The 57,007-nt window shown below is 71.0% G+C and carries 54 protein-coding genes and 4 tRNA genes (2 of these 58 cut by a window edge); 41 read left to right on the top strand and 17 right to left on the bottom strand.

The genetic code is table 11. From position 1 onward, the window contains the following. The 3 genes in view from HQQ79_RS12465 to ccsB are tightly spaced (at most 5 nt apart) and all read left to right on the top strand, a layout consistent with a single transcriptional unit that may run on beyond the window. Positions 1-309, top strand: the final stretch of a protein-coding gene (locus HQQ79_RS12465) for a cytochrome c biogenesis CcdA family protein (protein ID WP_173035302.1). 390 nt of this gene lie to the left of the window's left edge; the window shows 309 of its 699 coding nt (coding positions 391-699); the start codon falls outside the window, past its left edge; it ends in the stop codon at positions 307-309. Next, positions 293-2,017: a cytochrome c biogenesis protein ResB gene (locus HQQ79_RS12460; RefSeq protein ID WP_216852500.1), complete on the top strand. Its 1,725-nt coding sequence runs from the start codon at positions 293-295 to the stop codon at positions 2,015-2,017. The genes HQQ79_RS12465 and HQQ79_RS12460 overlap by 17 nt, the downstream gene beginning before the upstream one ends. 5 nt (positions 2,018-2,022) lie before the next feature. Continuing rightward, on the top strand, positions 2,023-3,042 hold the full coding sequence (ccsB, locus tag HQQ79_RS12455; protein WP_173035298.1) for a c-type cytochrome biogenesis protein CcsB: 1,020 nt from the start codon (positions 2,023-2,025) through the stop codon (positions 3,040-3,042). A gap of 291 nt (positions 3,043-3,333) precedes the next feature. Here ccsB and HQQ79_RS12450 read toward each other — a convergent pair whose 3' ends face one another. Further along, positions 3,334-4,323, bottom strand: a complete 990-nt coding sequence (locus HQQ79_RS12450) for an o-succinylbenzoate synthase (RefSeq protein WP_173034663.1) — start codon at positions 4,321-4,323, stop codon at positions 3,334-3,336. A 260-nt stretch (positions 4,324-4,583) separates the two neighbouring features. Here HQQ79_RS12450 and HQQ79_RS18420 point away from each other — a divergent pair, with 260 nt between their 5' ends. The 4 genes from HQQ79_RS18420 to HQQ79_RS12430 are packed head-to-tail and all read left to right on the top strand — an operon-like array spanning position 4,584 to position 8,128. After that, positions 4,584-4,985, top strand: coding sequence for a hypothetical protein (locus HQQ79_RS18420; protein ID WP_216852499.1), 402 nt, complete (start codon positions 4,584-4,586; stop codon positions 4,983-4,985). Positions 4,986-5,016: 31 nt separating this feature from the next. Then, positions 5,017-5,946, top strand: a complete 930-nt coding sequence (locus tag HQQ79_RS12440; RefSeq protein WP_027466349.1) for a 1,4-dihydroxy-2-naphthoyl-CoA synthase — start codon at positions 5,017-5,019, stop codon at positions 5,944-5,946. Then, complete coding sequence (locus HQQ79_RS12435) at positions 5,946-7,121, top strand: AMP-binding protein (RefSeq protein WP_173034661.1); 1,176 nt, start codon at positions 5,946-5,948, stop codon at positions 7,119-7,121. Before HQQ79_RS12440 ends, HQQ79_RS12435 begins: the two co-directional genes overlap by 1 nt. 5 nt (positions 7,122-7,126) lie before the next feature. Beyond that, positions 7,127-8,128, top strand: a complete 1,002-nt coding sequence (locus HQQ79_RS12430) for a 1,4-dihydroxy-2-naphthoate polyprenyltransferase (RefSeq protein WP_173034659.1) — start codon at positions 7,127-7,129, stop codon at positions 8,126-8,128. A gap of 39 nt (positions 8,129-8,167) precedes the next feature. On the opposite strand, the gene HQQ79_RS12425 is transcribed toward HQQ79_RS12430, so the two are convergent. Beyond that, positions 8,168-8,503 (bottom strand): DUF4229 domain-containing protein, encoded by a 336-nt coding sequence (locus HQQ79_RS12425; RefSeq protein WP_071247405.1) that lies wholly within the window; start codon positions 8,501-8,503, stop codon positions 8,168-8,170. A 65-nt stretch (positions 8,504-8,568) separates the two neighbouring features. Here HQQ79_RS12425 and HQQ79_RS12420 point away from each other — a divergent pair, with 65 nt between their 5' ends. Beyond that, complete coding sequence (locus HQQ79_RS12420) at positions 8,569-8,928, top strand: PLDc N-terminal domain-containing protein (protein ID WP_071406307.1); 360 nt, start codon at positions 8,569-8,571, stop codon at positions 8,926-8,928. Beyond that, a complete protein-coding gene (gene menD / locus HQQ79_RS12415; protein WP_173035296.1) occupies positions 8,921-10,726 on the top strand; it encodes a 2-succinyl-5-enolpyruvyl-6-hydroxy-3-cyclohexene-1-carboxylic-acid synthase in 1,806 nt (601 codons plus the stop codon). Before HQQ79_RS12420 ends, menD begins: the two co-directional genes overlap by 8 nt. An 82-nt stretch (positions 10,727-10,808) precedes the next feature. Here the strand turns inward: menD and HQQ79_RS12410 are convergent, their stop codons facing one another. After that, positions 10,809-12,068, bottom strand: a complete 1,260-nt coding sequence (locus HQQ79_RS12410; RefSeq protein ID WP_173034657.1) for an isochorismate synthase MenF — start codon at positions 12,066-12,068, stop codon at positions 10,809-10,811. Positions 12,069-12,154: 86 nt separating this feature from the next. Between HQQ79_RS12410 and HQQ79_RS12405 the strand changes: the two genes are divergently transcribed. From HQQ79_RS12405 to HQQ79_RS12390, 4 genes are all read left to right on the top strand, one after another. Continuing rightward, on the top strand, positions 12,155-12,946 hold the full coding sequence (locus HQQ79_RS12405) for a demethylmenaquinone methyltransferase (RefSeq protein ID WP_017888622.1): 792 nt from the start codon (positions 12,155-12,157) through the stop codon (positions 12,944-12,946). A gap of 31 nt (positions 12,947-12,977) precedes the next feature. After that, positions 12,978-14,054 (top strand): polyprenyl synthetase family protein, encoded by a 1,077-nt coding sequence (locus HQQ79_RS12400; protein ID WP_027466355.1) that lies wholly within the window; start codon positions 12,978-12,980, stop codon positions 14,052-14,054. A gap of 83 nt (positions 14,055-14,137) precedes the next feature. Next, positions 14,138-15,511: an FAD-dependent oxidoreductase gene (locus HQQ79_RS12395; RefSeq protein ID WP_173034655.1), complete on the top strand. Its 1,374-nt coding sequence runs from the start codon at positions 14,138-14,140 to the stop codon at positions 15,509-15,511. Positions 15,512-15,516: 5 nt separating this feature from the next. Continuing rightward, the gene (locus tag HQQ79_RS12390) at positions 15,517-16,632 is read left to right on the top strand and encodes a heparan-alpha-glucosaminide N-acetyltransferase domain-containing protein (RefSeq protein WP_173034653.1); all 1,116 of its coding nucleotides are present in this window, start codon (positions 15,517-15,519) and stop codon (positions 16,630-16,632) included. A gap of 36 nt (positions 16,633-16,668) precedes the next feature. Here the strand turns inward: HQQ79_RS12390 and cls are convergent, their stop codons facing one another. Together cls and HQQ79_RS12380 are read right to left on the bottom strand one after the other, a co-directional pair. Beyond that, positions 16,669-18,129 carry a cardiolipin synthase gene (cls, locus tag HQQ79_RS12385; protein WP_071247396.1) on the bottom strand — a complete coding sequence of 487 codons (1,461 nt, stop codon included), beginning with the start codon at positions 18,127-18,129 and terminating at the stop codon, positions 16,669-16,671. 33 nt (positions 18,130-18,162) lie between these two features. Continuing rightward, positions 18,163-18,651: a YajQ family cyclic di-GMP-binding protein gene (locus HQQ79_RS12380; protein ID WP_017888627.1), complete on the bottom strand. Its 489-nt coding sequence runs from the start codon at positions 18,649-18,651 to the stop codon at positions 18,163-18,165. Positions 18,652-18,848: 197 nt separating this feature from the next. On the opposite strand from HQQ79_RS12380, the gene HQQ79_RS12375 reads away from it, so the two are divergent. From HQQ79_RS12375 to HQQ79_RS12355, 5 genes are all read left to right on the top strand, one after another. Continuing rightward, positions 18,849-18,933: transfer RNA gene (locus HQQ79_RS12375), tRNA-Tyr, on the top strand. A 58-nt stretch (positions 18,934-18,991) separates the two neighbouring features. Continuing rightward, positions 18,992-19,822, top strand: coding sequence for an inositol monophosphatase family protein (locus HQQ79_RS12370; RefSeq protein ID WP_173034651.1), 831 nt, complete (start codon positions 18,992-18,994; stop codon positions 19,820-19,822). 148 nt (positions 19,823-19,970) lie between these two features. Continuing rightward, a complete protein-coding gene (locus tag HQQ79_RS12365) occupies positions 19,971-21,137 on the top strand; it encodes a M23 family metallopeptidase (RefSeq protein WP_173034649.1) in 1,167 nt (388 codons plus the stop codon). 93 nt (positions 21,138-21,230) lie between these two features. After that, positions 21,231-21,302 (top strand) — tRNA-Thr (locus HQQ79_RS12360). Between the two features lie 32 nt (positions 21,303-21,334). After that, positions 21,335-21,408, top strand: a tRNA-Met gene (locus HQQ79_RS12355). Between the two features lie 93 nt (positions 21,409-21,501). On the opposite strand, the gene HQQ79_RS12350 is transcribed toward HQQ79_RS12355, so the two are convergent. Together HQQ79_RS12350 and HQQ79_RS12345 are read right to left on the bottom strand one after the other, a co-directional pair. Further along, a complete protein-coding gene (locus HQQ79_RS12350) occupies positions 21,502-23,397 on the bottom strand; it encodes an ABC transporter ATP-binding protein (RefSeq protein ID WP_173034647.1) in 1,896 nt (631 codons plus the stop codon). A gap of 112 nt (positions 23,398-23,509) precedes the next feature. Further along, positions 23,510-23,908 carry a hypothetical protein gene (locus HQQ79_RS12345; protein WP_071406316.1) on the bottom strand — a complete coding sequence of 133 codons (399 nt, stop codon included), beginning with the start codon at positions 23,906-23,908 and terminating at the stop codon, positions 23,510-23,512. A 131-nt stretch (positions 23,909-24,039) separates the two neighbouring features. Between HQQ79_RS12345 and HQQ79_RS12340 the strand changes: the two genes are divergently transcribed. Genes HQQ79_RS12340 through HQQ79_RS12330 form a run of 3 tightly spaced genes read left to right on the top strand, consistent with a single transcriptional unit; the run spans position 24,040 to position 25,942 of the window. Further along, a complete protein-coding gene (locus tag HQQ79_RS12340; RefSeq protein ID WP_111056273.1) occupies positions 24,040-24,489 on the top strand; it encodes a MaoC family dehydratase N-terminal domain-containing protein in 450 nt (149 codons plus the stop codon). Further along, positions 24,486-24,911 carry a MaoC/PaaZ C-terminal domain-containing protein gene (locus HQQ79_RS12335; protein ID WP_027466539.1) on the top strand — a complete coding sequence of 142 codons (426 nt, stop codon included), beginning with the start codon at positions 24,486-24,488 and terminating at the stop codon, positions 24,909-24,911. Before HQQ79_RS12340 ends, HQQ79_RS12335 begins: the two co-directional genes overlap by 4 nt. A gap of 2 nt (positions 24,912-24,913) precedes the next feature. Next, a complete protein-coding gene (locus HQQ79_RS12330) occupies positions 24,914-25,942 on the top strand; it encodes a UDP-N-acetylmuramate dehydrogenase (RefSeq protein WP_083404381.1) in 1,029 nt (342 codons plus the stop codon). A gap of 101 nt (positions 25,943-26,043) precedes the next feature. Here HQQ79_RS12330 and HQQ79_RS12325 read toward each other — a convergent pair whose 3' ends face one another. Continuing rightward, a complete protein-coding gene (locus HQQ79_RS12325; protein WP_173035294.1) occupies positions 26,044-27,270 on the bottom strand; it encodes a pyridoxal phosphate-dependent aminotransferase in 1,227 nt (408 codons plus the stop codon). Positions 27,271-27,422: 152 nt separating this feature from the next. On the opposite strand from HQQ79_RS12325, the gene HQQ79_RS12320 reads away from it, so the two are divergent. From HQQ79_RS12320 to HQQ79_RS12295, 6 genes are all read left to right on the top strand, one after another. Next, positions 27,423-27,495: transfer RNA gene (locus HQQ79_RS12320), tRNA-Trp, on the top strand. A 20-nt stretch (positions 27,496-27,515) separates the two neighbouring features. Next, positions 27,516-27,794 carry a preprotein translocase subunit SecE gene (gene secE, locus HQQ79_RS12315; protein ID WP_027466364.1) on the top strand — a complete coding sequence of 93 codons (279 nt, stop codon included), beginning with the start codon at positions 27,516-27,518 and terminating at the stop codon, positions 27,792-27,794. A gap of 135 nt (positions 27,795-27,929) precedes the next feature. Further along, entirely contained in the window at positions 27,930-28,979 is a 1,050-nt protein-coding gene (gene nusG / locus HQQ79_RS12310) for a transcription termination/antitermination protein NusG (protein WP_071406319.1), read from the top strand. A 158-nt stretch (positions 28,980-29,137) separates the two neighbouring features. Then, positions 29,138-29,569, top strand: coding sequence for a 50S ribosomal protein L11 (gene rplK, locus HQQ79_RS12305; RefSeq protein ID WP_017888638.1), 432 nt, complete (start codon positions 29,138-29,140; stop codon positions 29,567-29,569). A 90-nt stretch (positions 29,570-29,659) separates the two neighbouring features. After that, positions 29,660-30,349, top strand: coding sequence for a 50S ribosomal protein L1 (gene rplA / locus HQQ79_RS12300; RefSeq protein ID WP_017888639.1), 690 nt, complete (start codon positions 29,660-29,662; stop codon positions 30,347-30,349). Between the two features lie 85 nt (positions 30,350-30,434). Further along, complete coding sequence (locus tag HQQ79_RS12295) at positions 30,435-31,043, top strand: Pr6Pr family membrane protein (protein WP_027466366.1); 609 nt, start codon at positions 30,435-30,437, stop codon at positions 31,041-31,043. Positions 31,044-31,066: 23 nt separating this feature from the next. Here HQQ79_RS12295 and HQQ79_RS12290 read toward each other — a convergent pair whose 3' ends face one another. Further along, positions 31,067-31,645 (bottom strand): YqaJ viral recombinase family protein, encoded by a 579-nt coding sequence (locus tag HQQ79_RS12290; RefSeq protein WP_254066283.1) that lies wholly within the window; start codon positions 31,643-31,645, stop codon positions 31,067-31,069. A 160-nt stretch (positions 31,646-31,805) separates the two neighbouring features. Continuing rightward, complete coding sequence (locus tag HQQ79_RS12285; RefSeq protein ID WP_110863395.1) at positions 31,806-33,017, bottom strand: ROK family transcriptional regulator; 1,212 nt, start codon at positions 33,015-33,017, stop codon at positions 31,806-31,808. A 144-nt stretch (positions 33,018-33,161) separates the two neighbouring features. Here HQQ79_RS12285 and HQQ79_RS12280 point away from each other — a divergent pair, with 144 nt between their 5' ends. From HQQ79_RS12280 to HQQ79_RS12255, 6 genes are all read left to right on the top strand, one after another. Continuing rightward, entirely contained in the window at positions 33,162-33,908 is a 747-nt protein-coding gene (locus HQQ79_RS12280; protein ID WP_173034643.1) for a sugar phosphate isomerase/epimerase, read from the top strand. After that, positions 33,905-35,056: a Gfo/Idh/MocA family protein gene (locus HQQ79_RS12275; protein ID WP_173034641.1), complete on the top strand. Its 1,152-nt coding sequence runs from the start codon at positions 33,905-33,907 to the stop codon at positions 35,054-35,056. The genes HQQ79_RS12280 and HQQ79_RS12275 overlap by 4 nt, the downstream gene beginning before the upstream one ends. Positions 35,057-35,170: 114 nt before the next feature. Further along, on the top strand, positions 35,171-36,472 hold the full coding sequence (locus HQQ79_RS12270) for a sugar ABC transporter substrate-binding protein (protein ID WP_071247367.1): 1,302 nt from the start codon (positions 35,171-35,173) through the stop codon (positions 36,470-36,472). Between the two features lie 180 nt (positions 36,473-36,652). After that, positions 36,653-37,648 (top strand): carbohydrate ABC transporter permease, encoded by a 996-nt coding sequence (locus HQQ79_RS12265; protein ID WP_027466372.1) that lies wholly within the window; start codon positions 36,653-36,655, stop codon positions 37,646-37,648. Further along, positions 37,641-38,480 (top strand): carbohydrate ABC transporter permease, encoded by an 840-nt coding sequence (locus HQQ79_RS12260; protein WP_027466373.1) that lies wholly within the window; start codon positions 37,641-37,643, stop codon positions 38,478-38,480. Before HQQ79_RS12265 ends, HQQ79_RS12260 begins: the two co-directional genes overlap by 8 nt. A 139-nt stretch (positions 38,481-38,619) precedes the next feature. Then, positions 38,620-39,573, top strand: coding sequence for a biopolymer transporter Tol (locus HQQ79_RS12255; protein WP_173034639.1), 954 nt, complete (start codon positions 38,620-38,622; stop codon positions 39,571-39,573). A gap of 131 nt (positions 39,574-39,704) precedes the next feature. Here the strand turns inward: HQQ79_RS12255 and HQQ79_RS12250 are convergent, their stop codons facing one another. From HQQ79_RS12250 to HQQ79_RS12230, 5 genes are all read right to left on the bottom strand, one after another. Beyond that, positions 39,705-40,382, bottom strand: coding sequence for an ABC transporter ATP-binding protein (locus HQQ79_RS12250; protein WP_027466375.1), 678 nt, complete (start codon positions 40,380-40,382; stop codon positions 39,705-39,707). A gap of 101 nt (positions 40,383-40,483) precedes the next feature. Next, positions 40,484-42,019 carry an ABC transporter permease gene (locus HQQ79_RS12245; RefSeq protein WP_173034637.1) on the bottom strand — a complete coding sequence of 512 codons (1,536 nt, stop codon included), beginning with the start codon at positions 42,017-42,019 and terminating at the stop codon, positions 40,484-40,486. 129 nt (positions 42,020-42,148) lie between these two features. Next, complete coding sequence (locus HQQ79_RS12240; RefSeq protein WP_173034635.1) at positions 42,149-42,859, bottom strand: glycosyltransferase; 711 nt, start codon at positions 42,857-42,859, stop codon at positions 42,149-42,151. After that, entirely contained in the window at positions 42,856-44,211 is a 1,356-nt protein-coding gene (locus HQQ79_RS12235) for a PIG-L family deacetylase (RefSeq protein ID WP_367948096.1), read from the bottom strand. Before HQQ79_RS12235 ends, HQQ79_RS12240 begins: the two co-directional genes overlap by 4 nt. Then, positions 44,208-45,242: an acyl-CoA dehydrogenase family protein gene (locus tag HQQ79_RS12230; protein WP_173034631.1), complete on the bottom strand. Its 1,035-nt coding sequence runs from the start codon at positions 45,240-45,242 to the stop codon at positions 44,208-44,210. The genes HQQ79_RS12235 and HQQ79_RS12230 overlap by 4 nt, the downstream gene beginning before the upstream one ends. Positions 45,243-45,351: 109 nt before the next feature. On the opposite strand from HQQ79_RS12230, the gene HQQ79_RS12225 reads away from it, so the two are divergent. The 4 genes from HQQ79_RS12225 (at position 45,352) to rplL (ending at position 48,827) form a co-directional block, all read left to right on the top strand. Then, entirely contained in the window at positions 45,352-46,086 is a 735-nt protein-coding gene (locus HQQ79_RS12225; RefSeq protein WP_197068690.1) for a response regulator transcription factor, read from the top strand. Next, entirely contained in the window at positions 46,083-47,597 is a 1,515-nt protein-coding gene (locus tag HQQ79_RS12220; protein ID WP_216852498.1) for a HAMP domain-containing sensor histidine kinase, read from the top strand. The genes HQQ79_RS12225 and HQQ79_RS12220 overlap by 4 nt, the downstream gene beginning before the upstream one ends. A 279-nt stretch (positions 47,598-47,876) precedes the next feature. Continuing rightward, complete coding sequence (gene rplJ / locus HQQ79_RS12215) at positions 47,877-48,392, top strand: 50S ribosomal protein L10 (protein ID WP_017888663.1); 516 nt, start codon at positions 47,877-47,879, stop codon at positions 48,390-48,392. A gap of 51 nt (positions 48,393-48,443) precedes the next feature. Further along, positions 48,444-48,827 (top strand): 50S ribosomal protein L7/L12, encoded by a 384-nt coding sequence (rplL, locus tag HQQ79_RS12210; protein WP_027466380.1) that lies wholly within the window; start codon positions 48,444-48,446, stop codon positions 48,825-48,827. Positions 48,828-48,990: 163 nt separating this feature from the next. Here rplL and HQQ79_RS12205 read toward each other — a convergent pair whose 3' ends face one another. Beyond that, positions 48,991-49,302 carry a hypothetical protein gene (locus HQQ79_RS12205; RefSeq protein ID WP_173034629.1) on the bottom strand — a complete coding sequence of 104 codons (312 nt, stop codon included), beginning with the start codon at positions 49,300-49,302 and terminating at the stop codon, positions 48,991-48,993. Positions 49,303-50,099: 797 nt separating this feature from the next. Continuing rightward, on the bottom strand, positions 50,100-51,524 hold the full coding sequence (locus HQQ79_RS12200) for an amino acid permease (RefSeq protein WP_173034627.1): 1,425 nt from the start codon (positions 51,522-51,524) through the stop codon (positions 50,100-50,102). A gap of 126 nt (positions 51,525-51,650) precedes the next feature. On the opposite strand from HQQ79_RS12200, the gene HQQ79_RS12195 reads away from it, so the two are divergent. The 4 genes from HQQ79_RS12195 to HQQ79_RS12180 all read left to right on the top strand — a co-directional run. Next, positions 51,651-53,525, top strand: coding sequence for an ABC transporter ATP-binding protein (locus HQQ79_RS12195; RefSeq protein ID WP_027466383.1), 1,875 nt, complete (start codon positions 51,651-51,653; stop codon positions 53,523-53,525). Between the two features lie 167 nt (positions 53,526-53,692). Beyond that, the gene (locus HQQ79_RS12190; RefSeq protein WP_027466384.1) at positions 53,693-55,057 is read left to right on the top strand and encodes a cystathionine beta-synthase; all 1,365 of its coding nucleotides are present in this window, start codon (positions 53,693-53,695) and stop codon (positions 55,055-55,057) included. A gap of 13 nt (positions 55,058-55,070) precedes the next feature. Further along, a complete protein-coding gene (locus HQQ79_RS12185; protein ID WP_017888669.1) occupies positions 55,071-56,216 on the top strand; it encodes a cystathionine gamma-synthase in 1,146 nt (381 codons plus the stop codon). A gap of 145 nt (positions 56,217-56,361) precedes the next feature. Then, positions 56,362-57,007 carry the beginning of an MFS transporter gene (locus tag HQQ79_RS12180; RefSeq protein ID WP_173034625.1) on the top strand. 797 nt of this gene lie beyond the right edge of the window, so 646 of the gene's 1,443 nt are visible here — the first part of the coding sequence; the start codon lies at positions 56,362-56,364; its stop codon lies off the right edge, out of view.

Genomic DNA, 57,007 nt, shown 5'->3' with positions numbered 1-57,007 from the left:
TGGACCCCGTGCCTCGGCCCGACCCTGGCGGCCATCAACCTGCTCAGCGTGCAGTCGGGCAGCGCCTGGCAGGGCATGTGGCTCGGGGTGGCGTACTGCCTCGGGCTCGGCATCCCGTTCGTCCTCGTCGCCCTCGGCGCCGGCTGGGCCACGGGGGCCATCGCGGCGGTGAAGCGTCACATGCGCACCGTCAACATCATCGGAGGAGCGATCCTGATCGTCATCGGTCTGCTCATGGTCACCGGTATCTGGTCGGCCGTCATGTCGAGCGTCGGGGCGGTGATCCAGAGCTTTGTCCCCGCGGTCTGACCTCAACGAGCACATCCCGACGGGCGCAGGCGACGGGGCCGACAGCGCCTCCGACCCGCAGCGGCCGTCCGACCACGTCGACGGCTCCGGCCCCACCGACGGCGGCGTCAACCAGCCGAAGCTCGGTTTCGTCGGGTACCTCCGGTTCTTCTGGCGGCAGCTGACGAGCATGCGCACGGCGCTGTTCCTGCTCATGCTGCTCGCCCTCGCGGCGATCCCGGGCTCGCTCGTCCCGCAGCGCACCGCCGACCCGAACGGCGTCGTGCAGTACAAGGCCGACCACCCGCAGCTCTACCCGGTCCTCGACAAGCTCCAGGTCTTCGACACCTACACCTCGGTGTGGTTCTCCGCGATCTACCTGCTGCTCTTCATCTCGCTCATCGGCTGCATCGTGCCCCGCACGAAGCACCACTGGCAGGCCCTGCGGACCCGTCCGCCGAAGACCCCCGCGCGCCTGACGCGACTGGCGGGCTTCCGCACCGTGGCGGTGCAACCCGACGCGATGATCGACGGGACGACCGGGATCGACGCGACCACGGGCCTCCCGTCCGCCGAGCACGCGGTGACGCGTGCGATGGCGATCCTGAAGCGGTCCGGGTACCGCGTCGAGCGGTTCGGCGACTCGGTGAGCGCGGAGCGCGGCTACCTGCGCGAGACCGGCAACCTGGTGTTCCACGCCGCCCTCGTCGGGGTGCTCCTGGCGGTCGGTGTCGGCGGCGGTTTCGGCTTCACCGGACAGCGCCTGCTGGTCGAGGGGCAGACCTTCTCGAACGTGCTCGGCTCGTACGACTCGTTCAACCCCGGTCGCTGGTTCCAGCAGACCGACCTCAAGGGCTACAACCTGCGCCTCGACAAGTTCGTGACGAAGTACGAGGAGCGCAACCTCGACGCCCTCGGGCAGGCGCTCGACTACTCGGCCACGGTCACGAGCACCGAGAAGGGCGGCGAGCCGAAGACGAGCCGCCTCGGCGTGAACGATCCGCTGCACGTCGGCGGCACGAATGTCTACCTGCTCGGCAACGGCTACGCGATGCAGGTCACGGTGCGTGACGGCGACGGGAACGTGGCGTTCAAGGACGTCGTGCCGTTCCTGCCGGAGGACGCGAACTACACCTCCACCGGCGTCATCAAGGTGCCGGACGCGAAGCCGGACCAGCTCGGCATGGTCGGGTTCTTCTACCCCACGGCATCGAAGCTCGCGAGCGGCGCCTACTCGAGTGCCTACCCGGATACCCAGAACCCGCTGCTGACGCTGCAGGTCTACACGGGTGACCTCGGGCTCGACAGCGGTGTGCCGCAGAGCGTGTACACGCTGAGCACCAAGGGCCTCGACCAGATCGCCGGTCGGCAGTCGGACACCGCGAGCATCGCGCTCGAGCCCGGCCAGACGAAGAAGCTGCCGAAGGGCGCCGGATCGATCACCTTCGACGGCGTCAAGCGGTACGTCTCCCTCGACGTCCACCACGACCCCTCGCAGCTCTGGGTGGGCGGGTTCGCCCTGCTCTCCACCCTCGGTCTGCTCACCTCGTTGTTCGTCCCGCGCCGCCGCGTCTGGGTGAAGGTCGTCCCGCGTCGCGATGCTCAGGGCGGCGAGTACGACCTCGAGTACGCCGGACTCGCACGCGGCGAGGACCCGAACCTCGAACGGGCCGTCGCGGACATCGCACAGCGCCACACGTCGGACCTCGGAGTTAGGATGCCCCAGTGAACGACATGACCACGAACCTCGCGACCTACTCGGTCGTGCTCACGTACTCCGCGATGGCGGTGTACGTGGTCGCGTTCATCTCGTTCGCCCTCGACATGGCCAAACGCTCCGGCGAGGTCACGGCCGCCGCGAAGAACGCGGGCGCCGACGACAGCTCGTCCGACGCGGCCAGCGCCACGTCGGCACGCGGCGCGAAGACGGTCGCGACCGTCCGCGGCGGCACCGTCGTGCTCGAGCAGGTCGCCGCACCGCCGTCGGGTGGCTCGGCCGGCCGCGGGACGAAGTTCGAGCGCGTCGGCATGGCGATGACGATCCTCGCGCTCGTGCTGCACGTCGCCTCGGTCGTCCTCCGCGGCATCGCGGCCGACCGTGTGCCGTGGGGCAACATGTTCGAGTTCTCGCTGACCGGCACGGCGCTGATCACCCTGATCTTCCTGCTCGTGCAGTTCTGGCAGAACCTGAAGTTCCTCGGTGTCTTCATCACCGGCCTGACGATCATCCTGCTCGGCATCGCGACGGTGAACTACTGGGTCCCCGTCGTCCCGCTGCAGCCGGCCCTGCAGTCGTACTGGCTGGTCATCCACGTCTTCGTGGCCATCGCCGGCACCGGGTTCTTCGCGCTCGGCGCGGGGCTCGCGGTGGCGCAGCTCGTGCAGACGTACCGCCAGGGCCGCACGGCCTCCGGCAAGCTCCGCTTCATGGCGACGCTGCCCGACGCCGACCGACTCGAGGTCCTGACCTACCGCGTCCTGCTCGTCGGTTTCGTCCTCTGGACCTTCACCCTCATCGCCGGTGCGATCTGGGCGGAACGCGCCTGGGGCCGCTACTGGGGCTGGGACACGAAAGAGGTCTGGACCTTCATCATCTGGGTCGTCTACGCGGGCTACATCCACGCCCGTGCGACCCGCGGCTGGCGCGGTGCGCGGTCGTCCTGGCTGGCGCTCATCGGCTTCGCCGCGGTGATGTTCAACTTCTCGGTCGTGAACGTCTTCTTCAAGGGCCTGCACAGCTACTCGGGGCTGTGAGCCGCGTGGGTCGCTGATGCGGCCCTGGTCGCGACCACGACCGGACGGGAGGCACGGTGCCAGCTGGCACCGTGCCTCCCGTCCGTCGTCGGGTCGCGTGCACGGCCAGGAAGACGCCGTCGTGTCGGTGGGACGCCGCGTCGTCGGCGAGACGCCGCAGGTTTCGGCGGCGTCTCGATGACTCGGCGGCGCCTCGATGACGTGGCGGCGTCTCGATGACGTGGCGGCGCCGAAAGGAGACGCCGGCGTCTTGCGGAGACGACGGCGTCTCGTGAGGACGCGGCGGGTGCGCTACCCGGCGGCCAGCAGTGCGTGCACCCGCGCCACCCGCGCACGCCACCACGCCGTGCGCTCCGGCGACGCGGCGGAGCGCTCCACCAGGTCGGGCGCGACGTCGACCCGGCGTACCGGCACCCGACCGCCGACCGGCAGCAGGGGATCGGCCGTGACGTCCCCGGCGAACATCGCCGCGGTCCCGAGTCCTGCGGCGTACCCGGGGGTCATCGCCGCGGCGGCCAGGAACGCTCCCATCCCGAGCCCGACCGAGGTGTCGAGCGCACTGGAGACGACGCACGGCAACCCGGCGTCGGCGATGACGGCACGGGCCGCGCTGATCCCGCCGAGCGGCTGGGCCTTCACGACCAGGACGTCGGCGGCACCGGCCCGGGCGACGGCGAGGGGGTCGCTCGCCTTCCGGACGCTCTCGTCCGCGGCGACCCGGACCCCGAGGCCGGCGACGCGCGACCGGAGCTCGGCGAGCTCGGGCACCGTTGCACAGGGCTGCTCGGCGTACTGCAGGTCGAACGGTGCGAGCCGCTCCAGCGCCGCGGTGGCCTGCTCCACGCTCCACAGCCCGTTCGCGTCGACCCGGACCGCGGCCTCGGGTCCCATCACCCGGCGGACCGCGGCGACACGGGCGACGTCGTCGTCGACGGTCGTGTCGGGCTCCGCGACCTTGACCTTGGCGGTGGTGCACCCGGGGTACCGCGCGAGCAGGTCGGCGACGGCGTCGGCGGCGATCGCCGGGACGGTGGCGTTGACCGGCACGGAGTCGGCGGCCGGTTCGTGATCCGTCCACCCGAAGTCGACGGTGGCCCGCAGCCAGGCGGCGGCCTCGGCGTCGTCGTACTCGACGAACGGCGAGAACTCGGTCCAACCTGCGGGGCCGCGCAGCACGACCGCCTCGCGAGTGGTGATGCCGCGGAACCGCACGCGCATCGGCAGGGCCACCACGTGGGCGTCGGCGAGGAGTTCGGCGAGGTCGGGGAGCACGTCCGCCATCCTCCCACCGCACCCAGGGGGCCCGCCGGTTCCTCGGAGGGGACCGCCAGGGCAGGGCACTAGCATGCATCGGTCGGCCTCGGTCGGCAGGGGAACGACCCGAAGACGATGGAGGCTCGGTGGCGGTGGATCCGCGGCAGCGCGCAGCACAGCAACGCGCATCGCAGCGCCCGTCCGACCCGTCGAGCGCCGCGGCCCGTCCGGCGTCGGCAGCCAGATCGGCGGCCGCAGCCCGACCAGCGGCGGGAGCCCGACCGGCAGTGGGCGCTCGACCCGCGGCGGCTCCCGGGCGCGACTCCGACGACTTCGACCGCCTCATGCAGCGCAACACCGTCGACGTGCGGCAGACGGGTGCCACGAGGCGCCGCAATCCGGTCGTCGGCAAGATCGCACTCGGCCTCGCCGTCGTCTCCGCCGCGGTCGACGCCAGTGCCTTCGCCGTGTTCATGGGCGGTGACACGAACTTCGCCTTCGGCATCTGCTTCGTCGTCGTGTTCCTGACGCTCGTCGCCGCCGTGCTCGGGTTCGTTGCCGCCGTCGGCTCGTTCGGGCGCTGGTACGGCGCTGTCGGGGTCGTCCTGGCGTTCTTCGCGAACCCCGTGATCCTCATCGTGATCATGGTGTTCGTCGCGCCGGAGATCCTGACCGACATGGGCGCCTGACCCGCCAGACGCCCGGCGGTACGTTGGGAGCATGGCTGCTCCCGTCTCCGACCTGTTCGACCCCGACGTCTGGACCCCCGCTCCGATCGCGGAGCAGTTCACCGACATCACGTACCACAAGCACGTCTCCAAGGGCATCGTCCGGGTCGCCTTCGACCGTCCCGAGGTCCGCAACGCCTTCCGCCCGCGCACGGTCGACGAGCTCTACCGCGCCCTCGACGACGCCCGGCAGGACCCCCGTGTCGGCGTCGTGCTGCTCACCGGCAACGGCCCCAGCCCGAAGGACGGCGGGTGGGCGTTCTGCTCCGGCGGCGACCAGCGCATCCGGGGGCGGAGCGGCTACCAGTACGTCGGCGACGAGGGTGCACCGCCGGAGGGCGTCGACCCCGCGGCCGCCCAGGCGTCGATGGGGCGGCTGCACATCCTCGAGGTCCAGCGCCTGATCCGGATGATGCCCAAGGTCGTCATCGCGGTCGTCCCCGGCTGGGCTGCGGGCGGCGGGCACTCCCTGCACGCGATCTGCGACCTCACCATCGCCAGCGCCGAGCACGGGAAGTTCAAGCAGACCGATGCCGACGTCGGCTCGTTCGACGGCGGCTACGGCAGCGCCTACTACGCCAAGCAGATCGGGCAGAAGTTCGCCCGCGAGGTCTTCTTCCTCGCGCAGGAGTACTCCGCCCAGCGCGCGTACGAGATGGGGGCGGTGAACGCCGTGGTGCCGCACGCCGACCTGGAGCGGGAGGCGATCCGCTGGGGCGAGATCGTGCTCGGCAAGTCCCCGACGGCGATCCGGATGCTCAAGTACGCGTTCAACGCCGTGGACGACGGGATGGTCGGCCAGCAGGTGTTCGCGGGCGAGGCCACGCGGCTGGCCTACGGCACCGACGAGGCCGTCGAGGGTCGCGACTCGTTCCTCGAGAAGCGCGCTCCCGAGTGGACCGCGTTCCCCTGGCACTACTGATGCCCCGTCCGCTGGTCGCGACCGGCACGTCGGACCCGACGGCCGTGCTGCGCGGCCTGGAGGCAGCACTCGCCGGCGGCCCCGCACTGCTCCCCGTCGCCGAGGGGGCTCCTGCACTGCCGACGCCACCACCAGCCGAGGTCCGTCAGGCGGTCGCCCTGGTGGTCGAGACGAGCGGGTCCACCGGCACCGGCAAGCGGGTGGCGCTCTCGTCCGAGGCGCTCCTCGCCGGTGCCGCCGCGGCCGACGCGGCACTCGGTGGGCCCGGGCGCTGGGTGCTCGCACTGCCGACGCACTACATCGCCGGCATCAACGTCCTGACCCGCTCGATCATCGCGGGCACCGACCCCGTCGTCGTGCCACCCGGGCACTTCGCGGCCGCCGCGTTCACCGAGGCGGCCGAACGGCTCGTCGTCGGTCCGGCCGCGCCCCGTCGCTACACCTCCCTGGTGCCGGTGCAGCTCGCACGCGTCCTCGACGACCCCGACGCCACGCGTGCGCTCGCCTGGTTCGACGCGGTGCTGGTCGGCGGGCAGGCCACCCCGGCGCCGCTCCGGCAGCGGGCGCTCGACGCCGGGGTCCGGATCGTGACCACGTACGGTGCGAGCGAGACGAGCGGTGGATGCGTGTACGACGGCATCCCGTTCGGCACGGTGCGCACCGCGCTGGTCGACGGCGAGCTGCACCTGGCCGGGCCGATGCTCGCCGAGGGGTACCTCGACGACGACGCCCGCACGGCGTCGGCCTTCGTCGAGCGGGACGGGCTGCGCTGGTACCGGACCGGGGACACCGCGACCCTGTCGGACGGGGTGGTCCGCGTGCTCGGACGCCTCGACGACGTGGTGATCTCCGGCGGCGAGAAGGTCCAGCTCGGTGCGGTCGAACGGCTCGTCCGCGGGCTCCCCGGACAGGAGAGCGCCGTCGTCGCCCGGCGCTCGGCGGGGGAGTGGGGCGAGGTCCCGGTCGTCGTCACCGAGCAGCCGCTCGACCTCGAGGCCGTGCGGGCCCACGTCGGAGCCGCCCTGGGGCGTGCCGCCCGACCCGCCGACGTGGTCCTGGTGGAGCGGATCCCGATGCTGCCGTCGGGCAAACCCGACCGTCGGGCCGTGCAGGCGCTCGTCGACCCGGTCCGTTCGTCGGGACCGCGAGCCGCCGGGCGTCTGCATCGGCAATAAGATCGGTGCTCGTGGCACGAACGAAGAACTCGACGCAGAAGCAGGGCCGGTCCGGCAACCCGGCGAAGGCCGCTGCCCCCGCCCGCCCCAAGCGGAAGGCGACCGCGCGCGACTGGATCGGCGGCGCACGCCTGCGCACCCTGACCCTCGGTGTCGTCCCGGTCGTGCTCGGCACCGCCGTCGCGTTCGTCGACAGCGGTGAGCCCGGCGACTTCGGCGACTACCTGGCGAAGGACGGCCACCTCGCGGTCGCGCTGCTCGCCCTGGCCGTGGCGCTGTTCCTGCAGATCGGCGTGAACTACAGCAACGACTACTCCGACGGGGTCCGCGGCACCGACGAGTACCGCGTCGGTCCGGCACGACTCACCGGAGCCGGCCTGGCCAAGCCCCGGACCGTGCTCACCGTCGCCCTGACGTTCTTCGGCCTGGCCGCGGTCGCCGGCCTGGTCATCGTGCTGCTCACCCAGCTGTGGTGGCTGCTGCTCGTGGGGGCCGCCGCCATCGTCGCCGCCTGGTTCTACACCGGTGGCAAGAAGCCGTACGGGTACAACGCCCTCGGCGAAGTGTTCGTCTTCGTCTTCTTCGGACTGGTCGCCGTGCTCGGCACCCAGTTCGTGCAGATCCGCGAGGTCACCGTCAACGGCTGGGCAGCCGCCGTCGCCGCCGGGTTCTTCGCCTGCGCTGTCCTGATGGTGAACAACATCCGTGACATCGACGAGGACCAGCTGGCGGGCAAGCGCACGCTCGCCGTGGTCGTCGGCCGTCCGGTGGCCCGCGTCCTCTTCGGCCTGTTCCTGATGCTGCCGTACGTCGTGCTGCTCTGGTTCGTGCTGCTGTACTTCCGCACGGGCTTCACGTACTTCTCGCTGCTGCTGGCCCTGCCGGCACTGGCGATCGGGGTGTCGTCACGGAAGCCCCGCGAGCTCATCACGGCCCTGCAGCTGTCGTCGTTCGCCTCGCTCGCCTTCGGCGTGGTGCTCGGGATCACCCTGGCCGTCCAGCCGTAGCCGTTCCGGCTGCTCGACTGGACGGTCCCGCGTCCGGGGTCAGTCGGCGTCGGCGTCCCGTCGCGCTCCGTGCCGCTCGGCGTCGGACACCGGACGGTCGGTCGGGGTGGCCGCCGCGTCGGAGTCGGCGGCGTCGACGAAGTCGTCCTCGAAGTCCGAGTCGGCGTCGCGCTCCGGGGTTCCGCGGCGGTTCGCCAGGCTCAGGGCCACCTGCGTGCGCAGTCCGGACAGGGCGATGTACGAGACGAGCAGGCCCACCAGGGCGGCCACGATCGTCGCCCAGTACCACGGCATCGGCGTCAGGAGCAGGAGGAGCACGAGCGCCACCACGAAGATGCCGAGCCGAGCCAGGGTGTACAGGAGCCACGCTTTCACACGGTGAGTCTACGGAAGCGTCGACCGGCAGGGGCATCACAGGGTCGCGACCTAGACTTCACCGCATGGTCCGCTTGTGGTTGATCGTCGCCGTGGCCGCCGTCGCCTTCACGGTGTACGCGGCCATCGACTGCGGCACGATGCCGCGTCAGCGCGTCCGTTCCCTGCGTCGCGGCGTGTGGCTCCTGCTCGTCATCATCCTGCCCGTCCTCGGTGGCGTGCTCTGGTTCCTGCTCGGTCGCACCCCGGCGGCCGACCCCGGTGCGTCGGCCCGCTACCGTGGACCCGAAGACGACCCGGACTTCCTCGGCACCACGCCGGAGCCGGGCACCACCCTCACGGACAAGGACCAGGACGACGCGACCCTCCGAGACCTCGAAGACCAGTTCCACGAGCGCGACGACGACGGCCGCACCGATCGCTGACGGCCCCGTCGGTTCGGGCAGCCCGGCGACGGACACCGCGCTCGCCCTCCTGCAGGAACTCGTGCGTGCCGGCGTCACCGACGTCGTCGTGAGTCCCGGTTCGCGTTCCCAGGCACTCGCCCTCGCGGCGGTCGCCCTGGAACGCGCCGGTGGGCTGACCGTGCACGTGCGGTTGGACGAACGGACCGCCGGGTTCTTCGCACTCGGGCTCGCGGTCGAGACGCACCGGCCCGCAGCGGTGGTGACGACGTCGGGCACCGCGGTGGCGAACCTGCACCCCGCCGTGCTCGAGGCGCACCACTCCGGCGTGCCGATGATCGTGCTGAGCGCCGACCGCCCCGACGAACTGCGCGGCATCGGCAGCAACCAGACCACCGTCCAGCCGGGGATCTTCGGCCAGGCCGTCGCCTTCGTCCGCGACGTCGAGGCCCCGTCGGCGCACGGTGTCGACGCCTCGGTCCGCGACACCCTGCGCACCCTCGCCCGACAGGCCGTCGCCGCCGCAGCGGGGCACACCGGGCAGCCCGGTCCCGCGCAGCTCAACGTCGCGTTCCGTGAGCCGCTGTCCGCCGGGCTCGCCCCGGAGCACGTCGGCCCCGTGCCGGACGACGAGGTCGACCTGGCGTTCGCCACCCGCCGGGCGCACACCGGTCTGCCGGTCGCCGAACTCACCCCGGACGACGAACCGGGCACCGTCGTCATCGCCGGACACGACGCCGGCGAGGACGCCGAGCGGATCGCCTGGGAACTCGGGGCGCCGCTCCTCGCCGAGGTCTCGAGCGGCGCGCGCTTCGGCCGCAACCTGGTCGTGGCCTACCGCGAGCTGCTGCGCGACCCGGACCACGGCGGTGCCGTCCGCCGGGCCGTCGTGCTCGGCCACCCGACCCTCAGCAGGGAGGTCCCCGCGCTCCTGCAGCGCGACGGGGTCGAGACGATCGTGGTCCGCGGACCGGCGGCCGACCCCTTCGACCCGGCCCGCGCCTCTCCCCACCGGCACGGCCCGGACGCCGCTGGCGCGTCGCCCGGGAACCGGCGGCGTGGGCCCAGCGAATCATTGACCACCTTCGTGTCCGACGTCCGCGTGACGGGCCGGACCCGGCCGGAGCACCGCGCGTGGGTCGGCCGCTGGGTCGGCTCCAGCCGCCGGATCCTGGGGGACGGCGACGCCGGCCCGGACCTCGACGCCAAGCGCTCCGCCGACCGCGCCGAGTGGAACAAGTTCCTGCGTGACGAGGTCGCGCTCCGTCGCCGACCCGTCGACCGCGCCATGCTCGCCGAGGCCGTCTGGGGCGTGACCTGGCCGCACGACCGGCTGGTCCTCGGGGCGTCGCAGCTCATCCGTGAAGCCGATGCCCGGGTGCTCGGCAAGAAGATCCGGGTGCACGCGAACCGCGGGCTCGCCGGCATCGACGGCACCGTCTCGACCGCGCTCGGCATCGCCGCGGCGCTCGAACACTCCTCGGCCTCGGTGGGCACCACACGCGTGCTCCTCGGGGACCTGACGCTGCTGCACGACCTCGGCGGGTTCGTCACCGGCACCGAGGAACGCACCCACCGGGTGCAGGTCGTCGTCGGCAACGACCACGGCGGCGCGATCTTCCGCGGGCTCGAGGTGGCGAAGACCACGCCGGAGGCCGACATGCGGCGGATGATGTCGACCCCGCAGCACGTCGACGTCGAGCGGGTCGTCACGGGCCTCGGGTGGGAGTACCGCCGGGCGGCGACGTGGGGTGACCTCGAGCGGGTGCTCACCGACCCCGCCGAGCGGGTCGTGATCGAGGTCCCGCTGGCGGACTGACCGGTCGCGCGGCTGCGCCCCGCGCGGCTATGCGGTCGCGCGGGGCGCGCGACTACCCGCCCGCGCGGGTCGCGCGGCTGCCTCAGGCCAGCGCGTCGGTGATCGGCCGGAACTTCAGGGCCGTCTCGGCCACCTCGCGCGCGGGCTCCGAACCGGCGACGATCCCGGCTCCCGCCCAGGCCCGGACGGTGCCGTCGTCGTCGATCCGGGCGCTGCGGAGCGCGAGCATCCACTCGCCGTCACCCGTCGCGCTCATCCAGCCGACCGGCCCGGCGTAGCGGCCGCGGTCGACGCCCTCGAGCTCGGCGACCAACTGCACGGCCACGTCCGTCGGGGTGCCCGCGACCGCGGCCGTCGGGTGCAGGGCGTCGGCGACGTCCAGTGACGTGGTGTCGGGCGGCAGCGTGGCCTGCACGTCCGTCGCCAGGTGCCACAGGTTCGGCAGCTGCAGCCGGAACGGTTCGGCGTCGGCGCGCAGGTCCGTGGCGAGCGGGGCGAGGGCCGCGAGCAGACTGTCGATCGCGAAGGTGTGCTCCTCGACGTCCTTGGCGCTGCTGGCCAGGGCCTCGGCGGCGGCCCGGTCGGACACCTCGTCGGTGCCCCGGGCGGCGCTGCCGGCGAGCACCCGTGCGGTCAGCCGCGTGCCGTCGGTGCGGGCGAGCGTCTCGGGGGTGGCGCCGATCAGCCCGTCCACCGCGAAGGTCACGCACTGCGGGTAGGCGGCCGCGAGGTCGAGCAGGACCGCCCGTCGATCGGCTCCCGGCGGCAGCGTGCCGACGAGGTCGCGGGCGAGCACCACCTTGCGGGCGCTCCCGGCCACGATGCGGCGGACGGCCTCGGAGACGTTGGCTGCGTAGGTGTCCTCGTCGATGTGCCCGGGACGCAGCGCGACGGAGACGTGCGGCCCGACGTGGGGGACCGGGACCGAGGTCCGGGTGAAGGCCAGGGGTTCCGCGCCGAGCGTGGTGTCGATCGCGGTCAGCCAGGCCTTACCGCGCCGCCGGCCGAGGACCACCCGGGGCACGATGAGCACGCTCTCGTCGGCGGAGTCGTCGGCGAAGGCGAACGACCCGAACGCGACGAGCCCCGAACCGCGCAGCTGCACCGGGTCGTCGACGACGGCGGTCTCGACGACGCTGCGCCAGAGGGCCGCGGCGTCACGCATCCGGTCGGGGCCGGTGAAGGTGAACCGGAGCGCCTCGCCGATGCCGACGATGCCGTCGCCGTTCCGGACGAAGGCGAGGGGACGGTCGCGGAGCGTGTGGCGGAGGACGGCGCCCGGGTCGTCGAGGATCCGGGTCGAGACCGTCAGCGGGGGCGCCGCCGTGGTGGTTCGGGTCACGGCTCCGATGCTACGCGCCGATCCCGCACCGCCCGGGTGGCTGCGAGTCCGGTGAACGCTCGGTCGGGACCTCTAGGATTGATCGTGTGAGCAGAGCGGACCTGAACAAGCGCCCGGACGAGGTGGCGGCGATGTTCGACGACGTCGCGGCCAAGTACGACCTCACGAACGACATCCTGTCGGCGGGCAACGCCCCGCTGTGGCGTGTCGCCACGGTCCGCGCGGTCGACCCGCAGCCCGGCGAGAAGGTCCTCGACATCGCCGCGGGCACCGGGACCAGCGCGGCGGCCTTCGCCAAGAAGGGCGCCGAGGTCACCGCGCTCGACCTGTCCGCCGGCATGATCGCCGTCGGCCGCGAACGCCACCCCGAGATCACCTTCGTCGAGGGCGACGCCGAGCAGCTGCCCTTCGACGACGACACGTTCGACGCCGTCACGATCTCGTTCGGGCTGCGCAACGTGAACGACCCGAAGCAGGCGCTCGCCGAGATGCTGCGCGTCCTGAAGCCCGGTGGCCGCGTCGTCATCTGTGAGTTCTCGACGCCGCCCCGCGCCCTGCTGCGCTTCGGCTACGGCACCTACCTGAAGCGCGTCCTCCCGGGCATCGCGCGGCTCTCGAGCAGCAACCCGGCCGCCTACCGCTACCTCGCCGAGTCGATCGACGCGTGGCCCGACCAGCAGGTGCTCACCCAGTGGCTCCGCGGTGTCGGCTTCTCGGTGGTCGCCTACCGCAACCTGACGGCCGGTATCGTCGCACTGCACCGTGGCCGCAAGCCCGTCGCCGACACGGTGCGCGAGTCCGCGGCACGGCGTGCGAAGGCCCGCCGTGACCACCAGAACACCGGCGAGCAGCCGCGCGTCGACCCGGCCGCCGACTGACCGGTCACCACCCCCGAAGACGGAGCAGCACTTGAATCCGAGCGTCCCGGTCGCACGTCGCGCGCCGAGCCTGCGCGCATCGCTGGGCATCGGCGAGCGGTTGTTCGCCACGCCCGCCGACCGACGCTTCATCTCCGCGGTCGACGACGGGCTCGAACTCGTCGAGCAGGGGCTCGAGGACGCCATGCGTTCCACCGACACCCTCGCCGACACCACCAGCCGGTACCTGCTGTCCGCCGGTGGCAAGCGCATCCGCCCGACCCTGACGCTCCTCATCGCCCAGCTCGGTGACGGCGTGACCGACGCCGTGGTCAAGGCCGCGGTGAGCATCGAGACCACGCACCTGGCGTCGCTGTACCACGACGACGTCATGGACGAGGCACCCGTCCGCCGCGGGGTCCCCGCCGCGCAGATCACCTACGGCAACAACGTGGCGATCCTGACCGGTGACCTGCTCTTCGCCCGCGCCAGCTTGATCACGGCCGACCTCGGCACCGAGGGCATCCGGATGCAGGCCGAGACCTTCCAGCGTCTCTGCATGGGGCAGCTGCACGAGACGACGGGGCCGCAGCCGGACGACGACCCGCTCGAGCACTACATCCAGGTGCTCAGCGACAAGACCGGTTCGCTCATCGCCACCGCGGCACGCGCCGGCGTGATGTTCTCCGGTGCCGACCGCGCCTACCTCGACGCCGTCGGTACCTTCGGCGAGAAGGTCGGCGTGGCCTTCCAGCTCGTCGACGACGTCATCGACCTCGCCCCCGCGACGGACAAGACGGGCAAGATCGCCGGCAACGACCTGCGCGCAGGCGTGGACACCCTGCCGGTCCTGCAGCTGCGCCGGATGGCCGCGACCGATCCGTCCGCGCAGCACCTGGTCGAGCGCATCGAGCGCGACGTCAACGGTGCGCCCGACGACGTGGTCGACTCCGCGCCGTACCAGTCGGCCGTCGCCGCGCTCCGCGAACACGAGGCGACCGCGGCGACCCGCGCCGTCGCCGTCGCCTGGGCCCGCGAAGCCGTCGCCGCCCTCGCCCCGCTCCCCGACGGCACCGTGAAACGGGCACTCACCCGCTTCGCGGACTCCGTCGTCGACCGAAGCCGCTGAACACCCCTCCCGACGCGCACGCCCACGGCGGCCCGGTCGGAAGGCCCCCGGGAACCCCCACCCGAACGAACTGGAGACGATCAGTGCCCACCCTCCGACTCGCCATCGTCGGCGCCGGCCCGGCCGGCATCTACGCCGCGGACATCCTGCTGCGCGAGGCGCACGGCTACGACGTGTCGATCGACCTGTTCGAGCAGCTCCCCGCGCCCTACGGTCTGGTCCGGTACGGCGTCGCCCCCGACCACCCGCGCATCAAGGGCATCATCAACGCCCTGCGTGACGTCCTCGACCGCGGTGTCGTCCGCCTGTTCGGCAACGTCCGCTACGGCGAGGACATCACCCTCGAGGACCTCAAGAAGCACTACAACGCGGTCGTGTTCTCGACCGGTGCGATCAAGGACGCCGACCTCGACATCCCCGGCGTCGACCTCGACGGCTCGTACGGCGCAGCCGAGTTCGTGAGCTGGTTCGACGGCCACCCCGACGTCCCGCGCACCTGGCCGCTGCGCGCCGAGAGCGTCGCGGTCATCGGCGTCGGCAACGTCGCCCTCGACGTCTCGCGCATCCTGGCGAAGCACGCCGACGACCTGCTGCCGACCGAGATCCCCGCGAACGTGTACGAGGGCCTGAAGGCATCGCCGGTCACGGACGTGCACGTCTTCGGCCGCCGTGGTCCGGCGCAGGTGAAGTTCACGCCGCTCGAGCTCCGCGAGCTCGGCGAGGTCCGTGACGTCGACATGGTGGTCTACGACGAGGACTTCGACCACGACGAGGCGTCGAAGACCGCGATCGCGACGAACAAGCAGGTCATGGTGATCAACCGTGTCCTCGAGCAGTGGCGCACGCGCGAGGTCGGCCAGGCCAGCCGCCGGCTCCACCTGCACTTCTACGCGAAGCCGATCGAGTTCGTCGGCGACGAGCAGGGCAAGCTGACCGCCATCCGCTACGAGCGCACCCGTCCGAACGGCGAGGGCGGCGTCGAGGGCACCGGCGAGATCCGCGAGATCCCGATCCAGGCCGCCTACCGCGCGGTCGGGTACTTCGGTTCCCCGCTGCCCGGGGTGCCGTTCGACGAGCGGCACGGTGTCATCCCGAACCACGAGGGCCAGGTCCTCGACGACGACAACCAGCAGATCCCCGGGGTGTACGCCACCGGCTGGATCAAGCGCGGTCCGGTCGGGCTCATCGGACACACGAAGTCCGACGCGATGGAGACCGTGCAGCACATCGTCAACGACCAGGCGAGCTGGTGGACCCCGGAAGACCCGTCCGACGAGGCCATCCCGGCCCTGCTCCGCGAGCGCGGTGTCGAGTACACCGACCTCGAGGGCTGGCACCACCTCGACACCCACGAGCAGGCGCTCGGTGCGGTCGACGGGCGCGAGCGCATCAAGGTCGTGCCGCGCGACGAGATGATCGACGTCTCGCTCGGCCGCGTCGACACCCCGACCAGCTGACGACCATGACCGACACGCGCCCCGTCCCGCCCACCGCGGTGCGGGGCGCGTCCGCGTCGGGGACACGGCTGCAGGGCGTCGACGTGGCCCGTGCCCTCGCGCTGCTCGGCATGATGGCCGCACACGTCGGCGGCATCGCGGAGCAGCTCGACTGGACCGACCCCGCCACCTGGACCGCCGTCGCCCACGGCCGCCCGTCCACACTGTTCGCGGTCCTCGCCGGGGTCTCGATCGGCCTGACGAGCGGCCGTGCCGACCCGCCCGGCCCGCCCACCATCGGCCGCATCCGTGCCCGGCTCGCCATCCGCGCCGTGGTGGTCGTCGTCATCGGGTTCGCCCTGATGGCGCTCGACACCCCCGTGTACGTGATCCTGCCGACCTACGGGGTGCTGTTCCTGCTGGTGGTCCCGGTGCTCCGCGTCCGACCGGCGGCGCTGCTCGGCATCGCCGCGCTCTGCGCGGTGCTGTCGCCGCTCGCCGCGCTGACGATCGCGCCGGCCTACGCGGACGCCGGCATGATCGGCGTCCAGCTCGGCCTGGTCTACCCCGTGGTCACCTTCCTGGCGTACGTCCTGGTCGGTCTCGCGGTCGCCCGGGCCGGCCTGGAGGAACGTGGCCGGCAGGTTGCGCTCCTCGTGTCCGGCGCACTGGTCGCCGCCACCGCGTACGTCGCCGGGTCGGTCCTCGCCCCGCTGCCGGACGACGCGGCCCTGGCGTTCCCCGGGGTCCCGTACGCGGGCGAGGGCTCGACCCCCGGCCAGGCCCTCGCGCAGCTGTTCCTGTCCCCGCGTGACCACTCGTCGTCAGTCGTCGACGTGGTGGGGACTGCCGGGGTGGCGGTCGCCGTGATCGCCCTGTGCCTGCTCGTGTTCGACGGCCGCGGGCGTGTCGCCGAGCGGATCGCGTTCCCCCTGGCCGCGGTCGGCTCGATGCCGCTGACGGTGTACTCGGGGCACCTCGTGGTCATCGCGATGCTGCCGACCTCCCCCGAGTCGGTCGAGGCCTGGGGCTGGTTCGCCCTCGGCTCGGTGGTCTTCGCGATGCTGTGGCGGCGGTTCCTGGGTCGCGGCCCGCTCGAGCGGGTGGTGGGGGCCCTGGTGTCCCTCGTCCCGATGCGCTGAGCGCACCTGGCGGGCGCGAGTCGTGCCTCCAGGCGGCTACTGCAGCGCCGCGGTGAGCCGCGCGACGTTGTCGAGCACCTTGGACCGGCGCGGACGGTCGAACCACTCGTCGAGCGTGAGCTCGAAGCTGTGCTCCTTGTACGCTTCCTGCACCTCGCGCAAGGCGTCGACGAAACGGTGACCGCGCACCATCACGGAGACCTCGAGGTTCAGGCTGAACGAGCGCATGTCCATGTTGCTCGACCCGATCACCGACACCTCGTCGTCGATCGTGAAGTGCTTCGCGTGCAGGATCGTCGGCGCGCGGTACAGCCAGATCCGCACACCGGCGCGGAGCAGTCCTTCGTAGTAGGAGCGCTGCGCGTGCCAGGTCATCGCGTGGTCGCCCATCTCGCCGACGAACAGCTCGACGTCGACCCCGCGCTGCGCCGTCGTGGTGATGGCGTAGAGCATCGAGTCGTCCGGCACGAAGTACGGCGACGTGATCGAGACCTTCTGCTGCGCCGAGTAGAGCAGCGCGTTGAACAGGCGCAGGTTGTTCTCGCCGTCGAAGCCCGGGCCGGACGGCACCACCTGGCAGTCGAGCGCGTCACCGCGGTCGGCCCGCTGGACGGGGTCGCTCTCGCGCAGCAGCAGCTCGTCGGTCTCGCTGTACCAGTCGGTGACGAACAGGGCGTTGAGCCCCGCGACGACCGGTCCCTCGAACCGAGCGAACAGGTCCTTGTAGACCATGCCCTTCTCGACGTGCGACTTGATGTCGTACGACGCGTCGATCAGGTTCTGCGAGCCGGTGAACGCGACCGAGCCGTCGATCACCATGATCTTCCGGTGGTTGCGGAGGTCGGGGCGCTGGAACTTCCCCTGCAGCGGGAGGAGGGGCAGCATCAGGTGCCACTCGATGCCCGCCTGGTCCATGAACGACAGGGTGTCCTTGTAGCCCGGGTACCCGCGGCTGGCCCAGTGGTCGAGCAGGAACCGCACGGTCACCCCACGGGCCTGCGCCCGCGCGAGCGCCTCGAAGAACGGGCGCGTGGTGTCGTCGAGCGTCGCGATGTAGAACTCGACGTGCACGAACCGGCGGGACTGGTCGATCGCCCGCGTCATCTCGGCGATGGACTCCTCGGAGTCGGGGTAGAGCTCCGCGGAGTTGCCGCCGACCAACGGCATCGCACCGAGTTCGCGGTTCAGCCGCGTGACGCTCTCGAGCCACGCGGGCCACGGGTGGTCGCGCCGGACCCGCTCGATGCCCTCGGTCTGCTCGAGGATGTACGCGTTGATCTCGGTCTGCTTCTCGCGACGGGCGCGGGGGAGCTTCGTCGACCCGATGACCAGGAAGACGATGAAGCCGATGTAGGGGATGAGGAAGATCGCGAGCAGCCACGCCGTCGCGGTCTGCGGCTTCCGGTTGATCGGGACGTAGATGATCGAGAAGACGCGGATCGCCAGGTCCAGCAGGACGAGCAGGACGGTGATGACGACGCTGAGCCAGTGCTCCACGGGGTGTCGGGTGTCGTTCGCAGGGGCCGCGGGTCAGCGGAAGTTGATGAACTGCAACGGGACGTCGAACTCTTCACCCTTGAGGAGCTGGATCGTGTTCTGCAGGTCGTCACGGCTCTTCGACGAGACGCGGAGCTCGTCACCCTGGATCTGGCTCTTCACCGTCTTCGGGGCGTTGGCCCGCAGGAACGCGCCGATCTTCTTCGCCACGTCCTGCTCGATGCCGTTCTTGAACTTCACCTCGATGCGGTACTCCTTGCCCGAGGGGTACGGGTCGCCGGCGTCGAGGCTCTTCAGGCTGATGTTCCGCTTGATCGCCTTGCTCTGCAGCACGTCGAGGACCGCCTTGGCGCGCTCTTCCGAGTTCGCCTTGATCAGGACGTCCTCGCCGCTGAACGCGACCGAGGCGTCGGCACCCTTGAAGTCGTACCGCTGCTCGATCTCCTTGGCCGCCTGGTTGAGGGCGTTCTCCGCCTCCATCTTGTCGACCTTGCTGACCACGTCGAAGGAACTGTCTGCCATGCGGAACAGCCTAACGGCGGTGGGCCCACGTCGCCGGTTCCCGGACGACGCGCCAGCGGCGTCCGGGCCGTGCCGATGGGGAGGGAGGCCCGGTTCCGGTCGCGCGGATCGGCTCGCGGTGGTCACGACCACCGTCAGCCATCCGCTATGCTTTTGTGCGCGCCTTCGGTTGGTGATCACACCGGCTGGGTGCGCATGGCAAGTTACCCAAGCGGCCAAAGGGATCTGACTGTAAATCAGCCGGCGTAGCCTTCGGGGGTTCGAATCCCTCACTTGCCACCATCTGATCGGCCCCGTCCACTGCGGACGGGGCCGATGGTGTTTCCGGGAGGATGGGTGCATGGCATCCGACCCCACACCGTCCCAGTTCGCCGAACTCGCCGAGTCGATCGCCCGTGACGCAGCGGCGCTGGCCGCACGCCGCCGCGCCGAAGGGGTCGAGGTCGCGGACCGGAAGTCGAGCATCGTCGACGTGGTCACGGCCGCCGACCGCGAGGTCGAGGCACTCATCCGCGCCCGCATCGCCGAGGCCCGCCCCGACGACGCCTTCCACGGCGAGGAGTCCGGGTCGGCCTCCGGTGCCTCGGGCATCACCTGGGTGGTGGACCCGATCGACGGCACGGTCAACTACCTGTACGGCAGCGCCGAGTACGGCGTGAGCATCGGCGTCGTGCGCGGCGCACCCGACCCGATGACCTGGGAGCCGATTGCGGGCGTCGTCGTGGCGCCCGCGACGGGCACCGTCTTCCGCGCGGCCGTCGGCCAGGGAGCGACCCGTGACGGGGAACCGTTGTCCGTCGCCGCGCCCGGCTCGCTCGCCGAGACGCTCGTCGCCACCGGGTTCGGGTACACGGCCGACCGTCGCCGCGAGCAGGTCGCGGTGCTCGCCGGACTCATCGGCGAGGTGCGGGACATCCGCCGCGGGGGAGCGGCGTCGCTCGACTGCTGCGCCGTCGGAGCGGGCGTGGTGGACGCGTACTACGAGCGCGGGATCAACCCGTGGGACATGGCCGGTGGCGCCCTCGTCGCGCAGGAGGCCGGCGCGGCCATCCGCATCTGGGAGGCCGGAGGGACGCGCTCCTTCCTGTTCGCGAGCCCCGCCGTCGCCGACGAACTCGAGGCCCTGGTGCGTGGTCTCGAGGCCGGTGCGCTCGGAGCCGTGCGGGCCTGACGACGTGCCGATCCCCGGGTCCGGGGGTGCCAGGCGGACCTGACCACGACTGGCGACCTACGACCTCGCCTGCTAGCGTGCTCAGGTCCCGTTATCTGCTCGTTACCAACGAGTGAGCCCTTATCTGATCAGGATCGCCACCGCACGCATGCCCCGTACTCCTCTGTCGTCCGCTCCCACCGACGGTTCCGTCGACGCCGCCACCCCGGTCGTCCACCAGACCCGACGCGCTCGGATCGAGGCAGAGCGAGCCGCGGCGAAGGGCACGGTCGTGGCGCAGGACTCGACGGGTCCGAGCTTCGACGACGTGATCGGTGCGGTCACGCCGGGAACCCCCGCGGCCCCCGTGTCGCCGATCGACCTCGCACCGGCATCGCCCGTGCGCCCGGCCTCCAGCATAGTGACGCCGCCGGCACCCACCTCGCCCGTCGTGCACGCCCGGCGGGTCGCCCCCGCTGCCTCCGTCGCCCCGGCGTCGCAGCCGCGTCGTGTCGCGGGGCAGGTCCCCGCATCGCGCCGCCGCAGCAGCCGTCCGGCCACGAAGACCCCGGTCGACCGCGCGACCCGTCACATCCGGTCCACGGCCCCCACGACCGCCGCAGCAGCGCGGTCCCCGAAGCAGGGCGCGTCGTTCCGCCGGTCGGCCTCCCGTGTGACCGCGATCGGCGCCCTGCTCTTCGCAGCAGGCCTGGTCGTCTCGACGTCGCTGCCGGCCCAGGCGCTCTGGGTCCCGGAGTCCGGCTCGACCGCGGCCCGTGCCAGCTCGGGTGCCACCCAGTCGATGCAGGTCGGTGCCGCTGCTGACGGGTCGACCGCCCGTGACCAGTTCACGGTGTCCGACGCCACGCAGTACGCGAACGTCGACTCCTCGACCTTCACGAACGACCCGACCGGCACCATCCAGTGGCCCTTCCTGACCGGCGTCCCGATCACCTCGGGCTTCGGTGGACGCCAGGTCGCCGGGTGCTCGTTCTGCTCGACGAACCACATGGGCATCGACTTCGCCCCGGGCGAGGGCACCCCGATCGGCGTCATCGCCGCCGGCACCGTGATCAAGGTGCAGGCGAACGACGGCGGCTTCGGCAACGACGTCTGGGTCGAGCACGACGTGGACGGCAAGCAGTTCGTCAGCGTCTACGGCCACATGGAGGACAACTCCTTCAAGGTCGTCACCGGCCAGCACGTCGAGGTCGGCGACATCCTCGGTCTCGTCGGCAGCACGGGCAACTCCACGGGCCCGCACCTGCACCTCGAGGTGCACGTCGACGGGGTCCCGGTGGACCCGCTGGCGTGGCTCCGGACCAACGCGAACTAGCGGCCCACGACGCGGCACGCCCGGGCGTCTCGTCCGGTTCCGGAGCAGCGTCGGAGGTCTGCTATCCTCGTGTGGTGCCGTTCGCGGCACATCGCCCCGATAGCTCAGTGGTAGAGCACCTCCATGGTAAGGAGGGGGTCGTCAGTTCAATCCTGACTCGGGGCTCCGACCCGGTGCGCGTGCCGCTCCGGATCTCTGGCGGGGTAGCTCAGTTGGTTAGAGCACACGACTCATAATCGTGGGGTCGCGGGTTCAAGTCCCGCCCTCGCTACACGCAAGGCCCTCTCGTCCAGGATCCCCTGGGTCAGGGGGCCTTCTCTGTTGCCGGCCCCACTTCGATTGCTGGGGTCCACCCACCGCGCGTTCAGTCCGCCGCCGGCACATCGGCCGCGACGTTCTCCTGCGCGGCGAACTGGGTGCGGTGCAGCTCCTCGTACCGGCCACCCGCGGCCAGCAGTTCGTCGTGCGTGCCACGCTCCACGATCGATCCGTCCTCGACCACCAGGATCACGTCCGCGCTGCGGATCGTGGAGAGCCGGTGCGCGATCACCATCGCCGTCCGCCCCTCGAGCGCCTCGCCGAGCGCAGCCTGCACCGCTGCCTCGGACGTCGAGTCGAGTGCCGCCGTCGCCTCGTCGAGGATGACGACGCGTGGCTGGGCGAGCAGGAGCCGGGCGATCGTCATCCGCTGGCGCTCGCCCCCGGACAGCCGGTAGCCGCGTTCGCCCACCATGGTGTCCAGCTGGTCGGGGAGTGACCGGATGAGCGGCTCGAGCCGCGCACGGCGGACGGCGTCCCACACCTCGTCGTCGGACGCCTCGGGCCGTGCGAACCGCAGGTTGGAGCGGATGGTCTCGTGGAACAGGTGGCCGTCCTGCGTCACCATGCCGAGGGTGTGCCGCATCGAGGCGAACGTGACGTCGCGGACGTCCGCCCCGGCCAGCCGCACCGCGCCGCTGTCGACGTCGTACAGGCGCGCGAGCAGCTGTGCGACCGTGGACTTGCCGGCCCCGGACGAGCCGACCAGGGCGACGGTCTGCCCCGGCTCGATCCGGAAGGACAGTCCGTGCAGCACCTCCTCGCCGCCGCGGGTGTCGAGCGTGGCGACCTCCTCGAGCGAGGCGAGGGACACCTTGTCGGCAGACGGGTAGGCGAACCGGACGTCGTCGAACTCGACGGAGACGGGGCCGTCGGCGATGGTCACCGCGTCGGGCTGCTCCCGGATGAGCGGTTCGAGGTCGAGCACCTCGAAGACGCGCTCGAAGCTGACCACGGCGCTCATGATCTCCACCCGCGCGTTCGCCAGGCTCGTCAGCGGGGCGTACAGCCGGGTGAGCAGGAGCGCCAGGGTGACGACCTCGCCGGTGTCCAGCCGGCCGGCGAGCGCGAGGAAGCCGCCGAGCCCGTAGACGAGCGCCAGGGCGAGCGCGGAGACGAGCATCAGCGCGGTGAAGAAGACGAACTGCAGCATCGCGGTCCGGACACCGATGTCGCGGACCCGGGCGGCACGGACGCGGAACTCCTCGGCCTCTTCGTCGGGTCGGCCGAACAGCTTGACGAGGGTGGCGCCGGGAGCCGAGAAGCGCTCGGTCATCTGGGTGCTCATCGCGGAGTTGTGGTCGGCGGCCTCGCGGCGCAGGGCGGCGAGGCGGCTGCCCATCCGGCGTGCGGGCACCAGGAAGACCGGGAGCATGACGACGGCGAGGACCGTCACGAGCCACGAGGTGCTGAGCATGACGATCAGGGTGAGGACCAGCGCCACGAGGTTCGTGACCACGCCGGACAGCGTGCCGCTGAAGGCCTGCTGGGCGCCGATCACGTCGTTGTTGAGGCGGCTCACGAGCGCACCGGTCCGGGTGCGGGTGAAGAACGCGATGGGCATCTTCTGCACGTGGTCGAAGACGGCGGTGCGGAGGTCCAGGATCACACCCTCGCCGATGCGCGCCGAGTACCACCGCGTCGTCAGCGACACGGCGGCGTCGGCCACGGCCACCAGGGCGATGACCACGGCGAGCCGGACGATCGTCGAGACCTCTCCGCGGGCGACGATGACGTCGACCACCTGCCCGGCGAGGACCGGCGTCGCGACCGCGAGGAAGGCACCGACGACGGAGAGACCGATGAACACCAGCAGCTTCGCCCGGTACGGCACCGCGAACGTCAGGATCCGCCGGACGGACGCGCGGGAGAACCCGTGCTTGCCGCCCTGCGCGGACGAGATCTTGTACAGCGAGCTCCAGGCTGCGCTCTCCATGCTCATGGCGGTTCCTTTCCGGGGCCCCTGGCCCAACCTAGATGGCTGGCCGGGTCCCCGGTGACCGCTCCTGTGGCGGTGCGCCGCGCGGCCACCCGCCGGAGGCCGTCGGGCCGGCCTACTGCGTGCGGTGGGAGCCGGTGTCCGTGCGCGTCGCGAGCACCCCGGCCGCACGGAACGCGTCCTCGACCGCGGCGGTGACCTGCTGCCAGGCGGCCCGTCGCCGGTTCGCCCCGATGCTGCCGCCCGACACGGCCGTGCCGTGCCCGGCCCGGCGCAGGGTGATCGTGGTGGTGGCGCCGTCCACGACCGTCGACAGCTCGTACCGGCGGTACTCCCGGGCCGGCTGCACGAGCGCACCGAGCAGGATGGTGAGCGTGCGGCTGCCCGCCGTCGCGGTCATCGTGCCACCCGTCGACTCGACGTGGTGGCCCGTGCGGCGCAGCGCGGCGGCCGCGACCTCCATGGCGGTGCACCGGTCTCCCGTGTGCACGGCGAACTCCGTCGTGGTGTCCATCGGCCCTCCCCGTCCCGAACGAACCCGTGCCGCACGGCACGCTCCGATTCCCCCGAATCGGTCTCAGACAGTCTAGCTGAAGCGTTCTCATCGATCACCGGCCTCCGGACGGGCCTCGGTAGACTGCCGTGGTGTCAGTGAACCCCGAGCTCGTCGGCAGGACGTTCCCGCCGGCCCAGCCCTACCTGGTCGGCCGCGAGAAGGTGCGCGAGTTCTCGCGTGCGGTCTTCGCGACCAACCCCGTCCACCACGATCCGGGCGCCGCACGTGCCGCCGGGTACGACGACGTGGTCGCGCCCCCGACGTTCGCCGTCGTCGTGCAGGAGGCCACGCTCGCGCAGCTCCTGAACGAGCCCGACGCCGGCATCGACTTCTCCCGCGTCGTCCACGGCGAGCAGTCCTTCACGTACGACCGGCCGATCGTCGCCGGTGACGAGCTCACCGCGACCCTGACGGTCACCAGCGTGAAGACCCTCGGCGGCAACGCGATGGTCACCGCCCAGAGCACCATGAACGACGCCGAGGGGGAGCACGTCGTCACGGCGACCTCCACCCTCGTGGTCCGAGGAGACGACGCATGACCGCCGCACCCGCCACCGCGCTCGAGGTCGGCACCGTCGTCGCCGAGCGTGACGTGCACATCACGCGCGACTCGCTGGTCCGGTACGCCGGCGCCTCCGGCGACTTCAACCCGATCCACTACCGCGACGACGTCGCCGCCTCGGTCGGCCTGCCCGGTGTCCTCGCCCACGGCATGCTCACGATGGGCATCGCCGTCCAGCCGGTCGCCGAGTGGCTCGGCGACAGCGGCTGGGTCGCGGGCTACGGTGTCCGCTTCACGCGCCCCGTCGTCGTCGACCCGGAGCAGGGTGCCACCGTCGGCATCGTGGCGAAGGTCGGCACCGTCGACGAGGACGGCCGGCCGAAGCGCATCGACCTCACCGTGACCGCCGCCGGGCAGACCGTGCTCGGCAAGGCGCAGGTCACGGTGGTGTTCCGCTGACCGTGTCCGAGCCGGTGCTGGCCGACCTGACGACGCTCCGCGTCGGCGGGGCCGCCACCCGGCTGCTCACGGCCACGACGACCGACGAGCTCGTCACCCACGCGCTCGACGCCTTCGACGACCACGAGTGGCTCGTCCTCGGCGGCGGCAGCAACCTGCTGGTCGCCGACCAGGGCTTCGACGGCACCGTCGTGCTGGTCCGGACGACGGGCGTCGACGCCGACCGCGACGCCGACGGCGTCACGGTGCGCGTCGCTGCGGGGGAACCGTGGGACCCGTTCGTCGCCACGACCGTCGCGAACGGCTGGACCGGCCTGGAGGCCCTCAGCGGCATCCCGGGCACGGTCGGTGCGTCCCCGGTGCAGAACATCGGCGCCTACGGGGTCGAACTCGCCGACGTGCTCACCCGGGTCGAGTTCCTCGATGCGGCCACGGGGGAGCGCGCGTGGGTCCCCGCAGCCGAGCTGGCGCTCGGCTACCGCACGTCGACCCTCAAGCACGGTCGGCGCGGTGTCGTGCTGACGGTCGAGTTCCGGCTCGGGCTCGCGGGGGAGCACGGTGTGCCCGTGCGCTACGCGCAGCTCGCCGGTTCGCTCGGGGTCGAGCTCGGTGCGCTCGTGCCGCCCACGACCGTCCGCGACGAGGTCCTGCGGCTGCGCGGCTCGAAGGGCATGGTGCTCGACGGGGACGACCACGACACCTGGAGCGCCGGGTCGTTCTTCACCAACCCGATCGTCTCGCCGGCGTTCGCCGAGACCCTGCCGACGGACGCGCCCCGCTGGCCCGCGGGTGACGACGTCAAGCTCAGTGCCGCGTGGCTCATCGAGCACGCCGGCGTGCACCGTGGCTACGCGGTGCCGGGCTCCCGTGCGGCGATCTCGTCGAAGCACACCCTCGCGCTGACGAACCGCGGCGGGGCGACGGCCGCGCAGGTGGCCGAGCTCGCACGGTTCGTGCAGGTGACCGTCCTGAACCGGTTCGGCGTCTCGCTCGTCCCGGAACCCGTCGTGGTGGGCGACCTGCTCGGCTGATCGTCCGCCCGACGGGACGGACGAGCACGACGCACCACGGGCCTCCCGGCACACAGAACGGGCCACCTCGACGAGGCGGCCCGTTCTGTGTTCGGCGAGGTCTACGCGAAGAACGCCGCCAGCCGGGCGACGCCCTCGGCGATGTCGTCGTCGCCCAGCGCGTACGACAGGCGCAGGTAGCCGGAGGGGCCGAAGGCCTCACCCGGCACGACCGCGACCTCGGCGTGCTCGAGGATCAGGTCGGCCAGCTCGAGCGTGGTCGTCGGGGTGGTGCCGGCCCACTCGCGGCCGAGCAGCGCGGTGACGTCCGGGTAGACGTAGAAGGCTCCCTGCGGGGTCGGCGTGCGGAAGCCCGGGATCGCGTTGAGGCCGTCGACGATGGCCTTCCGTCGGCGGTCGAAGGCCTCGCGCATGGCGGCGACGGGCTCCTGGGGACCGGTCAGGGCGGCGATCGCGGCGCGCTGCGACACGTTCGAGACGTTCGACGACAGGTGCGACTGCAGGTTCGACGCGGCCTTGACGGCGTCGGTCGGGCCGATGAACCACCCGACGCGCCAGCCGGTCATCGCGTAGGTCTTCGCGACGCCGTTCACCAGGATCGTGGTGTCGGCGAGGGCGGGGACCTCGGCCAGGATGCCGGCGAAGCGGACCCCGTCGTACACCAGGTCCTGGTAGATCTCGTCGCTGATCACCCAGATGCCGTGCTCGAGTGCCCACTCGCCGATGGCCCGGGTCTGCTCGGCGGAGTACACGGCGCCCGTGGGGTTCGACGGCGAGCAGAACAGCAGTGCCTTGGTCGCCGGGGTGCGGGCGGCCTCGAGCTGCTCGACCGTCACCAGGTAGTCCTGGTCGCTGCCGGCGAAGACCTCGACCGGCTCGCCGCCGGCCAGCCGGATGGCCTCGGGGTAGGTGGTCCAGTACGGCGCGGGCAGCAGGACCTCGTCACCGGCGTCGACGATGGTCTGGAACGCCTGGTAGACCGCCTGCTTGCCACCGTTCGTGACGATGACCTGCGACGGCTCGACGGTGATGCCGGACACCCGGGCGGTCTTGTCGGCGATGGCCTGCTTGAGTTCGGGCAGGCCGGTCGCGGGCGTGTACCGGTGGTTCTTCGGGTCCTGCGCGGCAGCGACGGCCGCGTCGACCACGTGCTGCGGGGTCGCGAAGTCGGGCTCACCGGCGGCGAACGAGATCACCGGACGCCCGGCGGCCTTAAGCGCCTTGGCCTTCGCGTCGACCTTGAGCGTCGCGGACTCGGCGATGGCCGCGATGCGGGACGCGATGCGCGGACGATCGGCCGGCGCGGTGGCGAGGGTGTCGGCGGACACGTGGGCGGTGGACTCGGGGCCTGGGGCTGCGGTGCTCACGGGGTCAAGCCTACCGGCGCGGCACGCCGTGGAAGGGGCCAAGTGGACACCGTGTGACGGACTCCCGTAGACTCGTCCACCGGAACGCGGATCGGTGACGAACCGTGTTGCGAAGGGCGGTGGCTCAATTGGTAGAGCAGCGGTCTCCAAAACCGCAGGTTGCAGGTTCGAGTCCTGTCCGCCCTGCAACTCTGGAAGGGTAGAAGTTGGCGAGCAAAGACATGGAGACGACGGCGGACGACGTCGTCGCCAAGGCGAAGCAGGACCGGGCCGAGCGCCGCGGGCCCATCGCTGCCATCGTGCTCTTCATCCGGCAGGTGATCGGCGAACTGCGCAAGGTCGTGACGCCGACCCGCAAGGAACTCTTCAGCTACACGGGCGTCGTGCTCGTGTTCGTCGTCGTCATGATGATCCTGGTCTCGATCCTCGACTTCGTGTTCGGTCTCGGCGTCGGGTACGTCTTCGGCAACGGGCCCACGGCCTGACCCTGACGTCGACTGCCGTGTGCGGTCGTCCTCGAGGAGTACGGTCGCCCGAGACGGCGTCGATCGTGACGGCGTCGCTCGTGACCGTGAACGAACGCCAACCCGACCCGAACCACCGAACGGAAAGAATCGACTGTGTCTGACAACTCCCGCGATGACATCGACCTCGCGACGGCTGCCGAGCAGTCCTCCGAGGTCGAGGAGAACCAGGAAGGCGACGTCGAGACCGGCGAAGGACGCTCCGTCGAGTCCGCTGAAGAGCGTGCGATCTCGATCGAGGGCGACGACGACGAGTCCCTCGGCCTCAGCTCCGAGCCCGACGACGGCACCGTCGACGCCGGCCTCGACGAAGCACTGACGGCCCTGCAGGAAGCCCGCGACCCCGAGGCCGACGCCGTCGTGGACGACGCCCTCGAGATCGACTCCACCGACGAGGCCGAGGCCGCCGTCGAGGCCGTCGAGGACGAGGAAGAAGTCGAGCTCGAGTCCGAGACCGCCGCCGAGGCGAACGAGACGCTCGCCGCCGACGAGGCACTCGACGCCGAGGACGAGGACGACGAGCCCGCCGAGGTCGACCCGTACGAGGCCTTCAAGGCCGAGCTGCGGATGAAGCCGGGCAAGTGGTACGTCATCCACTCCTACGCGGGCTTCGAGCGCCGCGTGAAGTCGAACATCGAGAACCGCATGGTCTCGATGTCGATGGAGGACTACATCTACCAGGTCGAGGTCCCGATGGAGGACGTCGTCGAGATCAAGAACGGGCAGCGCAAGCTGGTCACCCGCGTCCGGATCCCCTCGTACGTGCTCGTCCGCATGGACCTCAACGAGGACTCGTGGTCCGTCGTCCGGCACACCCCGGGCGTCACCGGCTTCGTCGGCAACGCGCACAACCCGACGCCGCTCCGTTTCGACGAGGCGTTCGGCATGCTCAAGTCCCTCGTGCAGGTCGCCGAGGCCGCCCCGACCAAGGGTGGCGCGAAGGGCAGCGGCCTGCAGGCACAGCCGGCAGCCGAGGTCGACTTCGAGATCGGCGAGACGATCACCATCAAGGAAGGCTCGTTCGCGGGCCTGCCGGGTTCGATCTCCGAGATCAAGCCGGAGAGCGGCAAGCTCACCGTCCTCGTCTCGCTGTTCGAGCGCGAGACCCCGGTCGAGCTCAGCTTCGACCAGGTCACCAAGCTCTAGCGACCACCCAGCTGTAGCGATCACCGAGATCGACTACACTGAACGGGTTTGGGCCCGCGCGCCTCGTGCGAGCGGGCCTTCACCGCTGTCCGGAACGGCCGGACCAGCGGGAGAGTGCACGGGTCCCCGTGTGTTCGATTCCAGGAGGAAGACAAGTCATGGCACCGAAGAAGAAGGTCACGGGCCTGATCAAGCTGCAGATCAACGCGGGAGCCGCCAACCCGGCCCCCCCGATCGGTCCGGCGCTCGGTCAGCACGGCGTCAACATCATGGAGTTCTGCAAGGCGTACAACGCGGCGACCGAGTCGCAGCGTGGCAACGTCGTGCCGGTCGAGATCACCGTCTACGAGGACCGTTCGTTCACGTTCGTCCTGAAGACCCCGCCGGCCGCCGAGCTCATCAAGAAGGCTGCTGGTGTGCAGAAGGGGTCCTCGACCCCGCACACGGTCAAGGTCGCGAAGATCTCGATGGACCAGGTCCGTCAGATCGCCGAGACCAAGCAGGCCGACCTGAACGCCAACGACATCGAGCAGGCCGCGAAGATCATCGCCGGCACCGCACGCTCGATGGGCATCACGGTCGAGGCCTAAGCACCGATCGGGCTCCGGCCCACCACCAGACACCTTTCCGTGGGAGAGCCTCGCCGGCTCGCCAACCACGTATCTCGCAAGGAGACCACCATGGCGAAGAAGTCCAAGGCCTACCAGGCCGCGGCCGCGAAGATCGAGGCCGACAAGTTCTACACCCCGACCGAGGCCGTCGCCCTGGCCAAGGAGACCGGTTCCTCGAAGACCGACTCCACGGTCGAGGTCGCGCTGAAGCTCGGCGTGGACCCCCGCAAGGCCGACCAGATGGTCCGCGGCACGGTCATCCTGCCGCACGGCACGGGCAAGACCGCCCGGGTCATCGTCTTCGCGACGGGTGCGGCTGCTGAGGCCGCCATCGCCGCCGGTGCCGACGAGGTCGGTGGCGACGAGCTCATCGCGAAGGTCGCCGAGGGCTACACCTCGTTCGACTCCGCCGTCTCGACCCCGGAGCTCATGGGCAAGGTCGGTCGTCTCGGTAAGGTGCTCGGCCCGCGTGGCCTCATGCCGAACCCGAAGACCGGCACCGTGACCCCGAACGTGGCGCAGGCCGTCAACGACATCAAGGGCGGCAAGATCGAGTTCCGCGTCGACAAGCACGCCAACGTGCACTTCGTCGTCGGCAAGGCCTCGTTCACGCCGGAGCAGCTCGACGAGAACATCTCGACCGCGCTCGAGGAGATCAACCGCCTCAAGCCGTCGTCCTCGAAGGGCCGTTACGTCATGAAGGGCGCCGTCTCGACGACCTTCGGCCCCGGCATCCCGCTGGACGTCAACAGCATCTGAGTCGAGAGACTCGTGGAAGGGCCCGCACCGGTAACGGTGCGGGCCCTTCCTGCACGTCGTCGCCGTGTGCCGGTACCGTGGAGCCGTGCGCACCCTCGTGAACTCGCTCCGACTGATCGCCGTCATCGCCATCGTCGTCGCGGTCGTGGCGCAGTGGCTCGAGAGCTCGCAGACCCCGACCTACTCGTTCTGGAACTTCTTCGGCTACTTCACGATCCAGTCGAACCTGATCGTCGCCGTGGCCCTCGCGGTGACGCTCGTCGCCGCAGCCCGACGCAAGCGGGCGGACCTCGCCGTCTCGGTGCTCCGTGGCGCCGCGACGGTGTACATCGCGACGACCGGCATCGTCTACAACACGCTGCTCACGGGCGCGAACGTGTCGGCCTCGGTGCCGTGGTCGAACGACATCGTGCACAAGATCATCCCGGTGTACGCGGTGCTCGACTGGCTGCTGTTCTCGGACCGTGCGCGGCTGCTGCTCCGCCACGTGTGGTGGTTCCTGCTCTACCCGGCGGTCTGGACCACCGTGGTGCTCGTCCGTGGCGCGACCGACGGGTGGGTGCCGTACCCGTTCCTCGATCCGGCGCAGGGCTACGGCGTCGTCGCGATCTACGTGGTCGGGATCGCGGTCTCGATCACCCTGCTCGGCATCCTCGTCGTGGGGATGAGCCGGCTGCGGCTGGTGAAGGTCTAGCTGGTGGCGGTCCAGCAGACGGGCTAGGAGCGGAAGCCGCGGAGCTTGTCGAGCACCAGGTCGGCGAGCTGGACGAGCCCGCGGATCTGGTCGTCGTCGCGGTCGACCCAGCGGCACTCGGGCTCGTCGGCGACCGGCACGAACCCGTCGTGGCGTTCCCAGACGAACAGGGTGCGGTCGGCACCGAGCACGTACTGCTGCCACCAGATCTGCCGGAGGTAGTGCCGGGGGATGCTCCGCCAGGCCTTGCCGGTGGTCTTGATCTCGGCGAGCACCACGCGGGACGACTCGTCGACCCCGACGCCGTCCGGGGTGGCGAGGTGGGCGCGGTTCGCAGCGGCGTGGAACAGGTGCGCCGAGGGCTGGATGCCGTGGGTGGCGGCCACCCAGGCGGCGATGACCGGTTCGCGGTCCTTGCCGTGCTCGGTGAACGCGTTGCCGGAGAAGCGGGAGCCGTAGCGCTTCTCGGTGACGACGGCGTCGACGGCGCGCAGCGAGGCGAGCCGGGCGACGTCGGTGGCGGTGATGCCCATGGCGCGGGCGCGGAGCCAGGCGACGCGGTCCGAGGAGTGCGCGACGATGCGCTCGGTGTGGCCGCGCAGGGCGGTGAACGCATCACGCGCAGCCGGGACCGGCGCGGACGACTCCAGACCGGGGTCCAGGTCGCCCCACAGGGTGGGCTGCACGATCGTCACCCGACGATTGTCCCCCCGACCACCGGCAAGACCGAAACCGACGCGCTCACGCGACCGCGGGTGTGCGTCAGGAGACCAGTTCGCGGCCCTCGGCGAACGCGACCAGCTCGTCGACGCCGGCGGGGGAGAGGGCGTACCCGATGGCGAGGGCCGCAGCCCCCTGCAGCGCGGCGAGGGACCCGGCGCGGGACTGCACGATGACGAGGTGCTCACTGGCCAGGGGCATCGAGCGGGAGTAGACGACCTCGCGGACGCCGGCGAGCAGGTGCTCACCGGCCTGCGTGATCGAGCCGCCGAGTGCGATGACGGACGGGTTGATGAGCGAGATGCAGGTCGCCAGGACCTCGCCGATGTCGCGACCGGCCTGTCGCACGGCGTAGATCGCGTCGAGGTCCGACCGGTTCACCAGGTCGATCACGTCTGCACCCGTGTGTACGTCGTGCCCCTTCGCGCGGAGTGCGCGGGCGATGGCCGGACCGGAGGCCACGGCCTCCAGGCAGCCGGTGTTGCCGCAGTGGCAGGGGACGTCGCCGGCGCGGGAGACCCGCACGTGGCCGATGTCACCCGCGGTGCCCTGGGCGCCGCGCTGCAGCCGGCCCTCGGAGACGATGCCGGACCCGATGCCGGTGGCGACCTTCACGAACAGCAGGTGGTCGACGTCCGGCCAGCCGTGCTCCCGCTCACCGAGGGCCGCGATGTTGACGTCGTTGTCGAGCAGCACGTGGGCGGCGATGTGCTGACGGAGCCACGAGGGCACGTCGAAGCCGTCCCAACCGGGCATGATCGGCGGGTTGGCCGGGCGGCCGGTGGAGAACTCGACGGGCCCGGGGACCCCGATCCCGATCGCGATGACGTCCTGCCGGCTGCGCCCGACCTCGGCGAGCAGGTCGTCGATCGTCTCGACGAGCCAGGACAGCGTCGGCACCGGACCGGCGGCGATGTCGATCCGGGCCTCGCGGGTGGCGAGCGGCGCCGCGACCAGGTCGGTGACGGCGACGCGACCGTGTGAGGCGCCGAGGTCGGCGGCGATCACGAGCCGGGCGCGGGGCTTCAGCGCCACCTGGGCGGGCGGGCGACCGCCGGTGGAGACGGCGGTGTCCACGGCGCCGACCAGCCCGATGTCGATCAGGGAGTCGAGGCGCACGCCGATGGTGGAGCGTGCGAGTCCTGTCAGTGCGGCGAGCTCGGCCCTGGTGCGCGGCACGCCGTCGCGGAGGATCTGGAAGAGCTCGCTCGTCCCGACCGGAGGCGACGCTGCCGTCCGGTTCAAGTCGACCATGTGGGGAGTGAAGCACACATCGTTCGCGCCACGCAATGAAGTCCGTCGACATTCCTCGGACTTCTGCTTGACCGCCGACAAAAGTGCTCGTAGTGTGACGATCGGTCAGTGACGACCGCACCATCTCGACGAGGAGAACCCCTGGTGACCCAACCGCTCTCGGTCCAGCTCTACACGGTCCGCGATGCCCTCAGTGCTGATCTGCCCGGCACCCTGCAGCGCATCGCCGACATCGGCTACACGAACGTCGAGGCCTTCGGCTTCGTCGACAACGCCGACGAACTCGCCGCCGCCCTCCGCGACGCCGGCCTCGCCGCCCCGAGCGGCCACGCCCGTCTGCTGGACGCCGGCGAGCAGGACCTCGAGCGCATCTTCCACGCCTCCACCACCCTCGGCTTCGGGACCCTCATCGACCCGCACATCGACGAGTCCCGCTGGACCACCCGCGAGGACGTCGAGGCGATCGCCCGCGAACTCAGCGCCCTCGCCCCGCGCGCCGCCGACCACGGCCTGGTGCTCGGCTACCACAACCACGCGTTCGAGTTCTCGAACCGCATCGACGGTGTCAGCGCCTACGAGGTCTTCGCCGACGCCCTGTCCGACGACGTCGTGCTCGAGCTCGACACCTACTGGGTGCAGGTCGGCGGGGACGACCCGGTCGCGGTCATCGGCAAGTACGGCGACAAGGTCCAGTTCCTGCACGTCAAGGACGGCGACGGCTCGCACGACGACAAGCAGCAGGTCGCCGTCGGCAACGGCATCATGCCGATCCGCGAGATCATCGCCGCGGCGCCCGATGCACTGCACGTCGTCGAGCTCGACGACCACGAGGGTGACGTCTTCCAGGCCGTCGCCGACTCCTACACGTTCCTCGAGGGGGCCCGCGCATGACCGACACCACGACCGCTGCCGCAACGGCGACCGACAGCAGCACCCGCACCGGCCCCGTCGGCGTCGGCGTCATCGGCGCCGGGGTCATCTCGGACCAGTACCTGTCGAACCTCACCGTCTTCCCTGACGTGACGGTCCGCTTCATCGCCGACATCGACCTGCCGCGCGCCGCCGCCCAGGCCGAGAAGTGGGGCGTCCCCGGATCGGGCACCGTCGAGGAGCTCCTGGCCGACGACGACATCGAGATCGTCGTGAACCTGACGATCCCGGCCGCCCACGTCGAGGTCGCGCTGCAGGCCCTGGCCGCCGGCAAGCACGTCTGGGGCGAGAAGCCCTACGCCCTCGACCGTGCCAGCGCCGCCGAGCTCCGCGACGCCGCGGCCGCCGCGGGCAAGACCGTCAGTGTCGCCCCGGACACGTTCCTCGGCGCCGGCCTGCAGACCGCGCTCCGCACCATCCGCGACGGCCGCATCGGCACGCCCCTGAACGGCCTGACGCTCTTCCAGAGCCCCGGACCCGAGTCGTGGCACCCGAGCCCCGAGTTCCTCTTCGCCTACGGCGCCGGTCCGCTGTTCGACATCGGCCCGTACTACATCACCACCCTCGTCCAGACGTTCGGACCGGTGAAGAAGGTCACGGCGACGGCGTCGAAGTCCCGCGCCACCCGCACCATCGGCTCCGGGCCGAAGGCCGGCACCGAGTTCCCGGTGGACGTCCCGACGAACCACTCCGCGCTGATCGAGTTCGAGAACGGCGGGAGCGCGCAGAGTGTGTTCTCGTTCGAGTCCGACCGCGGCCGCACCGGCTTCGTCGAGATCGCGGGGGAGACCGGCACCGTCGTGTTCCCCGACCCGAACAACTTCGACGGCGACACCGAGCTGTACGCCCTCGGTTCCGAGGAGCCCGAGACGATCCCCGCGGTCGGCTCCACCTACTCGCGCGGCACCGGCGTGGTCGACCTGGCCCGCTCGCTGCGGGCCGGCGACGAGAACCGCGTCCCCGGTGCGCTCGCCTTCCACGTCCTCGACGTGATGGTCTCCATCGCCGAGGCGGCAGAACGTGGCGAGGCGGTGCTCGTCGAGAGCACCGTGTCGCCCTCCCCGACCCTCCCCGAGGGCTGGGACCCCGCGGAACGCACCCTGGCCTGACCGCCAGGGCGCTGCCCGCAACCCACAGCAGCACCCGACCAGCACCATCCGCAGCACCAGCTCCACTCCTGCACCATCCCCTGCACCATCTCAACGACGAGAAAGTAGAGAGTCATGCGCACTGCCATCCGCGCACTGGCCATCACCGCGGCCGCCGCACTCACCGTGTCCGGCCTCGCAGCCTGCTCCTCCGGATCGTCCGGCGACTCCGGCGACTCCAAGACGCTCACCTACTGGGCGTCCAACCAGGGCACGTCCCTGCAGAACGACAAGGAGGTGCTGACCCCCGTCCTCAAGAAGTTCACCAAGGAGACCGGGATCAAGGTCGACCTCCAGGTCATCGGCTGGAACGACCTGCAGAACAAGATCCAGACCGCCGTCACCTCGGGCCAGGGCCCGGACGTCGTCAACATCGGCAACACCTGGGCGACCTCGCTCCAGGCCACCGGCGCCTTCCAGGAGTTCGGTGACGCCGAGATGAAGGCGATCGGCGGCGAGGACAAGTTCGGCAAGGTCGCCCTGTCCACCGGTGGCGCGCCCGACAAGACGGTCACGAGCGTCCCGCTCTACGGCCTCGCCTACGGCCTGTACTACAACAAGAAGATGCTGTCGGACGCCGGCATCACCCCGCCCACCACGTGGGAGGAGATGGTCTCCGACGCCGAGAAGCTGACCAAGGGTGACACCTACGGCTTCAGCCTCGCGGGCGGTTCGTACACCGAGAACTCGCACTTCGCGTTCATCAACTCGGCGCAGAACGGTGGCGAGTGGTTCGACAAGGACGGCAAGCCGACCTTCACCTCGAAGGCCAACGTCGACGGCATCAAGCGCTACCTCGACCTGATGCAGGACTCGAAGGTCGCCAACCTGTCGAACGCGCAGTACGACAACGCGACGCAGTCCACCACGGACTTCGCGAAGAAGAAGGCCGCGTTCATCCTCAACCAGAACAACGCGAACGCGACCATCGAGTCCCTCGGCATGAAGTCGGACGAGTACGGCGTCGTGGCGCTGCCCGCTCCGAGCGGTGGCGAGCAGATCGCCTCGTTCCCGGCTGGCATCAACCTGTCGGTCTTCAAGAACACGAAGAACAAGGACGGCGCGCTCAAGTTCGTCAAGTACATGACGAGCATGGACACGCAGACGACGCTGGACAAGCCGTACTCGGCCCTGCCGGTGCTCGCCGAGGCTGCTGACTCCGTCACGGACGAGCAGACGAAGACGTTCCTCGACATCTACAACAACAAGGCGAAGCCGCTCCCGCTGGTGCCCGCGGAGGACCAGTTCGAGTCCACGGTCGGCAAGGCGATGAACGACATGTTCGCCAAGATCGCGACCGGTTCCAAGGTCTCCGAGGCCGACATCAAGTCGGCACTGCAGACCGCCCAGGACCAGGTGTCCCAGGCCGCCGGTTGATCCACCCTGGAGGCCCGGGTCGCGTCCGACGGACGCGCCCGGGCCTCCGCCCCTGACGTTCCAGGGCCGACCACCCGTCGGCCGTGAGGCACACGCCCCACGCACCCCGCGCCTCCCGGCCGCTGCCACGGCCCGCGCGGACCGCACCTGCACGCCCCTCCTGCCGAAAGGCCCCACCAGATGTCCACGACGGTCCTGCCCGACTCGGAGCGCATCGACCTGACGCACACGAAGGCCCCGACGATGTCGGGCCGTCCGCCAGGTCGCAAGCGCAAGACCCACTGGCTGCCCTACGCGCTCGTCGCGCCGGCCATCCTGTTCGAGCTGCTCATCCACATCGTCCCGATGCTCACCGGCATCTGGATCTCGTTCATCCAGCTCACCAAGTACTTCATCGCGAACTGGGGTGCCGCGCCCTTCGCCGGGTTCCGGAACTACCAGGTCGTCGTCGACTTCGACCAGGCGATCGGCCGTGGGGTCCTCAACTCGTTCCTCATCACGTGCGCCTTCACGGTCCTCGTGGTCGGGCTCTCCTGGACCTTCGGCATGGCCGCAGCGGTCGCGCTGCAGAAGCCGTTCGCCGGACGCGGGCTCTTCCGCACCCTGTTCCTCGTGCCCTACGCGCTGCCGATGTACGCCGGTGTGATCACCTGGAAGTTCATGTTCCAGCGTGACTCGGGGGCCCTGAACCACCTGCTGGTCGACCAGCTGCACCTGTTCGGCGGGGACGCCCCGTTCTGGCTCATCGGCAACAACGCCTTCGTCGCCGTCGTCGTCGTGGCGATCTGGAAGACCTGGCCGTTCGCGTTCCTGATGCTCATGGCCGGTCTGCAGTCCGTCCCGAACGACGTCTACGAGGCCGCCTCGGTCGACGGTGCCAAGCCGTTCCGCCAGTGGCGCTCGATCACGCTGCCGATGGTCCGCCCGGTCAACGTGACGCTCGTGCTCGTGATGTTCCTGTGGACGTTCAACGACTTCAACACGCCGTTCGTGCTGTTCGGCTCGACCGCCCAGCCGCCCGCCGCGGACCTGCTGAGCTTCCACATCTACAACGCGTCGTTCATCACCTGGAACTTCGGTTCCGGTGCCGCGATGAGCGTCCTGCTCCTGCTCTTCCTGCTCGTCGTCACCGGCATCTACCTCGCCGTGACCAACCGGAGGTCCGTCCGTGCGTGAGACAACTGGCGCCAAGTCCTTCAAGATCATCACCCTGGTCGTCCTGACGCTGTTCACGGTCGTGCCGCTCTACGTGATGATCACCACAGCCATCAAGCCCCTCGGCGACGTGCAGGACAACTTCACGTGGATCCCGTCGAGGATCACCTTCCAGCCGTTCATCGACATGTGGTCGACGGTGCCGCTCGGCCGGTACTTCGTCAACTCGCTCGTGGTCTGCACGGTGGCGACGGTGTTCTCGCTGATCATCGCGACGTTCGCCGCCTACGGTGTCTCGCGCTGGAACTTCAAGGGCAAGAGCACCTTCACCACCGCGGTGCTCTCCACGCAGATGTTCCCCGGCGTGCTGTTCCTGCTGCCGCTGTTCCTGATCTTCACGAACCTCGGCAACACCCTGGGCATCCAGCTCGTCGGCTCGTGGCTCGGCCTGATCATCACGTACCTGACCTTCACGCTGCCGTTCTCGATCTGGATGCTGGCCGGGTACTTCGAGACCATCCCGCGCGAGCTCGACGAGGCCGCGATGGTCGACGGTTCGGGCCCGATGGGTGCGCTGTTCCGGGTCATCCTGCCGTCGGCCCGCCCGGGTCTGGTGGCGGTCGGGATCTACTCGTTCATGACGGCCTGGGGTGAGGTCCTCTTCGCCTCGGTCATGACGAACGGCCTCGGTTCGACCCTGGCGGTCGGTCTGCAGCAGTACTCGACGCAGACGAACGTGTACTGGAACCAGGTCATGGCGGCGTCGCTCGTCGTGTCGATCCCGGTCGTGGCCGCGTTCCTCGTGGTCCAGCGCCAGTTCGTCGCCGGCCTGACCGCCGGTGCCGTGAAGTAGGCGGTCGCCCCTTCCGCAAAACACCGGTGTTCGCGCTCGACGCCCCCGCATGACGCGGTGCGCAGCGTGAACACCGGTGTTTTGCCGTTCCCCACCGACCCCACGACCCCGACCACCCGGCGACCGACAGGATGGAACCATGAGCGACGAGACCCGAGGGCGGCAGCTGCTGCCCGGACAGACCAGCCGCGTGCACGTGTACGACGTCGAATCCCGCACCTCGCGGCTCGTGTTCGAGTCGGCCACGGTGCTCGTCGAGGCACCGAACGTCCTGGACGCCGAGACGCTGGTGCTCAACGGCGACGGCGACCTGTGGCTGCTGCGGCTGCCGTCGGCCGACAGCGGCACCGGCACCGTCCTCGACGAGACCGCGCTCGTGCCGGTGCCGATGGACGGCGTCGACGAGATCAACAACGACCACGTGCTCGAGCCGTCCGGCAGCTGCATCGTGGTGAGCGCCCGCGACGGCGAGCTCTACCGCGTCCCGCTGCCCGAGGGCGGTCCCGCGACCCGGATCACCGACGTCGCAGCGGCCCTGCCCACCAAGCGGAAGTTCTACCTGCACGGCATCGCCCCCGACGGCAGCGCCCTCGCCGCGATCGTGGGGGAGCTGTCCGAGGACGGCGTCTGGACGACCGACGTCGCGATGGTCGACCCGGAGACCGGCGAGCCGACCTTCGTCACGCGGGACGAGCACCCCGACGACGGCTGCACCATCAGTCCGGCCGGCGGGATCCTGCTCTGGAACACGGAGCGGTTCACCCCCGGCACCGCGCAGCTGGCCGTGCGCTGGCCCGGGCACGACAGCCCGGTCCGCCTGACGAACGACGACCGGGTGAACTGGTTCCCGCACCTGTCGCCGGACGGCGCGCACCTGCTCTACCTGTCGTACGAGCCCGGCGTGCAGGGCCACCCGGCGGACCACCGCGTTGAACTCCGGCTGCTGCCGGGTTCGCTCGTCCGCGGCGCACGGATCGCGGTCCGGCCCGAGACCCTGGTGGCCCTCGACGGCGGGCAGGGGACGGTCAACGTGCCGCCGTGGGCCCCCGACTCGGCGTGGTTCGCGTACTGCGACTACCCGGTGGCCGGGTAGCGGCGGCGCCGGGGCGGCGGCGTCCTCACGCGCTGTGCGACAGTCCACGCGCCGTCGGACGCGTGGACTGTCGCTCAGCGCGAAACCGGACGGACACCCCGCCGCTCCGCCGCCCGCCGCCCCGCCGCCCGCTAGACCTCGCGGACCTGCCCCTGCTTGATGTGCAGGCGACGCTCGGCACGCTTCGCGACCCACGAGTCGTGCGTGACGATGACGACGGTCAGGCCGCGCTCCCGCCACTGCTTCTCGATGAGCGCCATGATCTCGTCGCGGGTCGACTCGTCGAGTGCACCCGTCGGCTCGTCGGCGAGCAGCACGCTCGGGTTCTTCACCAGCGCCCGGGCGATCGCCACGCGCTGCTGCTGTCCGCCGGACAGCTCGGCCGGCAGGTGCTCCATCCGCTCACCCAGTCCGACCTCGCGGAGGGCAGCGACCGCACGCTCGCGGACCTCGCTCCGGGACCGGTTCGCGAGGGACCCCGCGAACGCCGTCTCGACGTTCTCGAGCGCCGTCAGCGTCGGGATCAGGTTGAAGCTCTGGAACACGAAGCCGATCTCGGTCGCCCGCAGGTCGGTCAGCGCGCCGTCGCCGAGCTTCGCCACGTCGCGGTCGCCACCGAGGTGGATCGACCCGGCACTCGGCCGGTCGAGTGCTCCGAGCATCTGCAGCAGCGTCGACTTCCCGCCGCCGGTCGGCCCCTGGACGGCCACGAGTTGCCCCTGCGGGATCGTCAGGTGGACGTTCGTCAGGGCGGTGACGGTCCGGTTCTTCTGCTTGTAGGTCTTGCTGACGTTGGTCAGCCGGTACATCGGACTGGAGGCACGGCTCGCCTCCGCCTCGCCGGTCGCGGTGTCGGTGCTGGTCACGGTTGCTCCTGTCGTCGGTTCGGTCGTGTCGGTGCGGCCGGGCATCAGGCCACACTCCGGAGCGCCTCGGCCGGACGCAGCCGGCTCGCACGCCAGCCGCCGAGCGCGCCGGCGATGAGGCCGCCGAGGATCGCGAGGCCGATCGCCAGCAGGATGATCTCGACGGTCACCGGGGCGTGCAGGACCACGTCGGTCGTCGACGCGGTGCTCGCGCCGCCGCCGAAGCCCCCGGCCGGTGCACCGCCCGTCGTGCCGCTGCCCGCGGCCGCGGTCGCCGCGCCGCCGGGCATGCCACCACCGCCACCGGCACCCCCGCCGGTCGTGCTCGAGGCGCTCGCCGAGATCGTCGGGCTGATGACGTTCACGACGAGGATGCCGATCAGGCCGGCCGCGGCACCGAGCACGCCGCCGATCAGGCCCTGCACCAGGGACTCGCCGGCCACCTGTCGGGTGATGCGGCCGTTCGACCAGCCGATCGCCTTGAGCGTCCCGAACTCGCGGGTGCGGCGGGTCACGCCGGAGATCGTGAAGAGGATCGCGATGAGGAACGCCGCGGCGAGCACGACGATCGACAGCCACCTGCCGAGGTTCGAGACCAGGCTCGACGCGGTGCTGAGCGACCCGGACACGCTCGATGCGAGGTCGGCCTCGGTGGAGACGGTGGCGCTCGTCAGCTTCGCCTGCAGTGCGGACTTGATGGTGCTGACGTCCGACGACGACTCGGCGGAGACGTAGATCGAGGTGACCTTGCCGTCGAGGTCGGCCAGCGCCTGCGCGGTGTCGAGCGGGATGTAGGTGTTCGAGCCCGTGGTCGAGGCCGAGCCGGTGGAGCTGACGATGCCGATGACGGTGAAGTCCGTGCCGCCGATGTCGACGGTGTCGCCGACCGCCTTCGACTCGCTCTTCGCGTACGACGCATCGAGCACGACGACGTCCTTGCCCGCGTCCTTCGCGGCGAAGGTGCGCCCCTTCGTGAGCTCGGTGCTCGTGAGCGGACCGACCGTCGCGCCGGACACCGGGATGCCGGTCACCGTGAACGAGTCGACGCTGAACGACCCACCGCCGAACCCGCCGCCACCGCCGGTGTCCCCGCTCGGCGGGCCCTGCTGGGTCGTGCTGTCGCTGCTGGAGTCGCTGCTGCTGTCGTCGGTCGACTGCTGCTGGACCTGGCCGGAGAACGTGCTGTTCTCGAGGGTCAGGACACCCGTTGCGGCCTTGACGCCGTCGGTGCTCGTGATCGTGGACAGGTTCGCGGCGTCCAGGGTGCTCGTGCCGCGCGCGACCGCGAGCCGCGACTGCGACAGGTCGGTCGAACCGCTGTCGTCGTCGCTGTCGCCCTGGCTGCCGAAGTCGAAGCTCGGACGCCCGCCGTTCGTCGACGCCGTCGCGGTCTTGGTGACGGTGATGTCGGTGCCGACGCCGTACACGGACCGCAGGACGCTCGACTGCGCTGCCTGCACGCCACCCGAGATCGACGACACGATCACCACGAGGGCGATGGCCAGGGCCATCCCGATCGCGATGATGACCGTCTGCTTCTTGCGGTTCGTGAGTTCGCGCCTGAGGTAGGTCAGGAACATGGTTCTCCTCGGTGGTGGCCGGCTGGGGTCACCGGCCGCGCAGAGCACGCGGCGGGGCCGACGGAGGAGAACCTAGGCACGCTGTCGATGACCGGCCCATCGCGGACCTATGAGGCGACTAAGGGCGCATCAGCCGACGTCGCCGTACCGCTGGCGCAGGTGCTCCGCGTACCCGCCGGGGGTCCGGCCGGCGAAACGCCCGCTCGTCACCACCGGCAGGTCGACGGTGGCGTCCACCCGGAAGCCGAGCGCCCGCGCCCGGGCCACCAGCCGCGCGTCCTCGTGCTCGGGCACGGGGTCGAACCCGCCGAGGCTGACGTACGCCGCGGCGAGCACGCCGAGGTTCGCGCCGTGCACGTGGCCGAGGGCTGCACCGGGCGGGTGCGCCAGCGTCCAGCGGTCGAGCACCGCGGGCGCCAGGTCGTCCGGGTCGGGGACGACGGCGCCGACGAGTACCTGCGCGCCGGACGCCAGGGCGTCGCACTGCTGGACGAGCCACCGTTCGTGCACCCGGGAATCGGCGTCGGTGTGGGCGAGCCACCGGGCCGCCGGGTCGCCGTCGTGCGCACGGAGGGCGTGCGTCGCCCCGATGGTCCGTGCCCGACCGACCCCGACACGGTCCGTGGTCAGGACGTCGACCGGGTACCGCGCGACCACCGAAGCGGTGCCGTCCGTGCAGCCGTCGAGCACCACCGTGACGGCGGCGTCGACTCCGGGGCGCTCCGCGGCGAGCCGGTCGAGGGCCACCAGGAGCGCATCGAGGCACGCGGCGATCCGGTCCGCCTCGTCGTGCGCGGGGACGACGACGTCGATGCGTGCACGCGGTTCCGGTCGCGTCACCGGATGATCCCCTCGGCCCGGGCCACCGAGGTGACCGCCGGGCCGGGAAGGACACTCAGGACGAAGTCCTCCTCCACGTGCCGGAGCAGAGCCGGACGCGGCCATCGTTCGGTCAGCCGCGCGTCCACCGCGTCACCGCTCGACACGGCCTCGTCGTCGGGATGCCGCCAGTGGCAGGCCACGAGCACGCCGTCGTCATCGAGCGACCCGAGCACACGGTCGATCGTCGCGTCGAGGTCGGCGGGCGACAGGTAGTACCCGACCTCGGACATCACCACCAGGTCCCAGCGCCCGTCCGGCCACTCCGCCGGCAGGGCCGCCTGCACGAACCGCGCGGTCGGGGCACGGCGGGCAGCACGCTCCAGCGGTGCCGCCGAGATGTCGGTGCCGAGCACGTCGTCCGCGCGTTCGGCGAGGGCGGCCGTCAGGACCCCGGTGGCACAGCCGAGCTCGAGCGCCGACCGGTAGCGCGGGCGGGGGAGCGCCGTCAGCGTCACGGCACGCTTGCGCTGCTCGTACCAGGACCCGTCGAAGTCCCACCCCTCGGGCTTCCGGTCGTAGTGGGCGTCGAACGACTCGCGAGACCGCGACGGGGCGGGTCCCGGCGCGAAGAACCACTCCGTCGTCCGCAGGTGGTGGGCGGCGTGCCGGTCGTCGACGATCGCCTCGTCCCCCGGCGCGGGCGACAGGGGCCGGGTCTGCGACGGGTAGGCGTCGAGGGCGGCACGCTTCCGGGCGACGAGGTCGTCGGGCAGCGACAGGGCCCGGACGTCGTCCCACGGGGCGACGGAGCGGTCCGGGTCGTCCCAGTGCCAGGCCCAGACCGGGTACGCGAGCAGGTCGACGTCGGCGGCGCTCGCCGCGGCGGCCTCGGCGACCTCGCCGGCGATGCGGTGGTCGCGGTGCCCGTCCCCGCGCCACGGCGCGACGAGCAGCACGGGGCGGGCGGCGTCGGCGAGCACCGTGTCGAGTGTGTCGACGACATGGTCTCGGTGTTCGCGGGTCGCGCCGTCCGGGATCCCCGCCGAGGTCGACGTCACGTCGGGGTGCAGGGTGCGCAGGGCCGCCACGAACTCGTCGTCACGGGCGGCGGCGAGCGCCTCCGGGGTCGTCGTGGGGGAGTCCGGGTGGGAGCGCTCGCCGCGGGTGAGCAGCAGCACGTGCACGGGGACGCCGGCCGCTGCAGCTGCCGCGATCAGCCCACCGGCGCCGAGGGTCTCGTCGTCGGGGTGGGGCGCGACGACCACCACCGATCCGGTGCCGGCCAGGTCGATCGCCGGTGCGTCCAGGCCGTCGAGGAACCCCGTCCACGCCGCCGGGTCGGTGCCCGGCTCACGGTGGTCGAAGCTCACCACGCGACACCGCCCCGCTCGAGCACCATGCGGCCGATGCGGGCGAGGTCGCGGGCGCCGTGGTCCTGCAGGACGTAGAGCTCGAGGTCGGCGACGCGCGCGGCGACGGCGGGGTCGGCGGTCAGCGGAGCCGGGCCGATGGTGGCGACCACCCGCTCGCGCACGGCGTCGACCGATCGGCGCACCCGAGACCGGACGGTCTGGGCGAGCAACCGCCAGTCGGTGTCGTCGGAACCCGGGTCGGACCCGTCGATCCGGGCGGCGGCGTCGGCGAGGGCGTCCTCGGCGTCGGCGAGGTCGGCCACGGTGGCGCCGAGGGCGGCCTGCAGCAGCTCGGACTCCGGGTGCGCGGCCGCGGTCTCGCGGAGCACCCGGGCGAGCCCGAGCGCACCGCCCCACCAGCAGGCCGCGACGCCGATGCCGCCCCAGGCGAAGCCGGGACGGCCGAGGTACCAACCGGGAGCGCCGACGGCTCGTGCCCGGACGCCGTCGAAGTCGACCGGTCCGCTCGGCACGTCCGGCAGGCCGCGTGCGACCCAGGCGTCGTCGTGCACGATGACGCCGGGCTGTCGCAGGTCCACGGCGGCGAGGACCCGCTCGTCGCCCAGGTGCGCGGTGACCAGGGCGTGCGAGAGCGTCGAGGCGAGCGAGCACCACGGCTTCGTGCCGTGCAGCAGGACCGTGCCGTCGTGCTGGGGCGCGGCATCGAGCCGGAGGCCCGGGCCCTCGGCGGCGAAGACACCCCAGGTCGAGCCGTCCGCGGCGTCGACGCCGGCCTGTGCCAGGATCCCGAGCGCGTCCAGGTGCGGTTCGACGGTGCGGGCGGTGGCGACGTCCGCCGCGGCGACCGCGGCGAGCGTGCCGAAGAACCCGCCGGCCGTCCCGGCGGACAGGGGTGGGGTGGTGGCGGCGACCGCTCGCGCGACCGCGAGGCGGTCCGTCGGTGTCGAGCCGGGCCTCCCGGTCGTCCGTTCGATCCGCGCGGTGTCCAGGTGCCGGGCCGACGGGGGCCAGGCTGCAGATCGCAACATGCTCCCAACGTACGGAGCGGCACACGTGGACGTGTCCTCGATCCACAGAACGCACTGGGCCGTGCCACAGACGACTCATAGGAACTTCTCGATACTCGAAGACGTGACCATCTCCCAGCCCGCAGCAGCCCCGCGCCTCACGCGTGCCGACGGAACCCCGTTGCGCATCCTCGTCGTCGACGACGAAGCCAGCCTCACCGACCTGTTGTCCATGGCGCTCCGCTACGAGGGCTGGGACGTCAAGAGCGCGAACGGCGGCCAGGACGCCCTGACGACCGCGCGGGAGTTCAAGCCAGACGCGATGGTGCTCGACGTGATGATGCCGGACCTCGACGGGCTGCAGGTGCTCAGCCGGCTGCGGCAGAACAACGACGACACCCCGGTGCTGTTCCTCACCGCGAAGGACTCCGTCGAGGACCGTGTGACCGGGCTCACCGCGGGCGGCGACGACTACGTCACCAAGCCGTTCTCCCTCGAGGAGGTCGTGGCGCGTCTGCGCGGGCTCATCCGCCGCTCGCAGATCTCGATCTCCGAGGCCGGTGACTCCCGCATCGTCGTCGGCGACCTGGTGCTCGACGAGGAGTCGTACGAGGTGCACCGTGCAGGCCGGCCCATCGAGCTGACCGCCACCGAGTTCGAGCTGCTCCGGTTCCTGATGCGCAACCCCCGCCGGGTGCTCTCGAAGGCGCAGATCCTGGACCGCGTGTGGTCGTACGACTTCGGCGGCAAGTCGTCGGTCGTCGAGATCTACATCTCCTACCTGCGCAAGAAGATCGACGCCGGCGAGACCCCGATGATCCACACGGTGCGCGGCGTCGGGTACGTCATCAAGCCGACCTCGTGACCCTGCGGCGCCGGCTCGTCCTGAGCATCGTCGCCCTCGTCGTCGCCGTCAGCGCGGTGATCGGGGCGGCCAGCATCATCGCGCTCGCCTCGATCCAGACCAGCGCGATCGACAAGCAGATCACGAGCGCCACCCACCGGGCGCAGCGGTACCTGCAGCAGAACCAGTCGGGGCAGCCGAGCATCGACCTGTCCCGACCGTCCGGGCAGGCCGCCGGAACCCTGACCGCGTACTTCGTCGACGGGCAGGTCGTCATCGCGAACGTGCTCGACGACTACGGCCGCCCGAGCGGGGTCCCGCAGACGAGCGCCGAGGCACTGGGGTCCGTCCGCGTGGACGCCGACCCGGAGACGATCGACCTCGGCTCGGACGTCGGGCGGTACCGCCTCGCCGCCGTCAACGTCGGCCCGGCCGTCCTGGTCGTGGGGCTCCCGATGGCCCCCGTCTACGACAGCGTCTGGAAGCTCTTCGGGGTCGTCCTCGCCGTCGTGGCGACCGCACTGGTCGCCGGTTCGGTCGTCGCCGCGTTCGTGGTCCGGCAGTCGCTCCGACCGCTCGAGCGCGTCGCGGAGACCGCGTCCACCGTCGCGCGCATGCCGCTCGACCGCAGCGACGCCCTCGACGGTGTCCGCGTGCCCGACACCGACCCCCGAACCGAGGTCGGCCGGGTCGGCAGCGCGTTCAACCGCATGCTCGGGCACATCGGCAGTGCGATGCAGGCCCGGGAACGCTCGGAGCAGAAGGTGCGGCAGTTCGTCGCCGACGCCTCGCACGAGCTCCGGACCCCGCTCGCCTCGGTGCGCGGGTACGCCGAGCTCACCCGGCGCATGGGCGGCGACCTGCCGAAGGACGTCGTCTACGCGATGAGCCGTATCGAGTCCGAGTCCATCCGGATGACCTCGATGGTGGAGGACCTGCTGCTCCTCGCCCGGCTCGACGAAGGCCGCGAGATCCAGTTCGCCGAGGTCGACCTGACCGGCCTGGTGCTCGACGCGGTGAACGACGCACACGCCGCCTCGCCGGAACACCCCATCGAGGTCGACGTCCCGCCGGAGCCGGTGACCATCACGGGCGACGCCGCACGCCTGCACCAGGTCATCGTGAACCTCGTCACCAACGCCCGGACCCACACGCCCGAGGGCACCCGCATCACGGTGGGCCTCGCCCCGGTCGACGGCGGAGTCGACCTGACCGTGCGCGACACCGGCCAGGGGATCGACCCGGAGTTCCTGCCGAAGCTGTTCGAGCGCTTCGCCCGGGCCGACAGCTCGCGGTCCCGCACGGTCGGTTCGACCGGCCTCGGGCTCGCCATCGTGGACGCGGTGGTGCAGGCGCACGGTGGCCGGGTCGAGGTCACGAGCGAGCCGGGAGACACCGTGTTCACGGTGCACCTTCCGAGCGACCCTGCTGCGGCTGCCGCCGCGGCAGGGGCTGTCGCGTCGTCGTCGGCTGACCCTGCCGGGTCCGCGGACTGGTCGGCGACACCCGCTGCGGTGGACCGTACCCACTGACGGTCGGGAGGCGCGGGGCGGGGCCGCCCCGTGCCTCCAGTGTGGTGTTTGGTGACGCCCACGGCGTCTGGTACAGTTCTCGAAGCCAAAGACCGCCGGATGTCGTGCTGCTCGCAACGTGTTTGTGAACATCGTGACCGAAGGTCCTCACTCGTGAGGCATCCCGCGCAGGTGTTCCGAACCACTCCCACCATCTGGTGAGAGCAGCTCCGAGCCTCTGCGCCGGAGCTTTTTTCGTTCGTGGACCTGGGGCTGCCGGCAAGACCCCCAAGGAGAACCATGGCGAACAAGGAAGCTGCGGTCGCCGAGCTCACGGAGTCCTTCCGTAGCTCGAACGCCGTTCTGCTCACCGAGTACCGCGGTCTCACGGTCGCGCAGCTCAAGGAGCTCCGCAACTCGATCCGTGAGCACGCCACGTACGCCGTGGTGAAGAACACGCTGACCAAGATCGCGGCGAACAACGCCGGCATCTCGTCGTTCGACGACGAGCTCGCCGGTCCGTCCGCTCTCGCCTTCGTCCACGGTGACACCGTCGCCGTCGCGAAGTCGCTGCGTGCATTCGCCAAGGCGAACCCCGAGCTCGTGGTGAAGGGCGGTTACTTCGACGGTAACCCGCTCACCGCGACCGAGGTGGACAAGCTCGCCGACCTCGAGTCCCGTGAAGTGCTGCTCGGCAAGCTCGCCGGCGCACTCAAGGCCTCGCTGTTCGGTGCTGCGTACCTGTTCCAGGCACCCCTCTCGCAGGCCGTCCGCACCGTGGACGCCCTTCGCGAGAAGCAGGAGTCCGCGGCCTGATCAGGCTCGCGTTCATCAACCACACGTACTAGCTAGTAGTAGGAGAAAATCATGGCGAAGCTTTCGCAGGACGAGCTCATCGAGGCCTTCAAGGAGCTCACGCTCATCGAGCTCTCGGACTTCGTGAAGAAGTTCGAAGAGGTCTTCGAGGTCACCGCGGCCGCCCCGGTCGCCGCTGCCGCCCCCGCCGGCGCAGCTGCTCCGGCCGAGGCCGCTGAGGAGAAGACCGAGTTCGACGTCATCCTCAAGTCCGCTGGTGACAAGAAGATCCAGGTCATCAAGGAGGTCCGTGGCCTGACGTCGCTCGGCCTCGGTGAGGCCAAGGCGCTCGTCGAGACCGCCGACGCCAAGATCCTCGAGGGTGCGAACAAGGAGACCGCCGACAAGGCGAAGGCGACCCTCGAGGCCGCTGGCGCCACGATCGAGCTCGCGTAGTCTCGACCGTTCCGGTCACGAAGGCCGCTGCCCCTCGGGGCGGCGGCCTTCGTCGTGTGCGGGGGGGGGGCTTTCGCCGAGACTCGGCTGAGCGGGCATCTTGCCGGCCTCTGAAGCGGCAAGTTGTCCGTTGGGCCGAGACTCGACCCGCCGCAGGAGCTGCTCACGGAGTGATGACCACCTCGTGCGATCGAAGCAGCGCACGAAACCGGTCGAGGCTCTCGAGGTGCCACCAGGTCACTCGGATGACGGACCGAACTTCTCGGCGGGTACGAATGCGGTCCTCGCGGCGCTTCTCCTGCCAGAGGACGTCGCCGGGATCGCGACCGGCGAGCATCTCGCGGTCGACGTACTTCTGCTTGCCATCGAACTCGACCACGACTCCGGCGTCGGGCAACCAGAAGTCGACGCGGTCGCGGAACCCGTTCGTGACGAACTCATGCTGCGGGTGGATGTTGGTCACTCCCAGTTGCACGAGTCGGATCGAAGAGTAGGACTCACCGGGTGACTCGTGTGCCGGATGGAGTGCAGCGGCGACGAGCCGAGCCCTCCGGCCACCACGCGATGCGGGCGGCGGCAGGTGCTCCTCGAACACCTTCCTGTCGATCGCCTTCGTGCGTACCGCGTGGTCGATGGCGACGGAGGCTACCGCCGGGTCGCACGTTCGCGCGACGGCCATCGCCGTTCCGAGCGCATCGACCACGGGGACTCCGTCGAATCGGCTGGGGCCGAGGCACAGGCCAGCGGGGTCGATGCCGTGTCGAATGAGCCCGACCCGGTGTTCGACACCGTCCAGCTCCCAGTCGACGACGTGGATCCGCTCCGGAGCCGGCCCGATCAACGGCCAGCCATGGATGAGTGCAGCCGTGACGTGGGAGAACGCGCTGGTCGGACTCAGGGCGGGAGTGACAGCCCAAGCCATGGCGAGGTGCTTGTCCGACGTGTCGAGTGAATCCCACACCCGCTTGTCCAGGTAGACACCCGCACGGAGCCGGACGACTCGCCCTGCGGCATGGAGCCGTCGGAGTTGTCGTGCTCCCGACGGATCCGACGGCTCGGCGCGGAGGAGATCGGGCCGGGTCCGGTGCAGTTGCATGATGCGAGTGTGCAGACTCGGATCTGTGCCGTGTGCCCTCCGGTGCAATCTGTGGAGAGCGGGAGTGCACGACTGTCTCGAGGAAGGTGCCGAGTCTCGTCTGGGCAGACACTTTCGCGCCTTCGTGTGCAGTGAAGAGTCCGCCTGGCCGAGACTCGGCGCGCACGGCGAGCGCGTCAGCGCAGGGTGCTGTGGCGGCGGCCGTAGGCCAGGTAGAGCAGGGCGCCGGCGACCATCCAGATGCCGAAGGCGATCCAGGTGGTGGCGCCGAGGAACACCGCGAGCAGCACGCAGCTCAGGGTGCCGAGGATCGGCACGACGGGGAACAGCGGCACCCGGTACGAGCGCTCCAGGTCGGGCTGCGAGCGGCGGAGCACGATGACGGACACGTTCACCAGGGCGAAGGCGACGAGGGTGCCGATGCTCGTGGCGTCGGCGAGTTCACCGAGGGGCACGAGCGCGGCGACGATCGTCACGGCGATGCCGATGATGAGCGTGTTCGCGATCGGGGTGCCGGTGCGACGGGAGACCCGCCCGAAGACCTTCGGTACCAGGCCGTCGCGGGACATCGTGAGCAGGATGCGGGTCTGACCGTACAGGACGGTGAGGACGACACTGGCGATGGCGACGACGGCGCCGATCGAGAACACGAGGGCGACGAGCGGCTGCCCCGTGACGTCGACGACGATGCGGACGAGTGACGCTTCGGACGACGAGAACGCCGTCCACGAGCGGGCACCGACGGCGGCGATCGCGACGAGGATGTACAGCGCGGTGATGAGTGCGATCGAGCCGATGATCGCCCGGGGCAGGTCGCGGCGGGGGTTCTTCGCCTCTTCACCGGCGGTCGAGGCGGCGTCGAAGCCGATGTACGAGAAGAACAGCCGTGACGCGGCGGCGGTGACCCCGGCGGCGCCCATCGGTGCGAGCGGCTCGAAGTTCTGCGCCCGGAACGCCGTGAACGCCACGACGACGAAGAAGACCAGCAGGGCGATCTTCACGATCACCATGACCGTGTTCACCCAGGCGCTCTCGCGGGCACCGGGCAGCAGCACGACGGTGGCGAGCAGGACCAGGACCGCCGCGGGCAGGTTGACCACGCCGCCGTCGACCGGGGGAGCGGCGAGCGCGGTGGGCAGGTGCAGGCCGAACACGCGGAGGGTCTCGTCGACGTACTCGCTGGCACCCACCGCGACCGCGGCCACCGAGACGGCGTACTCGAGCACGAGGCACCAGCCGCAGATCCAGGCGATGCCCTCGCCCATCGTGGCGTACGTGTACGAGTAGCTGGACCCCGAGGTCGGGACGGCGCCTGCCATCTCGGCGTAGGAGAGCGCGGACAGCAGCGCGGCGATCCCCGCGACGACGAACGAGATCCAGACGGCGGGACCGGCGAGCGGGACCGCGGTGCCGAGGACGACCAGGATGCCGGTGCCGAGCGTGGCCCCGACGCTGATCATCGTCAGCTGCCAGACCCCGAGCGATCGGCGGAGGGGTTCACCGTTGACACCTCGGGAGGCTTCGGCCTGCAGCTGCTCGATCGGCTTGCGGCGGGCGAGCTGCGCCCCCAGGGACGTGGGACGTGACGGCGCGGACGACATGGGACCTCGGTGGTGCGGGGACGGGGACGGCACATGCTCGCACGCCCCCTGAACGGGGTCAAATACTGCGGTGCTGTGGAGCGGGCGGTCGATGTCCGAGCGCGGGGCTACGGTGGCTCCATGAGCATGGGACACGGCGGGCGAGGCGGCGGTCCGCGCGGGGGTGGGCGCATCTCGAGCGGCGACTTCCGCGCGCAGAAGGCCGCCAACGCCGAGGCGCCGAGGATCCCGCACCTGGTCCGGCGCATCGCCGCGCTGTTCGAGCCGCACCGTCGGGCGATCATGCTCACGGTCGTCCTCGTGCTGATCGGTGCGGCCATCTCGGTCGTGCCGCCACTGCTCACCCAGCAGGCGTTCGACCGTGGCCTGTTCCCGCCGTCGGGCCGCCCGGACGTCCCGGTGCTGATCGAGCTCGTGTCCGCGATGGTCCTGCTCTGGATCGCGAGCGCCGGGGTCGGCGTCTGGCAGACGTACCTGACCGCGACGGTCGGCAACAAGGTCATGGGGGCGATGCGGATGCGCCTGTTCGCGCACCTGCAGCGGATGGAACTGGCGTTCTTCACCCGCACCAAGACCGGCGTCATCCAGTCACGCCTGCAGAACGACGTGGGCGGCGTGGCGAGCGTCCTGAACAACACGATCTCGTCGGTGCTCGGCAACACCGTGACCGTGATCGCCGCCGTGGTCGCGATGCTCCTGCTGAGCTGGCAGATGACGCTGGTCGCCGTCGTCCTGCTGCCGCTGCTCGTGATCGCGCAGCGCCGCGTCGGCCAGGTCCGCGCCCGCATCGCCGCGCAGACGCAGGAGTCGCTGTCCGACATGACGGCCATCACGCAAGAGGCGCTGAGCGTCTCCGGCATCCTGCTCGCGAAGAGCTTCAACCAGCAGGCCAGCGAGACCCGCCGCTACGGGGACGAGAACCGCAACCAGATCACCCTGCAGGTGCGCCAGCAGATGTCCGGGCAGTGGTTCTTCGCGATCGTGCAGATCTTCCTGTCGATCATCCCGGCGATCATCTACGTCGTCGCCGCGTACCTGATCATCGGCGACGTCCCGATCACGGCCGGGACGATCGTCGCGTTCACGACGGTGCAGTCCCGGCTCCTGTTCCCGACGGTCGGGCTGCTGCGCGTGGTCCTCGACCTGCAGACCTCCGGTGCGCTCTTCGCCCGCATCTTCGAGTACTTCGACCTCAAGCCGGCCATCACCGACTCGCCGACCGCCCGGCCCGTGGACGAGTCGAAGGTCGGCCACGTCGCCTTCGACGACGTCGTCTTCACCTACCCCGACGGCGAAGCCGACAAGCCGACCCTGCGCGGGGTGTCGTTCGAGCTGCGCCCCGGGCAGTTCGCGGCCTTCGTCGGTCCCTCCGGCGCGGGCAAGACGACAGTGTCCTACCTGGTGCCCCGGCTGTACGAGGCGACCGAGGGATCGGTACGGTTCGCCGGGCAGGACGTCCGCGACCTGGTGCACGAGGACCTGATGCGGCACGTCGGCATCGTCAGCCAGGAGACGTACCTGTTCCACGCCACGATCGGCGAGAACCTGCGGTACGCCAAGCCCGACGCCACCGACGACGAGCTCGAGCGTGCGGCCCGTGCGGCGAACATCCACGACACGATCGCGTCGTTCCCGGACGGCTACGACACCGTCGTCGGGGAGCGCGGCTACCGCCTGTCCGGTGGTGAGAAGCAGCGCATCGCCATCGCCCGGGTCATGCTGAAGGACCCGCCGGTGCTCGTCCTCGACGAGGCCACCAGCGCGCTCGACTCCATCTCGGAGCACGTCGTGCAGACGGCGCTCGACACGGCGGCGGCCGGCCGGACCACCATCTCCATCGCGCACCGGCTGTCGACGATCCGCGACGCCGACGTCATCTTCGTCCTCGACCACGGCCAGATCGTCGAGCAGGGCACGCACGACGAACTCCTCGCCCTCGACGGCACGTACGCGCAGCTGCACCGACAGCAGAACTCGTCGGCGGACGTCGTCCGCCCCTGACGGTCGCGACCGAGCGCCGGACAGGAGGCCCGTGGCGGCGTCCGCACGGGCCTCCCGTCCGGCGCGCAGCGCGACCAGGGCTCGCCGTCCGCCGCGGGATGCCGGGGCGCTGTCCGCACACGACACATCCCAGCGGGACGCGGGGACCGCGTCCTAGACTCGACGGCGTGCGTTACGCGAACTCCGTCGTCGACCTCGTCGGCGACACCCCGCTCGTCAAGCTCAACCGGGTGACCGAGGGGGTGCGGGCGACCATCCTCGTGAAGGTCGAGTACCTGAACCCCGGGGGGTCGTCGAAGGACCGCATCGCCACCCGGATCATCGACGCGGCCGAGGCCTCTGGCGACCTGCGCCCCGGCGGCACCATCGTCGAACCGACCTCCGGCAACACCGGCGTCGGTCTGGCCCTGGTCGCACAGCAGCGCGGCTACCGGTGCGTCTTCGTGCTGCCCGACAAGGTCGGCGAGGACAAGCGCAACGTGCTGACGGCGTACGGCGCCGAGATCGTCGTGACCCCGACCGCGGTCGCGCCGGAGCACCCCGAGTCCTACTACTCGGTGTCGGACCGGCTCGTGCAGGAGATCCCCGGCGCCTACAAGCCGAACCAGTACGCGAACCCGAACGGTCCCCGCAGCCACTACGAGACCACCGGTCCGGAGATCTGGCGCGACACCGAGGGGCAGATCACCCACTTCGTCGCGGGCGTCGGCACCGGCGGCACGATCTCGGGCACCGGACGGTACCTGAAGGAGGCGTCCGACGGCGGCGTCCGCATCGTCGGGGCCGACCCCGAGGGCTCCGTCTACTCCGGCGGCACCGGTCGCCCGTACCTGGTCGAGGGCGTCGGCGAGGACTTCTGGCCGAGCGCGTACGACGCCGGCGTGCCGGACGAGATCATCGCCGTGTCGGACGCCGATTCCTTCGCGATGACCCGGCGCCTGGCGCGTGAAGAAGGACTGCTCGTCGGCGGCTCGAGCGGCATGGCCGTCGTCGCGGCGCTCCGCGCGGCCCGTGACCTGACCGAGGACGACGTCGTCGTCGTGCTGCTGCCGGACGGCGGCCGCGGCTACCTCGGCAAGATCTTCAACGACCGGTGGATGCGCTCCTACGGCTTCGCCGAGACCGACGACGAGCGCACCGTCGGCTCGCTCATCGCCGGCAAGGACGGCCGCCTGCCCGACCTGGTGCACGCGCACCCGGCGGACACCGTGCGCGACGTCGTCGACATCATGACCAAGTACGGCGTCTCGCAGATGCCGGTGCTCAGCGCGGAGCCGCCCGTCGTCATCGGCGAGGTCGTCGGCGCCGTCGAGGAGAAGGCACTGCTCGAGCAGGTCTTCACCGGCACCGCGAAGATGTCGGACGCGCTCACCGGCTTCGTCGGCGACCCGCTGCCGCTCATCGGCGTCGGCGAGTCGGTCTCCGCGGCACGTCGTGCGCTCGAGTCGGCCGACGCGCTCCTCGTCGTCGAGGACGGCAAGCCCGTCACCGTGCTGACCCGGCACGACCTCCTCACCTACCTCTCCGAGTAAGGAACCACCGAGCATGACCGAGTTCAGCACCCGGGCCGTCCACGCCGGCCAGGAGCCCGACGAGACCACCGGCGCCGTCATCCCGCCGATCCACCTGACGTCGACGTACGTGCAGGACGGCGTCGGCGGCATGCGCAACGGCTACGAGTACTCGCGCGCCGGCAACCCGACGCGCGACTCGCTGCAGGTGCTCCTCGCCGACCTCGACGGGGGCGTCGCGGCGTCGTCGTTCGCGTCCGGGCTCGCCGCCGAGGACGCCCTGCTCCGCGCCGCGCTGGTCCCCGGTGGCCGTGTCGTGATGGGCAACGACGTGTACGGCGGCACCCACCGCCTGGTGAGTCGTCTGCACGTTCCGTGGGGTGTCGAGCTCGTCGTCGTCGACATGAGCGACCTCGACCAGGTCCGCGCGGCACTGCAGGGGGCCCCGGCCACCACGGTGCTGTGGGTCGAGACGCCGACGAACCCGCTCATGAAGATCGCCGACATCGCCGCGCTCGCGACCCTCGGGCACGAGTCGGGCGCCCTGGTGGTCGTCGACAACACGTTCGCGTCGCCGTACCTGCAGCAGCCGCTGTCGCTCGGCGCCGACGTCGTCGTGTACTCGACCACGAAGTACCTCGGCGGACACTCCGACGTCGTCGGCGGAGCCGTCGTGCTCGCGGACGAGGAGCTCGCGGCGAAGGTGCAGTTCCTGCAGTTCGGCGCGGGTGCGATCTCGTCGCCGTTCGACGCCTACCTGACCACTCGTGGCATCAAGACGCTCGCGGTGCGGATGGAGCGGCACTCGCGGAACGCGCAGGCCGTCGCCGAGGCGCTCGTCGTCGCGCCCGGCGTCGAGCGCGTCTACTACCCGGGCCTGCCCGACCACCCGGGGCACGACGTCGCCGCCCGCCAGATGCGTGGCTTCGGCGGGATGCTCTCGGTCGCGCTGTCCGGCGGCGCCGAGGCCGCGAAGCGGTTCGCGGAGTCGACGGAGCTGTTCGCCCTGGCCGAGTCGCTCGGTGGCGTGGAGTCGCTCATCGGGTACCCGAGCGAGATGACCCACGCGTCGGTCAAGGGCACCGAGCTGGCCGTGCCGGAGAACGTCGTGCGGCTGTCGGTCGGCATCGAGGACGCCGGCGACCTGGTGGCGGACCTGGAGCAGGCGCTGACGCGCTGACGCGTGGCCCGGTGACGCGGACCGCTGACGCGGGACCGCTGACGCGGACCGCTGACGCGGGACCGCTGACGCGGGACCGCTGACGCGGGACCGTTGACGCGGGACCGCTGCCACACCGTCACCCCTCGCCCCTACGATGTCGTAGGTGAGCACAACGGCGTCGCGGACCAGCCTGCTGAGCGGGCCGTACGCCCTCGCGACGATCGGCATGGTCGCGATCGTCGGCGTCGCGGCGTTCCAGAACCTGGCGATGACGACGATCATGCCGGTGATCAGCCGCGACCTCGACGGCGAGACCCTGTACGCGCTCGCCTTCGCCGCCCCGCTCGCCGCCGGCGTGCCGGGGATGGTGCTCGCCGGCAACTGGACCGATCGCGCCGGTGGCCGGATCGTGGCGTGGGTGTCGGCGACGTTCTTCGCGGTGGGGACCGCCGTGGTCATGCTCGCGCCGACCATGGAGGTGTTCCTGGCCGGCCGGCTCATCGAGGGGTTCGGTGCCGGGGCCATCGACGTGGTGCTCTACGTGCTCGTCGCCCGGATCTTCCCCGCCGAGCTGCACGGACCGGTGTTCGCCGGGTTCGCCGCGGCCTGGGTCGTGCCGGCGTTGATCGGCCCCGCCCTGGCCGGCATCGTCACCGACACCTGGAACTGGCACTGGGTGTTCGCCGGGGCGCTGGCGATCGCGCTGGTCGCCTTCGCCCTGCTCGTGCCGACCCTCGGCCGGGTGCACGCCCCGGCCGCGTCGCTCCGCCCGCCGTGGCAGCGGGTCCGGATCGGCTGGTCGGTGGCCG

It is taken from the genome of Curtobacterium sp. VKM Ac-2852 (assembly GCF_013205045.1).
Lineage (GTDB): Bacteria > Actinomycetota > Actinomycetes > Actinomycetales > Microbacteriaceae > Curtobacterium > Curtobacterium flaccumfaciens.
This window is presented reverse-complemented; position numbering and strand designations above follow the sequence as displayed.

Coding starts and splice junctions, on each gene's coding strand:
- ccsB (WP_173035298.1), top strand. CDS start 2,023: ATGACCACGAACCTCGCGACCTACTCGGTCGTGCTCACGTACTCCGCG.
- HQQ79_RS12450 (WP_173034663.1), bottom strand. CDS start 4,323: ATGGCGGACGTGCTCCCCGACCTCGCCGAACTCCTCGCCGACGCCCAC.
- HQQ79_RS12440 (WP_027466349.1), top strand. CDS start 5,017: ATGGCTGCTCCCGTCTCCGACCTGTTCGACCCCGACGTCTGGACCCCC.
- HQQ79_RS12435 (WP_173034661.1), top strand. CDS start 5,946: ATGCCCCGTCCGCTGGTCGCGACCGGCACGTCGGACCCGACGGCCGTG.
- HQQ79_RS12420 (WP_071406307.1), top strand. CDS start 8,569: ATGGTCCGCTTGTGGTTGATCGTCGCCGTGGCCGCCGTCGCCTTCACG.
- HQQ79_RS12390 (WP_173034653.1), top strand. CDS start 15,517: ATGACCGACACGCGCCCCGTCCCGCCCACCGCGGTGCGGGGCGCGTCC.
- HQQ79_RS12380 (WP_017888627.1), bottom strand. CDS start 18,651: ATGGCAGACAGTTCCTTCGACGTGGTCAGCAAGGTCGACAAGATGGAG.
- HQQ79_RS12370 (WP_173034651.1), top strand. CDS start 18,992: ATGGCATCCGACCCCACACCGTCCCAGTTCGCCGAACTCGCCGAGTCG.
- HQQ79_RS12365 (WP_173034649.1), top strand. CDS start 19,971: ATGCCCCGTACTCCTCTGTCGTCCGCTCCCACCGACGGTTCCGTCGAC.
- HQQ79_RS12350 (WP_173034647.1), bottom strand. CDS start 23,397: ATGAGCATGGAGAGCGCAGCCTGGAGCTCGCTGTACAAGATCTCGTCC.
- HQQ79_RS12345 (WP_071406316.1), bottom strand. CDS start 23,908: ATGGACACCACGACGGAGTTCGCCGTGCACACGGGAGACCGGTGCACC.
- HQQ79_RS12335 (WP_027466539.1), top strand. CDS start 24,486: ATGACCGCCGCACCCGCCACCGCGCTCGAGGTCGGCACCGTCGTCGCC.
- rplK (WP_017888638.1), top strand. CDS start 29,138: ATGGCACCGAAGAAGAAGGTCACGGGCCTGATCAAGCTGCAGATCAAC.
- rplA (WP_017888639.1), top strand. CDS start 29,660: ATGGCGAAGAAGTCCAAGGCCTACCAGGCCGCGGCCGCGAAGATCGAG.
- HQQ79_RS12285 (WP_110863395.1), bottom strand. CDS start 33,017: ATGGTCGACTTGAACCGGACGGCAGCGTCGCCTCCGGTCGGGACGAGC.
- HQQ79_RS12275 (WP_173034641.1), top strand. CDS start 33,905: ATGACCGACACCACGACCGCTGCCGCAACGGCGACCGACAGCAGCACC.
- HQQ79_RS12270 (WP_071247367.1), top strand. CDS start 35,171: ATGCGCACTGCCATCCGCGCACTGGCCATCACCGCGGCCGCCGCACTC.
- HQQ79_RS12265 (WP_027466372.1), top strand. CDS start 36,653: ATGTCCACGACGGTCCTGCCCGACTCGGAGCGCATCGACCTGACGCAC.
- HQQ79_RS12255 (WP_173034639.1), top strand. CDS start 38,620: ATGAGCGACGAGACCCGAGGGCGGCAGCTGCTGCCCGGACAGACCAGC.
- HQQ79_RS12250 (WP_027466375.1), bottom strand. CDS start 40,382: ATGTACCGGCTGACCAACGTCAGCAAGACCTACAAGCAGAAGAACCGG.
- HQQ79_RS12245 (WP_173034637.1), bottom strand. CDS start 42,019: ATGTTCCTGACCTACCTCAGGCGCGAACTCACGAACCGCAAGAAGCAG.
- HQQ79_RS12230 (WP_173034631.1), bottom strand. CDS start 45,242: ATGTTGCGATCTGCAGCCTGGCCCCCGTCGGCCCGGCACCTGGACACC.
- rplJ (WP_017888663.1), top strand. CDS start 47,877: ATGGCGAACAAGGAAGCTGCGGTCGCCGAGCTCACGGAGTCCTTCCGT.
- rplL (WP_027466380.1), top strand. CDS start 48,444: ATGGCGAAGCTTTCGCAGGACGAGCTCATCGAGGCCTTCAAGGAGCTC.
- HQQ79_RS12200 (WP_173034627.1), bottom strand. CDS start 51,524: ATGTCGTCCGCGCCGTCACGTCCCACGTCCCTGGGGGCGCAGCTCGCC.
- HQQ79_RS12195 (WP_027466383.1), top strand. CDS start 51,651: ATGGGACACGGCGGGCGAGGCGGCGGTCCGCGCGGGGGTGGGCGCATC.
- HQQ79_RS12185 (WP_017888669.1), top strand. CDS start 55,071: ATGACCGAGTTCAGCACCCGGGCCGTCCACGCCGGCCAGGAGCCCGAC.